The following is a 55,780-nucleotide window of genomic DNA, read 5'->3' on the forward strand; positions in this document are numbered from 1 at the left end:
ACTTAAAATAGTAACTGTCGTATTCCTCCTCAGAGATAACTTTCTTTTCAAACAAGGTTTTATTCCTGAGATATTCCTTTTCCGCTTGTGCCAATCCTGTTTCCAGTTCCTGTTTCTTACGGATAAAATAGGCATATTCCTGTTGTCTTACTGGAGAACTGAAGGAATTCGGACAATCACCCTCAGCCAGATAAGCAAGGTCGGCAAGCTGCGCACTGCAATCATTCAGTCGGCTGGTCTGATAATTGATTTTATAATCAGAGCTATTGGTTCTGAATCTTAGTATCACGTCACCCTTGTTAACCTGCTCTCCTTCCTTTACAAAAACCGAATCTACAATTTCTGTAATGGAAGAAGTTATTTCCGCTTTTTCCGCTACCGGTCTCACTACTCCACTCCCCTGTACGGAGATATCTACATAGATAAATGGAAGTGCCACTAATGTGACTGTTACTGCAAATAAAACAATCCAGTAGATTATCTGTGATTTTGTTGTGTGCTGATAGATGTATGTCTCAATACTGTTCTCTATCCATTCGTTCGGTAATAACATATCTGATTAAAATTTAAACGGTTACTTTGTTTTCTAATCTATAGCACAAAAGTAACCGTTCTGAAAAAGAGAATATGTTATGCTTATGTTATCGTTAGGTTAAAAACAGAAAGGCTGTCTTCAAAAATGAGACAGCCTTTCTGTTTTGTTGAATAATTACAATTTCTTAAAACTGAAAAACTTTATATCAACTAAAAAATCCCATACGAATCAAGAAACTTTATGTGAACTATAAGCTATATATAAACCGGAAATGTTTGATTTCAGCTGAAAGATCCCATACACACCTGAAATCTTTATACTATCGGAAAATTTCAGATAAAACGGAAGTATACTGATAAAAGAAAACCTTACCAGCAATAAAAAATGCCTTCCTGAGTCTCTTTTCCAACTCAAGAAGGCATCACATATCATTCAATAAAAATTTTAATCAAGTACCATCACCCAATTATGAACATCAGGTTCATCTCCATACTGGATTGCACGCAATTTGTTATACAGTTTTTCACTGATCGGTCCGGGCTTTCCATCTTTAGAAATGACATATGACTTATTGTTTTCCAAATCATCAATACGCTGAATCGGACTGATTACTGCTGCAGTACCACAAGCACCAGCCTCTTCGAAAGTAGACAGTTCTTCTTCCGGAATCGGACGGCGCTCTACTTTCAATCCCATATCTTCCGCTAGCTGCATCAAACTACGGTTTGTGATAGACGGAAGAATAGACGTTGACAGAGGAGTGATATAGGTATTATCCTTGATACCAAAGAAATTGGCTGCACCACATTCATCAATGTATTTCTTTTCTTTTGCATCCAAATAGAATTCGCTGGCATATCCTGCATCATGAGCCATCTTATTTGCCCGCAAGCTGGCTGCATAGTTTCCACCTACTTTATAAGTACCTGTACCCAACGGAGCAGCACGGTCAAACTGACGGATAATCACATAAGGATTGGTTGCAAAGCCACCTTTGAAGTACGGTCCTACCGGAGTAACAAAAACAACAAACATATATTCGCTAGCCGGATGAACACCTACCTGAGCTCCTGTTCCGATCAGCAAAGGACGGATATACAAGGCTGCTCCACTTTCATAAGGAGGAATAAACCGTTCATTCGCCTTGACAACCATTTTCATAGCCTCACAGAATTTCTCAGTCGGCAACTCCGGCATCAAAATTCCGCGACATGTACTTTGCAAACGTTCTGCATTTGCATCCGGACGGAAAATACGGATCTTACCATCTTTTCCACGATAAGCCTTCAAGCCTTCAAAAGCTTCCTGACCATAATGCAAGCAAGTTGCTGCCATGTGAATATTCAATGTTTCTTCTGAACAAAGTTCCAGTTCACCCCACTTTCCGTCGCGATAATAACAACGGACGTTGTAATCTGTCTTCATATAGCCAAATGACAGATTAGCCCAATCAATTTCTTTCATTATATTTAATTTAATGTTTATCCTTTATAAATGTTGCAAGCAAAAGTACGGTTTATATTTACATTTTCCAACTTTATTGTTTGTTTTTTCATTTTACTTCGGCTTCCGTATCCGCATTCAGCATCTTTTTGATTTCGGTATCTGCCTTATACAACTTGTCACGGCAAAAAGCAATCAGTTTCTGTGCTTCTTTCAGATTCTCACCCAACTGGTCAATATCCAGTTCATTGCTTTCAATCCGGGCTACAATTCCTTCCAGACGTTTGATAGCCTCCGCATAAGTTTCTTTCTTTGCTGCCATATCTTTAATTTTCGATTTTTAAAATTCTGCTGTTGACTGTTCCTTTTGCCAGTCGTGTCTGTACCTCATCACCCGGTTGCAGCTCAGACGCATCCGTCACAGCCTTGCCGTTCTTCAACGTAATACTATATCCTTTTTTCAGCAACACCTCCGGTGAAGCAGCCTTAACCTGCTGTTCCAGCAGTTCCAGCCGATGTTCTTCTTTCTGCAAACGGGCCGTCACAGCCTGTGTCAAACGCTGTGACAGCTGCAGCCGGTATTGCTCATGCACCAGTCTTGTCTGCCATGCCATCTGCATTCGCCGGGCCAGATTCTCCTGACGAAACTGCTCAGCCTGCAGACGCATCAGGACCTTTCCCGGAATCCGGGTCACCCAGCGATCCAGACGTTCCTTTTCCCGTTCCAATCGTTCCGGCACTCCCTGACGGATCTGTTCCCTGTAACTTTCCAGTTCCTCTGCCACTTCCCGCATACGGGATATCAGAAATTCAGCAGCAGCAGTCGGAGTCTTAACCCGTGTATGAGAGACCATATCGAGCACCGTATCGTCCCGTTCATGACCGATTCCCGTAATGACCGGTAACGGAAACTGTGCACAATGAGCTGCCAGTTCATACGTATCGAATCCGGACAAATCGGATGTCGCTCCTCCTCCACGAATGATAACCACGGCATCCCAGTGATCTATTTCCTGATAGATCTGCTCCAAAGCACGGATAATGGTCTCTTCCACCTTGTCTCCCTGCATGATAGCCGGGAACAAACGGACATAAAAGACAAAGCCCCATGCATTATGGAACAACTGATTGCAGAAGTCCCCATAACCGGCAGCCGTTGCCGAAGAAATAACGGCAATCCGCTGCGTCAGATACGGAAAATCCAGTTCCTTATTCAACGTCAGCACTCCTTCGCCCTCCAGACGCTTCAGAATCTCCCGCCGACGACGGGCCATGTCTCCCAAAGTATAAGTAGGATCAATATCCACTACAGTCAGAGAATAGCCGTAAAGTTCATGAAAATCAACCGTAACCTTCACCAGCACTTTGATTCCGGAGACAAACGCCTGACCAGTTTCACGCTCAAAATAAGGCCTCAACCGCATATAGACATTACTCCAGATAATCCCTCTGGCCTTCGCCAGAAGCGCATTGCTCTTCGGGTCCTTCTGCACAAACTCCAGATAACAGTGTCCTGAATAATTGGCCCGCACATCACTCAGTTCTGCCTGTACCCAATATTCATCAGGCAGACAAGTCCGAATGCTCTGGCGTACCAGTCCATTCAGTTCAACCAACGATAATGCCAACTGTTGCATGGTGAATTTATTTCTTGTCTTTCAATTTCAGGCCCAGATGATAAGCCTTCCAGACATCCGACACACCATAACCGAAGATATTGTCCGGATATTGCGCCCGGTCGCCTGACTGATGAATGACCTCAATCAACTGACGGACAGACAGCCAGGGACAAGCTTGCCACAAACATGTTGCCAGACCACAGAAGATCGGAGAAGCAAAAGAGGTTCCATTTGCAAAGGATACTCCCCCATCTGTTCCAACGACACTCGATCTCAGACCTACTGCCATAACATCCGGTTTTACTCTTCCATCGGCAGTATATCCCAAAGAAGAGAAAGTGGCATTCATTCCTTTCCGGTCAATAGCTCCTACAGTGATCACATTTTCCGCATCAGCCGGAGGAGTAATCTTTTTCCATGTTCCTGCTCCTGAATTTCCGGCACTGCATACCACCAGCATTCCTTTGTCCGCAGCATGTGCAGCCGATAAGGCCATCAGTGAAGTCCGTCCATCCAGATCCCGGTAACGATAATTGAACGTTGAATCATCAAAAGCATAATATCCCAAAGAAGTGTTCACGACATCCACTCCAACACTGTCGGCAAACTCTATGGCTGCTGCCCAGTTGTCCTCCTCTACAGGCTGTTCCGTATCATTGTCTTCGCTGCGGAGCAACCAGTAAGCTGCTTCCGGAGCCGTACCGACCATTATATGAGGTTCATTGGTCGCCATACAGGAAAGAACAGACAAGCCATGACTGTGCTCTTCATAAATATCCGAAGCCGGATTCACAAAATCACGGACTCCCAGCAGATTCATTTTCCGGAAAAACCTGATTTCGTCCACATTGAAGAAACCGGCATCAATAACCGCAATCTGCATGCCTTTTCCCTTGAATCCGGCCAGATGCAGACTGTCTCCATGATGCATCCGGATCTGTTCCGCACCTGCTCCATAAAAATCATCCGTCCGGTTCCATTTATTTCTGACCTGTTTCTTCCGGTCCTTATCCCGTGCAGGTATCGAATCAGGAGAAGTCCATACCTTCTTTACCTCCTTTACAAAGGAAAGCTGACGGAAACGGCCGGCCATATTTTCATCTTCAGCCTGCATCAGTACGGTATTATTCCATTTGCTGGCTGAAGGGAAGCGGGCTCCACAGGCTTCCAGTTTTTCAATATACTCCCGGCATACAGGCAAGTCCGTAGAATCAACCGCAATCCCCTGCCGCACTCTGCGCTGCACAGCCCGTTCAGAAAGGAACTCTTCAGGCTTATCCAGCGAATAGGTTGTAGACTGCTTGTCTGTCAGCTGCACCCGGAATTTATAACTTTTCTGCGCAGGCAAAGCCAGACTTCCCAGCAACAAACCTGCCAAAACTCCCAATTTAACGCAATTCATCATCATACTGTTTTTAAACTTTCACCAATCCGATCAATCTTGATCCTATTTATTTTTCAGGCGACAAAGATAGACAAACTTTTCCCGAATGCAGAAAAAATTGCGTACCTTTGCAGCAATATTTTTAGGATAACGGAAGACTTAAAAGCAAGAATTAAAGAATATTATGGCACAAAAAGGAAATGCTGCGGAATTAGGAACAGAGAACATCAGAAAACTATTGGTACAATATGCCGTACCGGCCATCATCGCCATGACGGCTTCTTCTCTCTACAATATGGTGGACAGTATTTTTATCGGTCACGGAGTTGGTCCTCTGGCTATTTCCGGTCTGGCCATTACCTTTCCGCTCATGAACCTGGCTGCAGCCTTTGGTTCACTGGTCGGCGTAGGAGCTTCCACTTTAATTTCAGTCAAGCTGGGACAGAAAGACTACCTCACGGCCCAGCAGATCCTTGGAAATGTAGTTTCGCTCAACGTTATCATTGGAGTGATATTTACCGTCATCACCCTGCTCTTTCTGGACCCGATCCTTTATTTCTTCGGAGCCAGCGAGGCCACTATACCTTATGCACGCGACTATATGATCACGATTTTGCTGGGAAATGTAGTCACTCACATGTACCTGGGACTGAATTCTGTACTCCGTTCAGCCGGTCATCCGCAAAAAGCCATGATCGCTACCATTCTGACAGTTGTCATCAACACGATACTCGACCCGCTTTTCATCTACACCTTCAATATGGGAATCCGGGGAGCCGCCGTAGCAACCATTCTGGCACAGATCATTTCACTCTGCTGGCTCATCCGCATCTTCTGCAACAAGGAAGAGCTTCTGCACTTTCAAAAAGGCATTTACCGTCTCAAAGGCGTACTGGTAGAAAATATCATCGGCATCGGTATGGCTCCGTTCCTGATGAACATGGCTTCCTGCTTTATTGTCATCCTGATCAATAAAGGCCTTAAACTGTATGACGGTGACCTGGCCATCGGTGCCTTCGGTATCGTTAACCGCATCGTATATCTCTTCGTCATGATTGTGATGGGACTGAACCAGGGTATGCAGCCCATTGCCGGCTATAACTTCGGCGCCCAGCAGTATCACCGGGTCAACCGGGTCATGCAACTCACGGTTATAGCTGCCACGATTGTCACAACCTCGGGCTTTCTGGTCGGAGAACTTATTCCGGAACTGGCCGTTTCAGCCTTCACTACCGACCGTCATCTGATCGATTTATCAGCCGACGGACTCCGGGTAGTCGTCATGTTCTTTCCCATTATCGGCTTCCAGATGGTAACTTCCAACTTCTTCCAGAGCATCGGAATGGCCAAGAAAGCCATTATCCTGTCTTTAAGCCGTCAGGTACTTATCCTGATTCCCTGCCTGCTCATTCTTCCTCTTTTCTGGGGAGCCAAGGGAATCTGGTTCAGCATGCCGATTTCAGATGCACTTGCCAGTCTGATTGCGGGAGTAATGCTCTATAAACAGTTCCAGACCTTCAAGCGCCATCACGCAGCCCAACAGCAATAAGCCTCAAGAAGTATCTTTTTTTATTTGCGAAGCTTAAATAAAATTTTTATTTTTGTTCCGACAGAACCAAACAAGATACACTATGAGTGAACATTATGTCATTAATCTGGGACGTCAGCTAGGAAGCGGCGGAAAAGAAATCGGAGAAAAGCTGGCTCAGCAGCTGGGCATTGCCTTTTATGACAAGGAACTGATTAATCTGGCTTCCGAAGAAAGCGGACTGTGCAGAGAGTTTTTTGAGAAGGCGGACGAAAAAGCCTCACAAAGCATATTGGGAGGACTGTTCGGATCCCGTTTTCCTTTTATCACAGAAGGAGCCTATCCCTATAATTCATACCTGAGCAATGATTCGCTGTTTAAAATACAGAGTGATGTCATACGCCATCTGGCAGAGAAACAGTCCTGCCTGTTTGTAGGACGATGTGCAGACTATATCCTGCGTGACCACCCGCGATGTGCCAACGTATTCGTATCGGCCTCACCGGAAGCACGAATCGAACGTCTGATGAAGCTTCACAACATCAGCAGCGAGGAGGCAGAAGAACTGATGGAAAAGGCTGACAAGAAACGCTCCTCCTATTATAATTATTACAGCTACAAGACATGGGGAGCAGCTGCCACCTATCATCTGTGTATTGATTCCTCAGTGTTGGGAATTGACGGAACCGTGGAGTTTATCAAGAACTTTGTCAAATTAAAACTCCATCTGGACTAGATATTACACTGCTTTCAGCAAACACAGGGACCGGAATCATTTTCAATCAATCATCCAAAAACCATAAACTTTTTCAAGGTGATTCCGGTCCTGTGGTGCTTTCCGGCACAATTCTCTGTCGGGAATGACGGAGTCTGTCAACCGACCACTCTTCCATCTTCCGTCAGATACATTACTTTTTCTTTCAGATCACTTGACAAAACAATCACTTTATAGAGACGGCTGCCATCCGGACTATAAGTCATAAAAGCCTGTTTCAGCAGAGCACCTTCCTGCGCCAGCCGGTCGAGTACTTCCCCTGACAAATCATTCAGATAAACTTCCACATACACCGTCTGCGGTTTATCTTCTGTTGATTTTTCCACTTTCTTGGGAGCATTGTCTGCCCACATCATTGAAGCACTCATTACCATACCTAAGAATAAAACTAATACCTTTTTCATAACACTTGAACTTTTAATTATTAAAACCTATCGTTATGAATGATGCAAGGGGCATGCCAAATATGTCCCTTGCAAAAGATATCTGATTATTAACCAGTTAAAAATAAGCCTCCACCTGTATATTGTGGAAATATTACACAACCGGAGCTGTGGAATCCCCATTTTCCACACCCGGCTTCATGTAACGTTCCTGCAGATAACGGTAAAATTCATATTGGGCACGGATACTTCCTTCATGTCCCGGCCGCTTGAAAACATTATTCAACTGATTATCTACCCAGCAGGCATTCCAGTCCGCCCGAAGTTGCAGTTCAAGCATGTCCGTCAGTTCCTGCTTCAGCCGCTTGTCCGTTACAGGTGTCACAGCCTCAATGCGCCGGTACAGATTCCGCTTCATCCAGTCAGGAGAACCCAGGAAAAGTTTCGGATTTCCTCCGTTACCAAAATACCACACGCGTGCATGTTCCAGGAAACTGTCCACAATACGTGTCACCCGGATATTCCGGCTGAATGATTCACCCGGAATCAGGCAGCAGATACCGCGCACTATCAGGTCAATCTGAACCCCGGCTTCGCTTGCCCGGTAAAGTTCATCAATCATGGCTTCATCCTGCAGAGCATTCATCTTCAAGATTATGCGTCCTTCTTTGCCACTGCGTGCCAGCTGAATTTCATGATGGATCATGCGGCGAAGTTCCGGCAGCAGGTTGAAGCGGGCCACCAGCAAACGCTTGAACACCGGAGTTTCCACTTCCCGTTTCAAGACACCAAACAGCGTACGCATGTCTTCCACAATGGCCGGATTGCAAGTGAAGAGTGCAATATCCGAATAAATCCTGGCTGTCTTCTCATTGAAATTACCCGTGCTTACATAAGCATAGCTACGCAAAGGCTTTCCGTTTCTGTCGGCCCGAAGCACCAATGCCACCTTTGCATGCACCTTCAGCCCCGGAATACTGAAGATAATATGAATGCCGGCCTTGCGCATCAGTTCGGCGGTTGCCAGGTTGTTCTCCTCATCAAAGCGGGCCTTCAGTTCCACAAATACCGTCACGCGCTTTCCGTTCTGCGCTGCGGCAATCAGTGCACCGATCACCTCCGAATGCTCGGCCACGCGGTATTGCGTAATCATAATCTCACGGCACTGAGAATCGTGTACCGCTTCATAAAGGAAACGGATGAAATGATCAAAGCTGTAATAAGGATAATAAAGCAGCAGATCCCGCTGAGCAATGCGGCGATACATGAAATGCTTGCCGTCAAGCCCCGGCAGGCGCATGGGAGCCGGCTTCGACAAAGAAAGATTGACCGGGCTGGGGTTAGGAAGCGAAGAAAGATCTTCCAGATTCAGGTGTTTGTCACCCGGAACCAGTTCCTCGCGGTTGATTCCGAACGCTTCTACCAGAAAGTCCAGAAAATCGTCCGGCATCTTGCGGTCATACACAAAACGGCAGATCGCTCCGATCTTGCGTTTCTTGACCTTCTCCTTCAGCTGTTCCACCATATTTTCAGGAGGAACATCATCAACAAATACATCGGCATCACGCGAAATCTTACAGCAATAGCTGCATTCCTCCTCGTAACCTGTAAATATTTCATTCAGATTCATCTTGATAATGTCTTCCAGAAACATCAGGTAGTAATTGCCGTCCTTCGGCGGAAGTACCACAAAACGGGGGACTTTGCTGTGGGGGATCTTCAGAATATAAAACGCCCTTTCTCCCGTGTCACGGCTGCGCAACCGGACAGCCAGATAAAAGCGTTTGTCACGCAGAAACATACGCACCTTTCCCTGTTCCACTTTGACAGGCTGTAGATATGGGAAAAGTTCCTCACGGAAGAAACGGGATATAAACTCTTTATGGAAAGGCTCCACCTCCTGACGGCCCTGATAAAAGATAATATGATTGGCCCGGAGGGCAGGCAGAATCTTCTGTTCGTAAATCCGCACGCGGTCGTCCAGCTGGGCATTCACACGCTCCTTGATTTCATGAATCAGGCGGCGGGCCTCATCAACCGACATACCGTCGCTCTTGCCTCCCGAAGCCACAGCCTTATGTTCTGCCACACGTACTTTATAGAACTCTTCCAGGTTTGACGAATAAATGGCAATGAAATTGATCCGCTCATAAAGGGGAAGCGAATCATTGTCTGCCTCAAGCAACACGCGATAGTTGAACGAAAGCCAGCTGATGTCGCGGTCGAAATATCTGTATAGGTTTTCCATATACTTTCACGTTCCAAGGTTTCCTCAAAAATAGTATCTTTGTCCGAGAAAACAAAGAAAAACATGATAAGAATCGGACTTTTGTCAGACACCCACGGATACTGGGATGAACGTTATCTGAACTATTTCGAGCCATGCGACGAAATCTGGCACGCCGGAGACATCGGCTCACCCGACATCGCAGAACGGCTGCAGGCTTTCCGCCCGCTGAGAGCCGTCTACGGAAACATTGACGGACAGGATCTCCGCCTGCACTTTCCCGAAATACAACGCTTCACCATCGAAGGAGCCGACGTACTGATGAAGCATATCGGAGGCTATCCCGGACGTTACGATCCGTCGGTACGCGACCTTCTGCGTACCAATCCCCCGGCCCTTTTCATCAGCGGACATTCCCATATCCTGAAAGTAAAATATGACAACCGGCTGGGACTGCTGCACATCAATCCGGGGGCAGCAGGAAAATATGGCTTTCACCAGGTACGTACCCTGATCCGTTTCACTATTGAGAACGGAAAATTTTCAGACTTGGAGGTTATAGAACTCAACAAGTAAAAACTAAAAAAAATGCTTGTCGCTTCAGAAAATCTTTCCGAAATTTGCAGGCAAAACAGAACAAACAAATATGAAAACTTATCTAGTCACAGGAGCAGCCGGATTTATCGGTGCCAATTATCTGAAATACATCCTGGCCAAACACGACGACATCCGGGTAGTAGTGCTTGACGCCCTGACGTATGCAGGCAATCTGGCCACTATCTCCAAAGATATCGACAACGAACGCTGCTACTTCGTAAAAGGTAATATTTGCGACCGCAGTCTGGCCGATCAGCTGTTCGCGGATTACAAGTTCGACTATATCGTGAACTTCGCAGCCGAAAGCCATGTGGACCGCAGCATCGACAACCCGCAGCTTTTCCTGCAAACTAACATTCTGGGTACACAAAACCTGCTGGACGCAGCCCGCCGTGCCTGGGTAACAGGAAAAGATGAGTTCGGCTATCCTACCTGGAGAAAGGATGTCCGTTTCCATCAGGTTTCCACCGATGAAGTATATGGCTCACTGGGCCCTGAAGGTTACTTCACCGAAGAAACCCCTCTCTGCCCGCACAGTCCGTACAGCGCATCCAAGACCAGTGCAGACCTTATCGTTACCGCTTACCGCGATACGTACAAGATGCCGGTAACCATCACACGCTGTTCGAACAACTACGGCCCCTATCATTTCCCCGAAAAACTGATTCCGCTGATCATCAAGAATATCCTTGAAGGCAAGCGTCTCCCCGTATATGGCAACGGATCGAATGTCCGCGACTGGCTGTATGTGGAAGATCACTGCAAAGCCATCGATCTGGTGGTACGCAAAGGACGCAACGGAGAAATCTACAACGTGGGCGGACACAACGAAAAACAGAACATCGAGATCGTGAAACTGACCATCGAGACCATCCGGCGACTGATGACGGAAGAACCTGCTTACCGCAAGGTGCTGAAGAAAAAGGAACTGGACGCCAACGGCAATATCAGTATCGACTGGATCAACGATTCACTGATCACTTTCGTCAAAGACCGTCTGGGACACGACCAGCGTTATGCCATCGACCCGACAAAGATTACCAACGAACTGGGCTGGTATCCGGAAACCAAGTTCGAAGACGGTATCGTGAAGACCATCATCTGGTATCTGAACAATCAGGAATGGGTGAACAGCGTAACAAGCGGTGACTATCAGAATTATTACGAGAATATGTATAAGAACCGGTAATCAGACAGCCGGCTTCTCTTCGGGAACTTCCTGATACGGAAGCTCTTCTGACGGATGACCTCAGTCTCTTTCTGCCTTCGGGCAAGGGGAACCGGGGTCATCCGTTTTTCTGTCCGCATGACGGCCGGAAATCGTGCGGTCGTTGGGGCCGGATTATGCGGTCGTTGGAGCCCGATCGTGCGGTCGTTGGGGCTCAATCGTGCGGTCGTTGCAGAGGCATTGTGCGGTCCCCTGCTCCATCGTGCAGAAGCATCCGGACAGCGCTTTTCAGAACCTTGCGAGATAGTGCAGCAAAGCCCGAGGGCTTTTAAAAAAACGTTTCGGCGTTTACAGAAAAAGAATTCGGCGAATCAGACAAAACGTCGGGACGTTTTTCCGAGCCGCCGAAGCCATTGAAAATCAGAACTGGAAATAAATAAACGGCTGAATGTCGCTACTCTTTACCTGAATGACCAGCCAGATCAGTGCAATGAGCAGAAGAGCCTGACCGACCAGCGGAGTACGGACCACCAGACGTCCGCAGGCATCCTGCCAGCGGTCGGGACACCAGTGAAGCAGATAGCCCACTCCCATCAGTGCAAAGACTTTCCAGTAGCCCGTGACGAGCTGTACGAATACTTCCGGATGAAAGGCTGTACCGATCTGACGGATCATTGTCAGCGAAGCCTCGAATGTGGTATTGCGGAAGAAAATCCAGCAGAAGCATACGAAATGGAAAGTGATCAGTACCGCAAAGAAGCGACGGATTCCCGTACTGCGGTACGTCTTGGGACGCTTCAGCAGACTGCGGAAGAACTTATGAACGGCCAGTGCCACGCCATGAAGTCCTCCCCACACAATGAAGTTCCACGAAGCACCATGCCAGAGCCCGCCCAGCAGCATGGTCAGAATCAGATTGACATAGGTACGGAATTTCCCTTTGCGGTTACCTCCCAGCGAAATATAAAGGTAATCGCGCAACCAGGTTGAAAGCGAAATATGCCAGCGGTGCCAGAAGTCGGTCACACTGTCAGACTTATAGGGCGAATTGAAGTTGATCGGGAAGCGGAATCCCAGCAGAAGGGCGATGCCGATAGCCATATCACTGTATCCGGAGAAATCGCAATAGATCTGCAGGGCATATCCATAAACGCCGAAAAGATTTTCGACACCGGAATACAGGCCGGGATTGTCGAAGATTCGTTCTACGAAATTGACACTGATGTAGTCGGAAATCACAGCTTTCTTGAACAGACCGCTGACGATCAGGAAAATTCCCTGTCCGAACATCTCGGAACTGACGTAGAGCGGACGGCGGATCTGGGGAATAAAGTCACGGGCCCGCACAATCGGTCCGGCCACAAGCTGCGGAAAGAACGATACATAAAAAGCATAGTCCAGCAGACTGTCCAGCGGACGGAGATCGCGACGATAGACATCAATGGTATAACTGAGTGACTGAAATGTAAAGAACGAAATGCCCACCGGCAGGAATATGTCCAGCGGATGGAATTCGCCTCCCCACAAGGGAGCCAGCATCTCATAGAAGAAATTGGTATACTTGAAATAACAGAGCAGACCGAGGTTGACCAGCAGACTGGTTGCCACAAGCCCTTTCCGCTTCAGCGGCGACTGGGTGCGGTCCATGACGTGAGCTAGCCAGAAGTCGGTTACCGTTACAGTACCCAGCAGAAAGAAATAAACACCGCTGCTCTTATAATAGAAATAATAAGAGAACAGTGTGACGAACAGCAGACGGGCCGTTGTCCGTTTCTGCAAAAGCATATAGACAAAGCTGAATCCCAGAAAGAGCAACAGAAATACTCCGCTGCTGAAAATCATCGGCTGCCGGGGATCATAAGTCAGTACTTCAGCCAGTTTGTGCCAGTCAATCAAAGTTGTATCAGTCCAGTTTAGTTGCCACATAATCGTTGTATGCCTTTATAAATGCTTCATGTAATAATAATCCTTGCAAAACATAACCCTCTTGCGTGAAATGAATCCGGTCACGCTGGAACATATTAGCAGCCGTCCAGTTGCGGCAAGCCCGTTCCTGTCCTCCGGCAATGTCATAAAGATCCCAGAGTGCCAGCCCGTTGTCTGCGGCAAAACGTTTCTCCGTTTCCACCACACGGGGAGTACGGGTGTTGATGGTTTTTCCCCGTCTTCCGCTGCGCATATAAGCTCCCGGAGGAGTGGTCAGCAGAAAAGCAGCATGCGGACAGCGGTTTTTCAGTTCCGTAAAAAAGCTGGTAAGCTGCCGTCTGTGTTCTTCGGCAGAATAGTTTCTTCCATGAGCCTCGTTGGTTCCAAACGACACGATGATCAGATCGGGATCCAGTCCCGCCACAGCGTGCAGATTTTCAGGGGTAGAGAAAGAAGCACATGTCGCTCCGTTTATGCCCATGATGTGGTAAACGATGCCCGAAACACCCGTTTCCTGAGCCAGTCCCGAAGAACGGTAGGTCACCGGCTGATCAACCACGGCCTCACTTCCGAAATCGGCTTCCAGTGCCTTGCGCATAATATAAGGGAAAACATGCCCTCGCACGTGCGAATCACCGATGTGTACAATCCGCACAGGACGGTCCAGCCGTTGCAGGGATTCCCAGAATGCGTTCAGTGAACCGGTGGGATCATCAATCCGGTTCTCCTGTGTATTCTTGAACGATGCCGGCATGGGGTCTTCGACCTCCACAAAACGCATCAGCTTCTGCATCTCACTGCTGGAATACACCGGCCCCGAATTCTTGTCATGCGGCGGCTGTTCCGGAAGCGGATCTTGTGCATGCATCTCCTTCCAGCCCGGCAGACACAGCAGAACAATCCAGAAAAGCTTCCATATCCCGGTACTACTCAGTTTCATAGGCTTTGCGTTTCTCATATTGCTCCATACCGTACATCAGGGTTTCAAACAGGATGCCTGCCAGATGCTTGCCACCCCGGAAATTAATGTGCGTATAATCATAATTGGCCATGGAAGGCTTGCTGTTTACCATATCAACGATACTTCCTTCTCCTCCCATTGCTTCATACATGTTCCAGAAGGCCGTGTGTGTTTCAGCGGCCAGGGCCTGCTGATAACGGATCAGATTCTTCACGCCCGGCATGGTGCGCAAGTTGCCGTCTTCATCACGATATTCACGGTCGCCCACTCCGACAATCAGAATCGAAGCCTGAGGAAAGGCTTTTCTCAGGTGTTCTACCACTTTAATCATCGGATTCTTATAATAAGAATAGTTCACTCCGCCTTCGAAAGCGACATTCAGTCCATACTGAAGAACAATCAGATCATACGGACGCAGACGGTTGTAATCTCTCAAGATTTTCATCGGAATGTTTCCCAGCTGCTGACCGCTGCTGCCTCTCGTACTGAAATTATCGACCACGATTCCGCTCTCGGGATCCATCGTCACTCCATAAAACAGGGCATTCGGAGCCGACTTCAACACTTTCCAGCGAACACTTCCGATATTACCTCTGACGGAAACGGCCTGCAATGCACTATCACCAGCCAGAGCATAAGTCACCGGTTCCCGGCCGTTTACCTCAGCCGACAAGACCACCGAATCGGGAGCCAGCAGATAGAAAGTAGATACCTGGCAGGTATCCAGCAGGGAAGTATACTTGCGCTGCCCCTTCAAGGTGACAGAAGCTCCAGCAGAAGCCTGTGAATAAGAGTTGGAAATATCCTGACGGGAGCGGTCAAAGCCAATGGAATCGGTCGTGAAATGGCTGTTCCATCCCGAGAAAGAATGACCTACCGTGGGACGGTAACCGGAGATACGGGAAGTCACCTGCACATATCCTACCCCGCATCCGCCAAAACGTTTCTGCAACATATTGCGCAGGTCAGAGGTCAGGATGTCTGCCTCGATGAAAGAGTCGCCGAAATAAGCAATGCGGACAGGACGTCCGAGCGACTGTCTCTGCAGCAACGCTTCATAAAAGAAACGGAGACCGCCACGTTTCGTCGAATCGGAATAGTCTTCAATGCATGTCAGCCCCGTCTTGCATGTATCAACAAATGCAGGACGTACCGGAGGCGGAAGTACCAGTGTATCCGAATCGGCAACCAGCGGAGCAGGTTCGACCTTATCCGGACGTACATCTGACAGCAGATCTACTCTTCGCAAAGGTTTTCCTCCCAACGACAGCTTGGGGAGAAAATACATGGCTTCCAGGCCCACTACGACCAGAAGCGTCAAAAGAAACGTAGCAACTATTTTATTTTTCATGATTTACCGCTAAAACGATGCAAAGATAGCGGTTTTTTGAGGACTTCGTTCTAAACGAACTGCTTTTCCTTCATTTGGCATAAAAAAGCATCGACCATTTCAGAGCCTTTCCGCGTCGTGATGCCTCTCATATGCAGCAGGGTTATCTCGCTATAAATCTCCACAAGCGGATAACTCTCGAGCATATCGGAATAGATCAGCAGGTCCATCTGCATAACCATTGCCTGATTGATGATATCAAAATTTATATCAGGACGGAAGATTCCCTGCTCTACTCCCCTATTGAAATACTTCAAAATTGCCGAATCATATTTTTTCCGTTCTTCACGCATATAGTCCAACACCTTGGGATATTTACGCAGATCCCGAAAGAACTGAGGATTCAGGTTACAGAGTTCTGACAACTTTCTTTTATAAAAAGCAAAGATTACCTCCAGGACATTTTCAGTCCTGGTGGTAACCTCAATCATTGCTTCGTTCACTTGCTGCTGTTGCATACGCAATCCTTCAAGCAAAAGATTTTCCTTGTCACGAAACAGTTCGTACAAAGTGCGTTTGGAGATGGAAAGGGAAAGAGCGATGTCATCCATGCGTACACACCGGATTCCCAACTTTGTGAAAGCCTCCATTGCGGTTTCCACAATTTGTTCTTTCAGCTTTACCTTGTCATTTCTCTTTCGTCTTAACGTCTCCATACCCGCTATTAATGGATAATTCCCAACTGAGAAGTCTGTACAAACTCAATGATCTGTTCGATCTCCGGTCCGTTAGGAATCTGTTCCTTGATACGGAGCAAAGCATCGCGCTGCGATGTATTGGCCTTGTAAAGAATACGATAAGCCTGAGCAATATGTTTGATCAGTGTTTCTGAGAAACCGGCATGCTCCAGCACCTTCGTATTGATGCTATAGAAAGCGATCGGCTCGTGAGCAGCAACAATAAACGGAGGGATATCCTTGATAAAACGGCAACCTCCCTGCACGATGGAGTAACTTCCCAAACGGGTATTACCCTGCATCAGGACATTTGAAGTCAGAATCGCGCAGTCATAAATCCGGCAGTTACCGGATACCTGAGAGCCGTTACCGATAATACAGCGGTTACCGACTTCTACATCATGCGACAAACGTGCTCCCGTCATGATAAAGTTTCCATCACCCACCTTTGTTTCATGTCCGGCATGTGTGGCACGAATAATCACGGCATTCTCACGAATCACATTGTCATTACCGATACGTGCGATCGTTTCTTCGCCCGTAAACGCAAAATCCTGAGGAACGGCTGCAATCACCGCTCCCTGATAAATCGTATTTCCGTTTCCTATACGCGCACCACTCATAATGCTGGCATAGGGCATAATGACATTATTATCGCCTATTTCGACATTCTTGTCGATATAGGCAAACGGATGAACCGTTACATTGGATCCGATCTTTGCAGAAGGATCTACATAAGCCAAAGGACTAATCATAGTTACATATTTTTAAGGTTACTTATTCTCTACCGCCTCCCAATGCGCTGTACAGATTGATAACAGCCTGCATGCGCTGGAAATTATCAGAAACTTCACTCAACTGGGCGCTCAACAGATTCTGCTGGGCGGTCAGAATTTCCAGATAAGTTGCATCTCCACTCTGGAACAAAGCTTTCGTATAAGTAACTGCCTTATCCAGCTGTTCAACCTGTCCACGATCTTCGATCAGTTTCTTATTCTGCGTATCAAACAGATACAAAGCATCGCTCACTTCCTTACCTGCTTCCAGAATAGTCTGCTGGTAATTCATCCGGGCAATCTTTTCTTCTGCCTTGGATACCTTCAAATTAGCAATCAGCTTGCCGTGATTGAAAATCGGCTGAGCCAGAGAAGCCAGTGCCTGCAGCATGAACTGTCCGGGATTTGCCACAGAAATACCAGAACCGTTTGTCCAGCCGGCAGTAGCCGTAATGTTCAGTCCCGGATAGAAAGCAGCACGTGCTGAGTTCGTTGTATAATAAGCCGAAGCCAGAGTCATTTCTGCAATCTTCACATCCGGACGGTTTTCAAGCAACTGCATCGGAACACCGGCAGCCAGTTCTTCCGGCATCACCTGTTCATCCAGCGTATTGCGGTCAATCGTCTGCGGAGCTTTTGCCAGCAGAACAGACAGAGAGTTCTCAGTCTCACGAACCTGACGTTTCAACTCCATCAGCGAAGCTTCTACCTGATGACTGGCAGCACGCATCTGGGCAACGGCAGCTTCAGTTGTCATACCGGCTATTTTCATAGCTTCCATGACACGGACATTTTCCTTATAGATAGCAGCTGTTTCAGTCGTAATCTCTACCTGACGGTCAAGCATCAGCAAAGAGTAATATATATTGGCAATGCCACAAATAATCTGAGAGCGTACGGCCTGCTCTGAATACTTGCTTTGTTCGTATGCTACTTTCTGGCCACGTTTGGTATTCAGAATCTTTCCGAAGAAGTCAAGTTCCCAGCTTGCTGCAACCGGCAACTGATAAGCCTTTACATAAGTGCCTCCATCCATGCTGGTAGCTGTTCCCTGAGGAACCAGGTTGATGGAAGGTAAATAAGACAACTTTGCAGATGTCAACATTACCTTTGCTTCCTGTACACGAAGAGCTGCTGCCTGCATGTCCACATTATTTGCCAGCCCTTCTTCGATCAAAGCTTGCAACTTGGCATCGCGGAAAATATCCTTCCATGGCAGATTTCCCATATTGGTCGTATCAGCAGCCAGCGTGTCCGTTGCTGATGCCGGATCACGATAGATGCCTGAAGCATCTATCGTTTCCGGACGATCGTATGATTTGTAAATGTGGCAACTGCTCATCATAGCAGCCAGACACATCATTCCTATTATCTGTTTCTTCATGTTCGTCTAATCATTTTTTAGTAGGAGAATACTGTTCAATCTCTGCTTCCACTTCACTTTCGTCCAAGCTATCCCATTCCATCGGTTTAACCTTTTCCTGCAACCACTGGAAGATTACAAACAATACCGGAACAATGAAGATCTGCAGAATCATACCAATCAACATACCACCGATGGCTGAAGATCCCAGTGTACGGTTACCGTGAGCACCTACACCGAATGCAAACATCAACGGAAGCAAACCGACGATCATTGCAAGAGAGGTCATCAAGATCGGTCGCAAACGAGCTGCAGCACCCAATACGGCTGCCCAGGATATACTCATTCCCTGCTTACGGCGGTCAAGAGCGAACTCAACAATCAAAATCGCATTCTTAGCCAACAGACCCATCAACATAATCAAGGCAATCTGCATGTAAATGTCATTGGACATAGATCCGATAATCATCTTCAGAGCAGGTATGCTTCCCAGGGCACTGAAACCATTGACGAAAATGAAGCTACCCATCAAACCAAACGGTACTGAAAGCAATACAGCCAACGGAAGAATGTAACTTTCATACTGAGCACTCAACAACAGGTATACAAATACGAAACAAAGAACGAAGATAAGACCTGTCGTACTACCACTTGTAGAAGCCTCTTCACGTGCCATACCTCCCAATTCATAACCAAATCCGGTCGGTAAGTTTTCCTTGGCAACTTCCGCAATAGCCTGCAAAGCCTGACCTGATGTATATCCTGAAGCCGGAGCCACCATGACTTTCATTGATGTATACAGGTTAAAGCGGTTGATGATATCCGGACCATATACTTTCTTCATGCTGACAAACTGAGTAATAGGAGCCATTTCATTACCACTGCGAACCTTGATTCGATTCAAAGACTCCATATTCTTGGTTGCATCGGGTTCAGCCTGAATCATTACACGATACATCTTACCGAAACGGTTGAAGTTAGATGCATACAGACCACCGAAATATCCCTGCATGGTAGAAAGGATGTCACTCGGGCTGATTCCCGCCTTTTTACAGGCAGCAGCATCGATATCCAGCTGATACTGCGGGAAGCTCGGGTTGAAAGTAGTTCTTGCTGAGTTAATTTCCGGACGTGCTTCCAAAGCTGTTCTATAGTTATTTACAACTTCAAAGAAGTGATCCAGACTACCACCTGTCTTATCCTGCATATTCAACTCAATATCACTTGATACAGAATATCCCGGGATCATCGGAGGAGCAAAGAACAATACCTGTGCATCCTTAATCACTTTCTGTGCACGCATAAACAAGGTTGCATAAATGATATCAGAGTTCTGCATCATGGAACGCTCTTCCCAGTCTTTCAACTTGATAATGACAGAACCGTAAGAAGGTCCCTGACCACCGATAAAACTATATCCGGAGATAATAGTACGGGATTCAACAGCAGGCTCTGCGGCAACCAAGCTATCTACCTTTGCCAGAACTTCCATCGCACGTTCCTGTGAAGTACCAGGAGGCAGTGTCACTGCACCCATGATGGTACCTGTATCTTCATTAGGAACCATACCTGTAGGAGTAATCTTCATGAAGAACATAAGCAGAACAATAGATGCTGCTACCAGACCCATTGATAACCATTTCTTATGGATAAAGAATACAACACGTTTCTTGTAACTCTTCAGCAAAGAATCATAAGCTGCATTGAATGAAGCGTGGAAACGATCCACCATACTCATCTTCTTAGGCTTATGCTCAGAATCATGCGGTTTCAAGAAAATGGCACACAAAGCCGGAGACAAAGTCAACGCATTCAAAGCTGAGAATGCAATAGAAATAGCCATAGTGATACCAAACTGACGATAGAACGTACCTGCCGTACCACCCATGAAACTTACCGGAATAAACACTGACATCATGACCAGTGTAATAGAAACCAGAGCTCCACCCAGTTCACTCATGGCATCAATGGAAGCTTCCCGGGAAGATTTATATCCTTGATCCAACTTCGCATGTACACCTTCCACCACAACGATGGCATCATCGACCACAATCGCAATGGCAAGCACCATCGCTGACAATGTCAACAAATTCACACTAAAGCCGATCAGCTTCAAAACAAAGAATGTAGCAATCAAGGCAACCGGGATGGCAATTGCCGGAATCAAAGTAGAGCGCATATCCTGCAAGAAGACATACACCACAATAAACACAAGGATAAATGCTTCGATCAAAGTTTTGATAACTTCATGGATAGATGCATACAAGAAGTCATTTGCATTTTGTGCAACGTTAATCTTCAAACCTGCCGGCAAGCTTTCTTCTGCCTTGCTGATAACATCAAGCAAATTATTGATTGTTTCAGTTGCATTGGTTCCTGCCATCTGGAATACGATACAGGTTACAGCCTTATGACCGTTTACTGTATTATTAAAGGTATAGGCCAAACGTCCCAGCTCGATACGGGCAACATCTCCCAAACGGAGAACTTCTCCATTAGGCAACGCTTTAATAACGATGTCTTCGAATTCTTCCGTCTGCTGCAAACGTCCCTTATAACGGATGGTATATTGGAACGTCTGATTACCACGTTCACCGAATTGTCCGGGTGCGGCTTCGATGTTCTGTTCTGCCAATACACCGGAAATATCAGACGGTACCAGGTTATATTGTGCCATAACATCCGGTTTCAACCAGATACGCATGGAGTAATCCTGTCCCATCACATTGGCATCACCCACACCTTTCACACGCTGAACTTCCGGAATCAGGTTGATCTTCGCGTAGTTTTCAATAAACTCAATGTTATATTTATCTTCTGCATCGTACAGAGAGAAGATCAACAACATAGAGTTCTGACGTTTCTGAGTAGTTACACCGACTTTGGTTACTTCGGCAGGCAACAGACCCTGTGCCATAGAAACACGGTTCTGAACGTTAACCGCAGCCATATCCGGATCAGTACCCTGGTTAAAATATACACTGATATCTGCAGAACCATTGTTTGATGCACTAGACTGAATATACATCATGTTTTCAACACCATTGATCTGGTCTTCCAATGGAGCTACTACTGAATTCAATACAGTCTGCGCATTGGCACCCGTATATGAAGCTCTTACCGACACGGTAGGAGGCGCAATGTCCGGATATTGTGTAACTGGCAGGGTAGCCAGACCAATCACACCCAGAATAACTATCAAGATAGAAATTACCGTTGACAGCACCGGACGGTTAATAAATTTATCTAGTTTCATTCTATTCCTTACTAATATTATACGAATAAATTGTTCACCTCACACAATCATCAATTAAAAGCAGTCTGGATATTACCGTCGCGCTGATCCTGGAGGGCTTGCTGATACTTAGCTTCTTTCTGAGCTACCGTAATAGGAGAAATCTTCTGTCCGTCCTGCAAGGTCTGAACTCCTTCCACAACGATCTGATCACCTTCTTTCAATCCACCGGTAACAATGTAGTTCTTTCCGTCGTTCAGGTTAGAAATCTGAATTTCAGTATGCTTCAGTGTGCTGTCAGGCTGCAATACATAAACAAATTTCTTATCCTGAATTTCCTGTGTAGCAGTCTGAGGAATCAAGATGATTTCACTCATTGTATAAGGGAATACAACATTAGCCATACCACCACTGCGCAGGATATTCTGCTTATTCGGGAAAATGGCACGCATACTTACAGAACCTGTAGTCTGATCAATAACTCCACTTACAGCATCAATCTTACCTTCAGCATCGTACATTGTACCATCGGCCAACTGCAGTTTCACAGCCGGCATCTTTTCCAGCTGTTCTTTCAATGTACCACCGGCACGAGTCAAATCCAGCAACTGTTTTTCTGTCATTGAGAAATAAACATACATGTCACCGATTTCAGAAACAGTTGTCAAAGGTTCAGAGATAGACGGGCTCACCAAAGCACCGATACGATAAGGGAATGTACCGATTACACCGTCAGAAGGACTTTTCACTGTACAGAAGTCCAGATTCTGCTTGGCAGCAGTATATGCAGCCTCAGCCTGTGCCAGATTTGCCTTTGCAGTCAGCAGGTTATTTACAGCGGTCTGATATTCAAAGTCACTGATAATCTTCTGATCGTGCAACATCTTCTTATTCCGTTCTGTAGCAGTAATTGTTTCCAGATTAGCTTTAGCTGATTTTACAGAAGCAGCAGCCTGATCATATGCAGCCTTGTATTGAGTAGGATCAATCTGGAACAAAGCTTGTCCCTTACGGACAGTAGCACCTTCGTCCACACACAACTTAACAATTAAGCCAGATACCTGAGGACGGACCTCGATGTCCTGCAGACCCTTAATTGTTGCCGGATACTGTTCGCTCTGGTTGCTGGAAGTAGCCTTCACAGCTTCTACGGCAAACTGATTGTCACCCATTTTCATACCACCCTGGCCACCGCCACAAGCAGTCAACACCGATAAGCCTAATGCAGCAAAGGCCACTCGGCTAGAAGAAAAACTTCTGTTTCTTTTCACGCTCATATTCATATTAATAAATAATTAAAATTCCTGTTGTTTTCATTCATTAAAAACATCCAAGGCCTTTCATGTTTCCCCGTAAATACATGCCTCGCAGCATGCACTCACTCCCGTAATTTATCTAACCCACTTCCAACCTTAAGACTGCCAATAATGAAAACTTTTCTATAGCTCTTAGTTTTTTACCCGGCAAATATACGTAAAAATTCCCTCCTAAAATACCTGCTTTAACTAAGTATAACCATATTGGAAACGTGATATTACGTATAGCCTAATTATTCAGATTAATCGACAAATCCTGTAAACAAAAATAAGCCTTTCGCTTTCCGGTTTATAGTTTTTTAAACTTAAAAATCGTCGGTTTGTTATTTTATTTCTACTTTTGCGAAACACTTTACGAAAGATAATAAAACCTTTAGATATTATGGCAAAAATAACGAAAGAAGCAGCTCTGCTCTATCACTCGCAGGGCAAGCCGGGGAAAATTGAAGTTGTCCCCACCAAACCTTACCAGACTCAGCGTGATTTGTCACTGGCTTATTCACCAGGTGTCGCCGAGCCCTGTCTGGAAATACAGAAACAACCTGAAACCGCATACGACTATACAGCAAAAGGCAATCTGGTTGCAGTTATCTCCAACGGTACAGCCGTATTAGGATTAGGTGATATCGGAGCCATGAGCGGAAAGCCCGTCATGGAAGGAAAAGGACTGTTGTTCAAGATCTATGCCGGAATCGACGTATTCGATATCGAAGTTAATGAAAAGGATCCCGATAAATTTATCGAAGCTGTCAAAGCCATCGCTCCGACATTTGGCGGTATCAATCTGGAAGATATCAAGGCTCCTGAATGCTTCAAAATAGAACAGCGGCTGAAAGAAGAACTGGACATTCCGGTTATGCATGATGACCAGCATGGTACAGCCATCATCTCAAGTGCCGGACTTCTGAATGCGCTTGAAGTGGCAGGCAAGAAGATTGAAGATGTCAAGATCGTAGTCAACGGTGCCGGAGCATCCGCAGTTTCCTGTACCAAATTGTATGTTTCTCTGGGAGCCCGCCTGGAAAATATCGTCATGGTTGACAGCAAGGGAGTAATCTCCAAGGAACGCACAGACCTGAACGAACAGAAAAAGTTCTTTGCTACCGACCGTACCGATATCCACACACTGGCCGAAGCCATTAAAGGTGCTGATGTCTTCCTCGGACTGTCCAAAGGAAACGTCCTGTCGCAGGACATGGTACGCAGCATGGCCGATCACCCCATCGTATTCGCACTGGCCAATCCGACTCCTGAAATCTCATACGAGGACGCCATGGCTTCCCGTCCGGATGTCCTCATGGCAACAGGACGTTCCGACTATCCTAACCAGATCAACAACGTAATCGGATTCCCATATATATTCCGCGGTGCCCTGGATACCAGAGCAACAGCCATCAACGAGGAAATGAAACTGGCGGCAGTACGTGCCATTGCCGGACTGGCCAAGAAACCGGTTCCCGATGTTGTCAACGAAGCATATCATGTAAACAATCTGAGCTTCGGTCCCGAATATTTCATTCCGAAACCCGTTGATCCACGCCTGATCACTGAAGTTTCCATGGCCGTTGCCAAAGCAGCTATGGATTCGGGAGTAGCCCGCAAGCAGATCACCGACTGGGAAGGATACAAGAACCACCTTCGCGAACTGATGGGACAGGAAAACAAACTGACCCGCCAGTTGTATGAAACCGCCCGCCGCTGTCCGCAAAGAGTCGTGTTTGCTGAAGGCACTCACCCCAATATGCTGAAAGCAGCCGTAGAAGCCAAGTCCGAAGGTATCTGTAATCCTATCATCCTGGGTAATGAAGAACGCATCGAAAAACTGGCTAAAGAACTCGACCTCAACCTGGAAGGTATCGAAATAGTCAATCTGCGCCACGACCGCGAAGCAGAACGCCGCGAACGCTATGCACGCATCCTCTGCGAAAAACGTGCCCGCGAAGGTGCCAACTTCCAGGAAGCCAACGACAAGATGTTCGAAAGAAACTATTTCGGTATGATGATGGTTGAAACCGGAGAGGCTGATGCTTTCGTCACTGGTCTGTACACAAAGTATTCAAATACCATCAAGGTTGCCAAGGAAGTTATCGGTATTCAGCCGGAATACAAGCACTTCGGTACCATGCACATTCTGAACTCCAAGAAGGGTACCTTCTTCATTGCCGATACACTGATTAACCGTCATCCGGACACCGATACCCTGATCGATATAGCCAAACTGTCAGCCAAGGCTGTCCGATTCTTCAATCAGGAACCGGTCATGGCCATGTTGTCTTACTCTAACTTCGGTTCTGACCAGGAAGGAAGTCCGGCTAAAGTGCACGAGGCAATCAACTACATGCACCAAAACTATCCGGAACTTGCGATCGACGGAGAAATGCAAGTGAAGTTTGCTCTCGACAATACCCTGCGTGACGAAAAATATCCTTTCACACGCTTGAAAGGCAAAGAAGTCAACACTCTGGTATTCCCGAACCTGAGTTCAGCCAATGCCACCTACCAGCTCATCCAGAACATGAGTGAAACGGAAGTAATCGGCCCGATCCAGATGGGACTGAACAAGCCGATTCACTTCACGGACATCGAAAGTTCTGTCCGTGACATCGTGAATATCACGGCCATTGCCTGTATCGATGCCATCGTGGCAAAGAAAATGAAATGTAACCAATAATCACTTCCTATATACAGACCAGTCTCCTATTTCCGTTTCCGGATCAGGAGCACTGGTCTGCATTTTTTAAACCTACTGCCATGCGAAAACCACTCAACAATACCCAATGTATACTGCTCACCCTGTGCTGGGCAGCCCTCTGTTTTCTGGTTCTGACCTCTTCACCGCGTATCGACGGCCCCCTCATTGTAACGATCATCCTGTCTGGAGCCCTGGTTTTCATACCAATACTAAAAGCTATCAAAAGCCGCAATAAATAACCATTTCAACACTTTTCACCACACAAAATAGACCTTTTGATATTTTTTATTCGTTTTCTTATATAAAATGTTGCATAAATAAAATCTTATATTTACCTTTGCTGCCACAAGAGGGAACAACAAACATTTAATAATAATAAGAGATTAATCGTATGAATGCAGCGAAAGTATTAGAGGATCTGAAAAGAAGATTCCCCAATGAACCTGAATATCATCAGGCTGTTGAAGAAGTTTTAGGAACCATTGAAGAAGAGTACAACAAGCATCCGGAATTCGATAAAGTAAACTTGATTGAACGCTTGTGCATTCCCGATCGCGTATATCAGTTCCGTGTTACCTGGATGGACGATAAAGGAAACATCCAGACCAATATGGGTTACCGCGTACAGCATAACAATGCCATTGGCCCGTACAAAGGCGGTATCCGTTTCCACAGCTCTGTAAATCTGGGAATCCTGAAGTTCCTGGCTTTCGAACAAACATTCAAGAACTCACTGACAACTCTGCCTATGGGTGGCGGTAAAGGTGGTTCAGACTTCTCTCCGCGCGGAAAGAGCAATGCCGAAGTAATGCGTTTCTGCCAGGCTTTCATGCTGGAACTCTGGCGTCACATCGGTCCCGAAACTGACGTTCCTGCCGGTGATATCGGTGTAGGTGGCCGCGAAGTTGGTTACATGTTCGGTATGTACAAGAAACTTTCCCATGAATTCAGCGGAGTCCTGACTGGTAAAGGACGCGAATTCGGCGGTTCTCTGATCCGTCCGGAAGCTACCGGTTACGGAAATATCTACTTCCTGCTGGAAATGCTGAAAACCCGCAACATCAGCCTTGAAGGAAAAACTTGTCTGGTATCCGGTTCCGGTAACGTAGCACAATATACCGTAGAAAAACTGATCCAGCTGGGAGCTAAAGTTGTTACCATGTCCGACTCTGACGGTTACATCTATGATCCGGACGGTATCGACCGTGAAAAACTGGATTACATCATGGAACTGAAGAACCTCTACCGCGGACGTATCCGTGAATATGCAGAGAAATATGGCTGCAAGTATGTAGCAGGTGCACGTCCCTGGAACGAAAAAGCTGATATCGCATTGCCGTCAGCTACCCAGAATGAAATCAATGGTGACGATGCCAAAGCACTGGTTGCAAACGGAGTAATCGCCGTATCTGAAGGTGCAAACATGCCTTCTACTCCGGAAGCAATCCGCGTATTCCAGGATGCCAAGATCCTTTACGCTCCGGGTAAGGCTGCCAATGCCGGCGGTGTATCTGTTTCCGGTCTGGAAATGACTCAGAACTCTATCAAGCTGAGCTGGAGCCAGGAAGAAGTGGATGAAAAGCTGAAGAGCATCATGAAGAATATTCACGCTGCCTGCGTTCAGTATGGTACTGAACCCGATGGTTACATCAACTATGTGAAAGGTGCCAATGTGGCAGGATTCATGAAAGTTGCAAAAGCCATGATGGCTCAGGGCATCGTATAAAGATATTGTTATCTGCCTGATCAGGCACGGATTTCTCCCGAACGGAAAAAGGTTATTTACCTCCGCGGCAGGATGAAATCCGTGCCTGAACTGTTTCTGCACGATGCGCCGGAAACGACCGCACGATCTCCTCGCATTGACCAGTCAATGCAAAAGCAACGAACGCTCGATCAGGCCGCAACGACCGCACGATCCAGGCTCAACGAACGCTCGATTCAGGCTCAACGAACGCTCGATTTCAGGGAAACGGGCGCACGTTGCTACAGCCTTGAAAGTAAGTCACTAAAGTATCTAATATAGAATGATTTACAGAATTCTCCCGTCCAGCATGTGGATGGTACGGTCTGTCTGGGAAGCCAAACCTTCATCATGGGTCACAATGACAAATGTCTGTCCCAGTTTGTCCCGAAGTTCAAAGAAAAGCCGGTGAAGTTCTTCCTTATTATGAGTATCCAGACTTCCTGACGGTTCATCAGCCAGCACCACCGACGGATGATTGATCAAGGCACGGGCCACGGCTACACGTTGTTTCTCACCGCCTGAAAGTTCAGCCGGCTTATGCGAAGCCCGTTCGGAAAGTCCCATAAACTCCAGCATCTCCACAGCTCTCCGGCGTGCCTCACCCGACGAAACACCCTGAATCAGAGCCGGGATCGTCACATTTTCCAAAGCAGTAAATTCCGGAAGCAACTGGTGAAACTGAAAGACAAAACCGATTTCCCGGTTGCGGAAAGCAGCCAACTCACGCTCTTTCAACCTGTTGATTTCTGTCCCGTTGAGCAGGATACGGCCTGTATCCGGCTTGTCCAGCGTACCCATGATCTGAAGCAGCGTGGTCTTTCCTGCCCCACTGGGCCCCACAATGCTCACCACTTCTCCTTTATCAATAGTCAGATCAATTCCCTTCAAGACCTGAAGCGAGCTGAAACTCTTGGTTATTCCTTGCAGTTCAATCATTTTCTTACAGTTTACGTATCACATATTCAGCCAGATAACATCCGAATACCGCAGGCATATAGCTGACCGTACCTGCCGTAGACTTCTTGTTCTGTTCGTCATCCACCAGAATCACCGCAGACGGATCGGCCTGTTCCGTACTGAACACTACCGGCAGACGGCGTTTCATTCCCATCTTCTGCAACCGCTTGCGTACGGCTTTGCTCAGTCCGCAATGATAGGTCTCCCACAAGTCAGCAAAGCGTATCTGTGTGATATCCCGCTTGGCACCTGCTCCCATGCTGCTCACAATCTTCAGTCCACGTTGCAGGGCATGATAAATCAGATAGCATTTCGGTGCCACAGTATCAATGGCATCCACCACGAAATCAAACTGCGCACTGTCCAGCAAGGCAGGTATCGCCTCATCCTTCAGATAGACCGGCATCACGGTCAGTTCCAGCTCAGGATTGATGTCACGAAACCGTTCTGCCAGCATTTCGGCCTTCGGACGTCCCAAAGTGGAATGAACCGCAGGCAACTGACGGTTGATATTGCTGGGCTGAACTGTATCTGCATCCACGATGGTCATCCGCCCGACCCCGGCACGGCAAATCATCTCGGCAGCATAGGCTCCTACGCCTCCCAGTCCGACAACCAGCACATGCGCCCGGCGCAGACGTTCCATTTTTTCTTCACCCAGCAGCAGCTCCGTACGCTGTTGCCAGGCTGATCGGTCTGTATGTTCCATTGTCACTCTTTCTTAAACCATTTATACAACCAGTTGCCCACCTTGTCATAATACTGCGTTTCGGCCCATCCGCGCGGATCTGCAAAGGACAAGGATTCATTGGGATCACCTTTCTGGTCGGGATACAACAGCATGATACTGTTGTTATTGAAATATTTGGAAATCTGCATCGGCAGACGTTCAAAAGACGAGTCGTAAGAGATGGATCCCCGGCGGGAGCTGACAATGACAAGCAGGTGGTCGTAATTCACCTGACCGGTAATGATCAGCAGGTCATCCCAGTCTTCCAGTTCCTGGAATTCGGTCAGCACATCCTTATGTTTCTTCTGGATATATCCGCGAAGATAGCCGATGGTCTGCGGATGGGCAAAGAAATGAAGCCGGCATCCCAGTTCACGGCTCATGCGGCACAAATGGGTAATCCATTTCACAAAGCCATGTTCAAACTCCGCCTTGGGAGGAACGGCTACAATGATACGCCGCAGCGTATTGACCGGCATCAGGAAACGGGCTATCATCACTTGCTGGTAAGTATTCTTCAGCAGATTCTCTGTCAGGTTTCCGAAGAATGAATCAACAATACTTGACTTATAGTGAAGTCCGATCACAATGCTTGTAGCGTCATATTCCTTGGCCGTATGCATGATTCCGGTCGTAATGTTCAGGTCGAAACGGCTCACCGTCTTCAAATGCACATTGACGGAAGCTGTTATCTGTGAAGCTCTTTCAAGCGTACGCCGTCCGCGCATTTCCAGACGCGGAGAGTCTCCATTATCATTGATCACATTCAAAGCCACAAGATTCTGGTTCTGCTTGGGATCACGCACCACCAAAGCCAGTGCCATCAGGTTCTCCAGGGTTTCCGGGTTGGCAACCGGTATGAGGAAACATTCCTTTTCCTGAGCGTTTTCCTCATTCATTTCCGCATCATCCATGGCAATCCGCTTGGCGGCATTTTCCGTTATAAAGGAACTGGCCACACAGGTGACCAGAATCAGCAGAATCGTTCCGTTAAGTACATCCTCGTTCAGCAGGCGCGAACCGTCAGGAAGAATCAGATTATAGCCGACCAGCACGGCAGCCAGTGTTGCAGCCGCCTGCGCATTGCTCAGACCAAACATCAGCTCACGTTCCACACTGCTCATCTTGTAAATCTTCTGAGTCAGCCAGGAAGCAATCCATTTTCCCAGCAGAGCAACTACGATCATGACACCTGCCACCTTCAAGGCATCCAGATGTCCGAAAAGCACCTGCAGGTTGATCAGCATACCGACTCCTATCAGGAAATAAGGAATAAACAACGCATTTCCAACAAACTCCAGATGACTCATCAGCGGAGACACATGAGGAATCAGCCGGTTCAGTACCAGACCGGTAAGGAATGCTCCCAGAATACCCTCCATACCGATCAGTTCCATCAGTCCGGCTCCCAGAAACACCATGGCCATCACAAAGATATATTGCACCACATTGTCACTGTAACGCCGGAAGAACCAGCGTCCGATCCGGGGGAATGTATACATGATAAACAGACTAAGCAGAATTACTTTCAGGATCAGCCACATCCAGAACATGTCGGAAGTGCCGCCCTTGAACATACCGGCAATCACGGCCAGAACCAGTAAGGTCAGCGTATCGGTCACCGCCGTACCGCCCACCGCTATGCTGACCGCCCGCTGACGGTTGATGCCATAACGGATCACTATGGGGTAAGCAATTAATGTATGGCTGGCGTACATACTGGCCAGCAAAACCGAAGTCAGCAGTCCGTACCCCAGCAGATGAAGGTTGGTCCAGATACCGATTCCCAGTGGAAAGATGAAAGCAAGCAGTCCCAGCACCGTCGCCTTGACCCGGATGCTCTTGAAGTCTTCCATATTCATCTCCAGACCGGCCAGAAACATGATGTAATAGAGTCCTACTTTTCCGAAAAGCTCAAAGCTGCTGTCGCGCACCAGAATATTGAAACCATGCTCTCCGATTGCCACTCCGGCCAGAATCATTCCGATGATGTGCGGAATACGCAAACGTTCCAGAATGATGGGGGCAAACAGAATGATAACCAATACCAGGAAGAAAATCCACGTAGGATCCGTTACGGGCAAAGGCAGGTCGAAACCTATCTGGTCAAGCATTTCTTTCATAAATCAGGGCACTCTATATTGATTTCTCGCACAAAAATATGAAAAAAGTTTTTATTCCACCGGTTATTATTTCAAAATGTTTTAATTTTGCAGACAAAATCAATATTCCATTTTTAACATAAAGCAAAGTAGAAAAATGAAAGTAGCAATTGTTGGTGCAAGCGGAGCCGTAGGACAAGAATTCCTGCGCGTGCTTGATGAAAGAAACTTCCCGATTGATGAATTATTGCTGTTCGGCTCTTCACGTAGCGCGGGCCGTAAATACACATTCCGCGGCAAGGAAATCGAAGTCAAACTTCTGCAGCACAACGATGACTTCAAAGGTGTGGACATTGCCTTTACTTCAGCCGGTGCCGGAACCTCCAAAGAATTTGCAGAGACAATTACTAAATACGGTGCCGTCATGATCGACAACTCCAGTGCCTTCCGTATGGATGCAGACATTCCTTTGGTTGTACCTGAAGTAAATGCTGAAGATGCCCTGAACCGTCCGCGTGGCATTATCGCCAACCCGAACTGTACAACGATCCAGATGGTAGTAGCCCTGAAAGCCATTGAAAAGCTTTCACACATCAAGCGGGTACACGTATCCACTTATCAGGCTGCCAGTGGAGCCGGAGCTGCTGCAATGGATGAACTTTACGAACAATACCGTCAGGTACTGGCCGGTGAACCTGTCACTGTAGAAAAATTCGCTTATCAGCTGGCGTTCAACCTGATTCCTCAGATTGACGTATTCACTGACAACGGTTATACCAAGGAAGAAATGAAGATGTACAACGAAACCCGCAAGATCATGCACTCTGATGTAAAGGTCAGCGCTACTTGCGTACGCGTTCCTGCACTTCGTTCTCACTCAGAAAGTATCTGGATTGAAACAGAACGTCCGATCTCTGTAGAAGAAGCACGTGAAGCTTTTGCAAATGGTGAAGGACTGGTTCTGATGGACAACCCGGAAAAGAAAGAATATCCGATGCCGTTGTTCCTGGCCGGAAAAGATCCTGTTTACGTAGGCCGTATCCGCAAAGACCTGGCTGACGAAAACGGACTGACTTTCTGGATCGTAGGTGACCAGATCAAGAAAGGTGCTGCCCTGAATGCAGTACAGATCGCCGAATATCTGATCAAAGTAAAGAATATCGGTTAAATAAAGGTATATATATCCGCAGAAACTGATCTGCGGATATAAAAAGAAATCAGGAAATCCGACTGACCGTTCCGGCCATACGGATTTCCTGATTTTCTTTTTTTCGTTCACTGCAGTTGCAGCCTTCGGGCTTACAACTTTTCTATCTGGAATCTTCCTTCGTGATTCAACACATAACGCACTCCCTCAGAAGGCAGGGTAATCCACACGCGACACTGGGAGGAAGTCGCTTCCATTCCGATTTCCGAACCTGCGGGCAAAGCCTTGCGTTCACTGTCGCCCAACGGAAAATCCTTTGTTGCCAGCAGATAGCTGCCGGCTTTCGCCCGGTGCTCCTGTTGTTCATAGAACATAGCCCACAGCAGCTTGTAGGCATCCATCTGATAAGGATAACGGAATGTTTCTTCTCCCTTTCCTACCGTTTTCGAAGAAAAATAAAGGAATCCCCAGCGGTCGGGCATGTGCATGTCAATCCGTCCGGTCGGTTGCCATACCCAGTTTTCTTCCGGACCTCCTTTCTTGAGCCATTGTACACGGGAGAAGTTAATGCGCCACCAGTTGCCGGCCTTCAGCGGATTATTGAAATCCCATGTCAGTGCCTGGTGCGGAATAGCCATTTCCACAGTCCACTGGCGGTCCTTGTCTTCCGGCTGATTCAATGTTCCGTCCAGATGAACAGCCAGCTGGATGCCCGGACAGTCCCACTGAATCATAAAATTGCCTCCCGAACGGTAAGGACGGTTCAGCAACAGATCAAAGATCACTCCGCGGGCATTGTTCTCAATCTCAAAATAATGATGTCCGTCTCCATCCGGATCGATGAAGACTTCAAAATCATTGTCATAATAAATAATGGTGTCACGCTTCGTCAGACGGGCCTGAATATTCGGTTCTTCCAGTACTGCGCTTACATACAGACAGTCATCATCCCACAACATTTTCGCCTTGGTATCATATTTGGGCTTGGGGAAACCTTCCCCACTGATATCCCGGAAAGAAGAGGTGGGCTGAGCCAACTTCCAGGAGGCTTCATCCGGCCGGCCGTCTATCTGTATTTTCTCTGCCGTACGATAGCATACATAACCTTCGGGCAAGGTCAGCATGCGGGCATGTTTCTCAAACAGGCTCTGTGCCCCGGCCGGAAGCAGGGAGCACACGAGCAATGAACAAAGAAGCTGAATCTTTCTTTTCATCTGAATGGGTATTTAGTTACTTGAAATCACCTGTCCTACACCGCGATACAGTTTGACCGGTCCGTCAAGCAATACGGCTATGACTGTAATATTCTCATCCTGTACACGTTCGGGCACATCAATGTAAAGGTTTCCGGGAACTTCGCTCCAGTAGTTCTTATTATGTACCTTATAAGGAAGCATCGTTCCGTTGCCTACAACCCACACGCGGTTTACCTTGTTCATCAGTCCTTTCACTTCAATCGGTCCGTTCGGACGGTAAGGCAGATAGAGGTAAAGAATATCTCCGGCCTCATTCAAAGTGGTATATCCCTGGAAGTGTTCTGCAGGAATTCCCGCACGGGTTTCATAGACAGCCTCTTTATGTTTGTTGATCCAGCGGCCGAATTCTTTCAGGATGGCTACCTGCTCGTCGGGAATTGTTCCGTCTTCCTTCGGACCAATGTCCAGCAGCAGATTACCTCCCATGCTCAGACAGTCAACGAAGGTACGGAGAAGAATCTGAGGAGTCTTATAGTTACTGTCCGAATGCTGATAGCCCCATGAATCATTCATGGTCATGCAGAGTTCCCAATATTTATCCTGCGGACGAACCACGGGCACGCCTTGTTCGGGAGTTGCATAGTCACCATATCCCTGAATACGGGAATTGATGATCACATTGGGATTGTCAGAACGGAGCAAGTCTACGATTCCTTTGGAGTTCCAGCGTTCTGCACTTTGCTCCCAGTCACCGTCGAACCAGTACAGATCTGGCTTCCAGGTTTTGTTCAGTTCCGACAACTGGGCAAAGTTGAATTTCACAAAACGGTTCCAGCGTTCCGGATCATCCTTGTATCTCACTTCGGTCCGGGTCTTGTTCGGATAATCAGGATGTGACCAGTCAAGCAGGGAATAATAGAATCCCAGTTTCAGGTCATGCTTTCTGACTTCTTCCACAAACGGAGCCAGAACATCGCGTTTGGCAGGAGTTGATTTCACCACACTCAGGTCACCGGCCTTCGTATTCCACAAAGCCACTCCGTCATGATGTTTCGTCGTAATAACCGCATAGCGGGCACCACTTTCCTGAATCAAATCAACCCATTTCTTCGGATCATACTTCGAAGCCGTAAATCCTTCAGCCTGTTTCATATATTCTTCATAAGGCAGATAGTTGTTGAAAAACGACCAGCTCTCGGAAACTCCGTTTACAGCATAAATTCCCCAATGGATAAATATACCCAATTTAGCTTCCTTAAACCATTCCATGCGCTTTTCTTTCTGCGCATCTACCTGTCCGGTTGCCGGAGTCTGTCCCAGCAACGGCCCTGACACCGCCAGCAGGGCGGCAAAAAGTCCGATAATCTTATTTTTTCTCATAAACCAATTTATATACTTTCACAAATATACATTTTTCTGTTCAAATCTACCAATTTAATGCCTACCTTTGTTTCCCAAATCCGTACAATTCAATAAAATCATGAAAGATAACAGCGAAGAAATGTTCCCTCTTGTGGACGAAGAAGGAAATATCACAGGAGCAGCTACCCGGGGCGAATGTCATAATGGCAGCAAACTGCTGCACCCCGTAGTTCATCTGCATGTATTCAACAGTCAGGGAGAACTGTACTTACAGAAACGGCCGGACTGGAAAGATATCCAGCCCGGGAAATGGGATACGGCCGTCGGAGGGCATGTGGATCTGGGAGAAAGTGTAGAAATGGCCCTGAAACGTGAAGCCCGTGAAGAGCTGGGCATTACAGACTTCACACCGGAACGTCTGATGCATTATGTTTTCGAATCTGCCCGTGAGAAGGAACTTGTCTTTACACATCGTACGACTTACGACGGGACAGTTACACCCAGCGAAGAACTTGACGGCGGACGTTTCTGGTCACTGGAAGAGATCAGAAGCAACATCGGGAAAGAAATCTTTACACCAAACTTCGAAAATGAATTCCGGAAGCTGAATTTCTGACTCCGGACTCCTGCGAAAGTGTTAATGCTTGATTTATGTCAAGTATTAGCACTTTTTTTGATTTTTCTCTTTATCCGGAGAATAACGAGCCTCAAAAAGCCGTACTTTTGTGTTGTAAAACATAACAAACAGGATAACTAGACATGAAAAAGATTAAAAGCATTTTGAAAAGAGGATTGGTTAACATGGGAAACAATCAGCTTCGCATGTGGGGTTATATGACCCGATAAGTCCAGTCAAAAAGTATTTTAAGTTTACTTTTTATAGAAGCAAACGAAAAGAAGGAAATAAATTTGAGAGATTTCAATGCGTCAGAGGACCAATTGTGTGTAAGTATGGTTTCAACCGACAAACCATACTTTTTTATGCCCTGACATCAGAAAGGTACTTCCAGTAAAAGACAACGGAATCTCAACGTAAAAAGGCTTCAATGTGAACACCTGCACATTGAAGCCTTTTTCACTCCTACATAAACTCTTTCTGCCGGTCAACTCCGGCAAAGAGCATGATGGAGATATCAATATTCTGTCTTGTCCTCCTTCGCTTCCCAGTCTTTAAAAGCCTGAATAGCTTCTTCGGGCAACAATACTTCCGATTTTAATTTCCGGTCAGCCGGTTTCAGATCCAGTTCCTCATAAATAAAGGCATCATCAAAACCGATGGCTGCCGCATCATGTTTGTTATTGCCATAATACATGCAGTCCAGATGTGCCCAGTAAATAGCCCCCAGACACATCGGGCAAGGTTCACAAGACGTATAGATCTCACAGCCGCTCAAATCAAACGTACCCAGAACTTTGGCTGCAGCGCGGATAGCACTGACCTCCGCATGAGCCGTCGGGTCACAATCGGGAGTCACACGGTTCACTCCGGTTGCCACTATTTCTCCGTTTCGGGCTATGACAGCACCAAAAGGTCCTCCACCTTCGGCTACATTTCTGATAGAAAGTTCTATGGCCTTTCGCATTAAGTCTTCTTTTGTCATAATCAAAACAACTAAAATTCCTTTTGCAAAAATAAAGATTCCGGCCTGAAAAACGAGTTTACAGGGCTTTTATTTTATATTCTATGATAATCGGATTCCCATCTTCACTGGACGTCTCAACAATTTTGTCCAGCCTCTCAAAATATTGGTTTCTTTTTTCCTCCGGAACCTCCTTAAGCCTTTCCTTCAATTTATATGGCATAACATAAGTAAGGAACGCACTGTCACTTTCGGTATTATCATAGAAGAAAGAAGATGCAGACAAATATGTAAGATCATTCTCCAGTGCAGATAAGTCATAAGCCATCACTTGCGAAGTCTGAATGTTTTTCATCCATACCGTAATATTCCCCTTCTTTATAAAGGGAACAATAGCATGTGTATTGTCCGCTAATATCCCGTCAAAAAAGCCACGGCTGTCCAATTCCTTTTGATAATCCCGATTATTTTCCTTCATGGCAGATTCCTGCTCACTGGTCAACTGCTCTGATGCCAGGTAAGACATTCTATTGAATGTTCCATTCCCTGTGGTATCATACGCAAACAATTCATTTGAACGTCCCATAGGAAATAAATAACAATGACCGTATTTTACAAAGGAAATGTTTCTCTGAAGCCCTAATCCTGAATTGTTTTTCAACTGGCTTTCGATAAATTTCCCGTTTTCATCCAGCAGATGAATCACTTTTTCATCATTCAGGACAGACAACAATATTTTATCACCGGCCAGACGTATTCCTGATGCATTCACACCGATGGGAATTTCCTTAGTCCATTTACCGGTACAATCATACACCTGAATCTTGTTTGCAGTCAGAATATAGATGTTTTCATTCTTAATATCAAAATCAGACAACAAAGGGTATTCTTCCGGTCCTGATCCGATCTTTCCGATGCAATTCCGGAAACGACCTTCTTTATCAAACATCATTAATGGACTATTCCCGGACTTTATATAAATAAAATTGCCGCGTCTGGTTACTTTTTCTATACTGCCTAACAAAGATGAATCATTGGTTTCAAGCGGTATAACATCGGATATTGTCAGAATGGAAGACATGAGAGTTTTCTCTTTATGAACAATTTCCGAAGAATCATCTATGATTGCTTCACATTTATCAACCTGCTTTTGTTCACTACATGCGAAAAGGCCGGACAGAGTCAAGGCTAACAATAAAAAAGTTTTTTTCATTTCAAGATAAGATTAATCAGCTTACAAAAATAAAAGGCCTCTGGAAAAAAACTCCAGAGGCCTTTCCTTTTTATATAATATTAACTATGATAAGCAACTAAGCGACTCTATTACATCATGCCGCCCATACCGCCCATTCCCGGAGCAGCCATCGGCATTTCAGGCTTATCTTCTTTCTTCTCTACGATAACACATTCGGTTGTCAGGAACATACCTGCGATAGAAGCTGCGTTTTCTAATGCAACACGAGTAACTTTGGCAGGATCTACCACACCAGCTGCATGCAAGTGTTCGTAAACATCGGTACGTGCATTGTAACCGAAGTCGCCCTTGCCTTCACGTACTTTCTGAACAACTACTGCGCCTTCTTTACCAGCGTTGGCTACAATCTGACGCAACGGCTCTTCGATAGCACGTTTGATGATTTCGATACCAGTTGTTTCATCAGCGTTGTCACCCTTCATACCTTCCAAAGCATCGATGGCACGGATGTAAGTTACACCACCGCCCGGAACGATACCTTCTTCGATAGCTGCACGGGTAGCGCACAATGCATCGTCAACACGGTCTTTCTTTTCTTTCATTTCTACTTCGCTGGCTGCACCTACGTACAGAACTGCTACACCACCTGACAGCTTAGCCAGACGTTCCTGCAGTTTTTCCTTGTCATAATCAGAAGTAGAATTCTTCATCTCAGCCTTGATCTGGTTGATACGTTCCTGAATCAGTTCTTTCTGACCGGCACCGTTTACAATGGTTGTATTTTCCTTAGATACAGTTACTTTATCGCAAGTACCCAGCATTTCCAGTGTAGCCTGTTCCAGTTTCAAGCCTTTTTCTTCGCTGATTACAACACCACCTGTCAATACGGCAATATCTTCCAGCATAGCTTTACGACGGTCGCCGAAGCCCGGAGCTTTCACTGCACAGATCTTCAACTGACCACGCAGACGGTTTACAACCAGAGTAGTCAAAGCTTCGCTGTCCACATCTTCTGCGATAACCAGCAAAGGACGTCCGCTCTGTACAGCCGGTTCCAGAATAGGCAGGAAATCTTTCAGGTTAGAAATCTTCTTGTCATAGATCAGGATATACGGATGTTCCATCACGCATTCCATCTTCTCTGTATCTGTTACAAAGTAAGCTGACAAGTAACCACGGTCGAACTGCATACCTTCTACTACACCGATAGTAGTATCTGTACCTTTAGCTTCTTCGATAGTGATCACACCGTCCTTGGAAACCTTGCGCATTGCATCTGCAATCAGTTTACCGATCACCGGATCATTGTTCGCAGAAATTGTTGCAACCTGTTCAATCTTATCATAGTTATCGCCTACAGTTTCAGCCTGCGACTTGATAGATTCAACAACCTTGGCAACTGCTTTATCGATACCGCGTTTCAGATCCATCGGGTTTGCACCGGCAGTTACATTCTTCAAACCTACGCCTACAATAGCCTGAGCCAGAACAGTTGCAGTAGTTGTACCATCACCGGCATCGTCACCAGTCTTTGAAGCAACAGACTTCACAAGCTGTGCACCTGTGTTCTGGAACGGATCGCTCAATTCCACTTCTTTAGCAACAGTTACACCATCCTTTGTAATGTGAGGAGCACCGAATTTCTTTTCGATGATCACGTTACGGCCTTTCGGGCCCAGAGTTACTTTCACTGCGTTAGCCAATTCATCTACACCTTTTTTCAACAGGTCACGCGCGTCCATATTGAAGAGAATATCTTTTGCCATAATAATTTCCTTTCTTTAATTTATAAGTTATTGATTAACCAAGCACTGCAAGCACATCGCTCTGACGCATCATCAGATACTTCACACCTTCGTGTTCAATTTCTGTACCTGAATATTTACCGTATAAAACTTGATCGCCTACTTTCAAGACCATTTCTTCGTCTTTAGTTCCGTTGCCTACTGCAACGACTTCACCCTGCAACGGTTTTTCTTTCGCTGTGTCAGGAATAATAATACCGCCGATTGTTTTTTCTTCTGCAGGAGCCGGAAGAATCAGGACTCTGTCTGCTAATGGTTTAATGTTCATAATTCTATGTTTTTATATGTTTATACTTATTGAAATTTGTCCGAAAGGACGCAAACCACATAGCCAAAAGTATGCCAAAGCACAAATGTGACAAACTGGCAGGACTTTTCTGACACAACGTAACAAGTCTGTCAATATATCTGTACTTTCAGTCTGACAAAATTCAGTCACTTTCACTCACAACTTGCCGGAAATAAGTAAAAATTTGTTCCTGTTAACCAAGATTAATAAATAAATCATAAGTTCTATCTGATAAAACATTACTTTTGACACATTAAATAAGAATCATGCATCTTCAATAAATCTTATTATACAAAAAACAACCAAAGTACTATGCAAACAAATGTTCTTTCAAAAATGCTCTGCATTTTATTTTGCCTGATTGCAACATGCATTCCGGCTATGGGACAGTCGGGGAACTACTCTGTCAAAGGCGTATTGGTAGACTCCCTTACAAACGACACGGAACCTTACGCCACCATCCGGATTCTTTCTGCCAAGTCGCCTGACAAACCGGTCAAACTCAACGTGACGGATGAGAAAGGAAGATTCAATGAAAAACTCACCCAACCGGGAGATTACATCATCACACTGACTTCCGTCGGAAAAAAGACGGTGGAACGCAAGTTCACGCTCTCTGCCTCACAAAAGCAGGTAGATCTGGGTACGCTTTATACAGCTGAAGCCAGTGAAATGCTGAAGGGAGTGGAAGTCGTTGCACAAAAACCGCTGGTAAAGGCTGAAATCGACAAGATTTCATACAGTGTGGAAGACGACCCGGACTCCAAGACAAATACCACACTGGAAATGTTGCGTAAAGTACCTCTCGTTACGGTAGACGGGGAAGACAATATCCAGGTGAACGGATCCAGCAACTTTAAAGTTCATGTCAACGGAAAGCCCAACACCTTGATGAGCAACAATCCGAAAGAAGTATTGAGAAGTCTTCCGGCCAATTCTGTCAAGTCAATCGAAGTAATTACTGAACCGGGAGCCAAATACGATGCCGAAGGTATCGGCGGTATCCTGAATATCATTACGGATGACGCAAGAATGCAAGGTTACAATGTAACCGTCAATGCGCGCGCCAGCAACATGGGACTGGGCAGCGGTGCATACGGTACCGTACAGGTCGGTAAATTTACAGTAACCGGTAACTATGCATATAATTACCAGACCCAGCCGACCGGATACAACGAAAGTACCCGTGAAGATTTCACATCAACTGACTTCCGTCACTTGAACAGCAATTCGTCTTATGACAGCGACGGAACGTTCCAGTTCGGAAATCTGGAAGGAAGTTATGAAATCGACACCCTGAACCTGATCACCTTCTCGGCCAATCTGTTCGGCGGCAAGTTCAACACCAAGAACAATGCTTACACAGAAATGCTGAACGAAGCCCGGGAACATACATACAGCTACCGCACCTTGTCGGACAATACCAATAATTTCAGCAATGTCGGTGTGAACCTTGACTATCAGCGTTCCTTCAAAAGAAAAGGAGAATACCTCACGCTTTCTTACAAGTTCAACAATTCACCAAACGGAGGAGAAGCAACTACCTCATACGATGAGATTGATAACTACCCGGAAGAACTTTATGGTCCTTTACGCCGCCAATATTATAACAACGATGCCCACACGGCAGAACATACCGGACAGATAGACTATGTGAATCCCATCAGCGACATGCATTATGTGGATGCCGGTCTGAAATATATCTACCGCCTCAATGCCAGTGACAGCAAATATTACCGGGAAAATAACGAAGGAGTCATGCAACCCGATGCAGACCTTACCAGCAAGTTCGACCAGGGACAAAACATCCTGGCTGCGTATGCCGACTATCAGCTGAAGTGGAAAAAACTGGGCGTGAAGGCCGGAGTCAGATACGAACATACCTTTATGGATGTGGAATATGCGCAGTTACCGGACCGGAACTTCAATGCAAATTTTGATGACGTCGTACCATCGGCCAACATTTCTTATATGCTGGGTAACACCATGACGCTGCGTGCAAATTATAACATGCGTATCAACCGTCCGGGTATCTGGTACCTGAATCCTTTCCGGGATACCAGCAATCCGACCTCCATCAGCTATGGTAATCCCGACCTGGATACGGAAAAGTCACACAATCTGGGCATGACATTCAGCAGTTTCAGCGCCAAATTCAGCTTCAACCTGAACCTGAGTTATATGTTCATCAACAATGGTATCGAACACTATTCATTCATGAACAACGGAGTCATGGAAAGTACCTACGGCAACATCGGAAAGAGCAACCGTACACGTCTTTCCCTCTGGATGAACTGGAATCCGGGAAACAAAACCCGTATTTCACTGAATGCCAGCGGTTCTTATTCCGACTTCAAGAGCAGTGAATTCGCAGCAGGCAACCACGGTTTCACGGGCAATTTCTTCGGAAATATCCAGCAGACCCTTCCCTGGGATCTCCGTTTCAGTGTATTCGGCGGAGGCAGCACGCCTTATATTTCCCTGCAAGGAAAAGGTTCATCCTATCATTATTACGGTTTCAACCTGAGCCGTTCGTTCCTGAAAGAGAAACGCCTTAACGTATCTCTCTTTGCCAGCAACGTATTCAGCAAATATCAGGAATATTCCAACGAAACCGTTACAGACACGTTCCGTTCCTGGAGTCTGTCGAAGTCACCCTCACGGAGTTATGGTCTGAGCATCAGCTGGCGTTTCGGCGAACTGAAAGCACAGGTGAAGAAGACAGCCCGCAGCATCAGTAACGATGACGTCAAAGCCGGCGGTGGCGGACAGGGCGGTTCCACAGGAGGAGGTGCACAATAATCTCACTTCCTGATCCGGAAGTTCAGAATAACGGACCGCGGTATGCAGACCAGCATGCCGCGGTCCGTATGCTTTTGACAGAAACCGTCGGCTGTCTCCCGATTTTTGTTACCTTTGCAAAGATGAACTTAAAAACTCAGAACCATGGAATTTGTATGGATATTGACCGGCCTTCTCGCCGGAACTCTCATAGGCTATCTGGCCGCTTCACGGAAAAGCGGTATTCTGCGGGCTCAAATGGAAATGCAGCAAGCCCACGATCTGGAACTTCTGCAAAGCGAACAGCAGCGCACTTCCCGGCAGGCAGAAGAGATTACAGCCCTCCAGCAGAGCCTTGCTGTCGCCCGTACTGAAAAGAAAGCGCTGGAAGAACGGCTGGACAACCAGAAAGCAGAAATCGAAAGCATGCACAAGCAACTGAACCTGGAATTCGAAAACATAGCCAACAAAATCTTCCAGCAGAAAACAGAAACTTTCAGTCAGCTGAGCACGGAACGGCTGAACATGCTCCTGAAACCTTTTGATGAAAATCTGAAGGAATTCCGTCATCAGGTGGCTGAAGTCTATGACAAGGAATCCAAACAACGTTTCTCTCTGGAAGACAAGATCAAGGAACTCGTGCAGCTGAACCAGCGCATCAGTGATGAAGCCAACAGCCTTACGCGTGCCCTCAAGGGCGAAAGCAAGACACAGGGCAACTGGGGAGAAATGATACTGGAAACCATTCTTGAAAACTCGGGCCTGCGTGAAGGTGAAGAATATTTCCGGCAGGAGTTTCTGAAAGATGAAAACGGCGAAGTGCTGAAGAATGAAAACGGACAGCGCATGCAACCGGATGTTCTCGTTGTGTATCCGGACAACCGCCAGGTCATTATCGACTCAAAGGTTTCACTCACAGCATATGCCAACTACATAGCAAGTACGGACCCCAAGGAGCAGGAACAATGGCTGAAAGCCCATCTGGCTTCAGTCAAAGCCCACATTGACGAACTGAGTCAGAAAGATTACTCACACTATAATGCGAAATCACTGGATTTTGTCATGATGTTCATCCCCAATGAACCCGCCTACATGCTGGCACTCCAGACAGACACTCACTTGTGGAACTATGCCTACCAGAAGAAAGTTCTCCTCATGAGCCCCACCAATCTGATCGCGGCCCTGCGTCTTGCACTGGATTTGTGGAAACGGGAATATCAGGTCAAGAACATTCAGGAAATAGTCAGACGAGGTACAGTACTTTATGAAAAACTGGCCGGATTCACCGAAACCTTCGAAAAGATCGGCGATACCCTGAATAATGCTTCACAAGCTTATCAGACCGCCCTCGGCCAGTTGTCGGAAGGAAAAGGAAATGTCATCCGCCAGGCTGAAATGCTCAAGGAACTGGGAATTACCCCGAAGAAGAAGTTTCCTCCCCGCCTGCAGAAGAGCGACGAGCTTTCTTAAAAACGCCGAAACGTTTTAATGCAAAGCCCGAAATCTTTTCCTCCATTCGCCGAAACGTTTTTTTAAAAGCCCGAAGGCGCGAATACCAGTCTGTCCGACCGGCTTTGCGCCTTCCTCTATTTTCAATTCAAATGTCTGGAAATCAAAGTTTCTTCTTGTTCGCATAAAGAGCATCAATGATACCATCCGCCAGACCGATAACAGGCACATAAATGTAAGCCGCATGAATGATATCGGCAATGGTCAGGAAGATTTCACCGGCAGGCACGATTACATCGGCCCGGTCGGGCTTCAGTGAGAAGCGTTCCATACGCTCAGCCACAGTCAGACATTTCAGACTGTCGTGCAGACTGTGCAGTGTCGCTACGCTCATCCGTTCGTTTTTCTTGTCTTTCTTTTCTGCCAGACGATAGAGTTTGTTGATATTACCTCCCGAACCGATGATGTTCGTTCCAGGGTAAGACTGGGCAATTTCTGCCATATCTTTCTTCAGACGTTCCCATTCGGAATCCTTCACAGCAGCGTTCAGGATGCGGACGGTACCGATATTATACGAACGGCTGCATACCAGCTGTCCCTGTGACAACAGGTTGATTTCCGTACTGCCACCACCCACATCTACATACATATAGTTTCCCTTGCGGTCTTCCATGTATTCGATGTGATTGTTGTACACCATTTTGGCCTCTTCCTGTCCGTCAATGATCTCGATGTTGATGCCCGTTTCTTTCCGGATACGCTTGATCAGCTCCATACCGTTCTTCGCATCACGCATGGCCGAAGTGGCACAGGCCCGGTAGTCAGCCACGTCATAGATCTTCATCAGATGGCGGAAAGACTTCATCAGCCGAATCATGTTTTTCTGTTTCTTCGGTGAAAGTTCTCCCATGGCAAACACGTCAAATCCCAGACGCATCGGCACACGCAACAGCAAAACCTTCGAGAACTTCACTTCCGGCTCATCTTCATCCAGATGTTTGATGAGCAGACGTACCGCATTCGAACCGATATCGATAGCGGCATAATTTTCGTCACAAATGTTCTGTTTTTCAATAACCATAGTTTCTCTCCTTCCTTATTAATCCTGACGGCCGGTAGTCGCAAGGCTCCGGTCATTCGTTTTCTGCTACATAGTAATCATACAGAGCTTCCTGCGAACGGAACGGCTTTTCTTCGCCGGTATCGCGGAAATTGTTTTCACCTTTTCCGTCGACGATACGTCCCTGAAGCGTGTCATTCAGTCCGTATTCCACAATCCGTTTCATTTCTCCCTTGATGGCCGGATCGTATACAGGGGTCACCACTTCCACACGGTTATCCAGATTGCGCGGCATCCAATCGGCAGAACCGATGAATACCTTTTCCTCACCACCGGCAGCGAATATAAAGATCCGTGAATGTTCCAGGTAACGGTCAATGATTCCATTGATCCGTATGTTGTTGCTGACTCCCGGAATGCCGGTCATCAACGAACAGTTTCCACGTACCACCAGATCAATATCCACTCCGGCCTGCGAAGCTTCATACAGTTTTTCCACCATGACGGGATCCGTGATGTGATTCACCTTGATCTTGATATAGGCAGGCTTTCCGGCCTTCTTGTTCTTGATCTCGTTGTTGATCAGCGCCACAAACTTGTTCTTCATCTCGTTGGGCGAAACCAGCAGTTCCTTGAACTTGATTGGGCTGTAAGGACGTTCAATGAATCCGAAAACGGCATCTACCTCTTTGACGAGGCGGCGTGAAGCCGTCATCAGCATACAGTCGGTGTACATACGTGCATTTCCTTCATGGAAGTTTCCCGTACTGATGCAGGCAATATCCGGTCCGCTCTTCATGGCAATGTGTGTAATCTTGGAATGAACCTTCAGTCCTTCCACGCCGAAGATCACTTTGATTCCGGCATCCTGCATTTTCTTGGACCAGTTGATATTGGAAGCCTCATCAAAACGCGCCAGCAATTCGATCACTACCGTCACCTTCTTTCCGTTGCGGGCTGCACCGATCAGCGCCTTCACCACCTTCGACTCCTTCGCCAGACGATAAAGTGTAATCTTGATACTGGTCACCTGTTTGCTGATAGCCGCTTCCTGCAACACGCGGATGAACGAATCAAAGTTATGGTAAGGAACATGGATGAAACGATCTCTTTCCTGAATCTTTTCCAGCAGACTTTCCGGACCGTCAAGCTCTTTCTTCAGAATCGGCGGCCAGGCCGGATATTTCAGGTTGGCACGTCCGCAGTCAGGGAAGCGCATCAGATCCTTGTGATTCTGATAGCGTCCGCTTCTCAATACGGTATCCAGAACATCCAGATCCATCTTTTTCAACACTCTTTTCAACAGATCCTTGGGCATACGTCCGTCGTAGATCACCCGCAACGGCTCACCACGCTTCCGGCTCTTCACTCCTTTCGAAATCTTCTGCAAGGTTCCGGTACGCAAGTCATTGTCGATTTCCATTTCAGCATCGCGGGTAAACTTAAACGCGTATGCCTCGAAATCCGTATAGCCGAGTCCCTCGAACACAAGCGGAAGGCAGCAGCGGATCACGTCTTCCAGATACATCAGATAGCTCTTTCCGTCTGCATCCGGCAGACGGATGAAACGTCCGCACAAGGAAACAGGAACCTCCAGATAAGCATAGTCCGGTGTCGGTTTTTCACCCTGACGCATCATCTTTACGGCCAGATAGATGCTTTCATCGGTTTCGTTGTCCAGCAATTTCACGGCAGAGAACCATACGGGTACAAACGAACCGCTCAGTTTTTCCCGATAAAACTTCTGAATGAATGCCAGCTGTTCGGGAGTCACTTCAGCATCATTCACCAGATAAATATTTTCCTGGCGCAACGCCTCCGTCACACTGGCAACAGTTTTTTCATAGTCTTCCACATAACGCGCATTCAGTTTTCCGATCTGACGGATCAGCTTGCGGGCATGTTCGCTTTCTTTGGCTGCCGCCTTGTCCGTACATTCGGCAATACGGCTCTGGGTAGCCATACGCACACGGAAAAACTCATCCAGGTTATTGGAATAAATACCCAGAAAAGCCATACGCTCCAGCAAGGGTACATGCGGGCGGGTGGCTTCCTGCAAAATACGTCGGTTGAAGTACATCCAACTGATATCTCTCTCCAGATAGGGAGTTATTTTTTTTCTTCTGAACCATTTCTTCTTGTTTTTCCGCAAAATAAGAAAAATCTTGTTACATTCATATTTCCAGCGCGGAAAAATTTCAAAATAGCAGACAATAATCATAACTTTATCACATACAACCTCATAAATAATTTAGGAGAATACTTAAATTCATTTTGCCAGATACGAATAAATCCTTACCTTTAAAAAATCATACAAGCACAACAAGGAAAATGGAAACAGAAAACAAAATCATATCGCACCTTTATATAAGCAAGGAAGATGGACAATATGTAATACAGACCAATGAAGAGCACCAAAAAGGAGTGGCTACAATCGCATCAAAGTTTGCCAAAGAATTCGGGCTTTCTTATTGGGGATATACTTTAGGAATGCTGCATGACAAAGGCAAGGAACGTGCAGCATTCCAACAATACATACGTCTGGCAAACAATATCCCAATATCTGGGAAAAAGTACTACGAGAATCACCAGCACGCATTCGTAGGAGGAATAATAGCAAAGAATCTCATGGGAAAGGACATTCTCAATCTTCTTGCAAATCCAATTGTATCACACCATACAGGACTGCACGATTGGATTGATCTGGAAAATATTCTAGAAGAAAAGCAAATTCCTGAAGAAATCGATACGGCAAATATCAATATAGATACGGCATTGCTCCACAAAGAATTTCTAGCATCTCCTTTCATTCAAAACAAAATTGACTTGAAATATTTACACCATCTCTCGCGCATGCTTTATTCTTGTTTAATAGATGCAGACCGACTGGATACCGAACAGTTCATGGACAAAGCTTCATGGCAGAAACGCGACTGTTCTGCTACCCTTGCTGATTTATTACCCTCACTGGAAGCATATATACAAGCATTACAGTCTAAGGCTGCCGACACCGAAGTAAACCGTATCCGAAAAAAAGTAATGGAGCAATGCGACAAGATGTCAGCAGGCGAACGAGGTTTCTATAGCCTCACCGTACCGACTGGAGGTGGCAAAACACTATCTTCACTGGTATGGGCAATGAAGCATGCAATAAGACACGGCATGAATCGTATCATAATAGCCATTCCATATACCAGTATCATTGTGCAAACAGCAGGAATCTTAAAGCAAATCTTTGGTGAAGAAAACGTATTGGAGCATCATAGTAACTTCAACCCGGATGAAATCAAGGATGAAGAAAAGCGTGAGAAGGCAAAGCTGGCAACAGACAATTGGGATTATCCGATTATTGTAACAACGAATGTACAACTTTTCGAATCTATGTTCAGCAACAAGCCATCATCATGCCGTAAACTGCACAATATTGCAAACGCAGTAATTCTGCTGGATGAGGTCCAGACATTACCCATCGACTTCCTGCAACCCATAGTAGATGCGATGAAAGCATATCAAAAACTTTTCGGTGTATCCATCTTGTTCACTACCGCCAGCCAGCCTGTACTTAATGGCCTGATAAAAGGGACTAATCCAAGAGAAGATTTTATAGGGATAGAACATATCACAGAAATCATTCCACCAGAGTTTGCCTTACATGAGAAGCTTCGCCGGGTAGAGTTGAAAATCGATAATACAGGAAAAACATACGATGAAATAGCAGCAACGCTATCCAGATATCCCAAAGTGCTATGCATTGTAAATACCCGAAAAGATGCCAAAGAGTTATACGACCGTCTGCCTGATAGCGAATTAAAAGTCCATCTTTCACGAATGATGTGCCCCGCCCACATTGGCGAAACCATCCACCTTATTAAACAGATATTAGGAGATGAGTCTCAGCCTGTAATCCGGATTATTGCGACCCAGCTCGTTGAAGCAGGTGTAGATATTGATTTCCCAGTTGTATTCCGTCAGGAAGCCGGTCTGGACTCAATCCTACAGGCAGCAGGACGCTGCAATCGTGAAGGAAAAAATAAAACTGGCCAAACATTTGTGTTCAGCCTGAGCGCAGAAGGACGCGTACCTTATGGAGCAATAAGAACAGCAAACAATGCGCGAATAAGCTTACCGGTACACAGCGACTGGTTTGCTTCCTCTACAATGAAAGCTTATTTTTTACAACTATATAGCAGAGAAACCTTTGATAAAAAAGGAATAAAAGACTATCTTTACAAACACGATGAAATCAATTTTAAACAAGCATCAGAAGCATTCAAATTAATTGATGACGACAGTATAAGTGTAATTGTACCATGGGAAAGCAGCATGGACCTTGCAGCTCAATTAAAAGAAGAAGGCTGTACCTATTCTTTAATGAAACAACTGGCCCAATACACAGTCGGTGTCCGTCGTTCTGATTTCAAGAAATTAAATGAATATGGTGCCATCGAAGAAGTCCTGACAGGTATATATGTGCTATCAGACAGGGCTCAATACAATAAGGATACAGGCATAAGTCTGGACAATCATTGGATGGAGGAAGTGCTTATGGCATAAGATTAACTAATAATTATTTGAAAATAAGAATCAGCATACTTAGTGGAAAACAACGATAATCAACTATAAAATGGAATACACTGACAAAGAATACTGTCTAGAAGTGTGGGGCGACTGGGCCTGCTTTACTCGTCCGGAGTTGAATGTAGAACGTGTAAGTTACGATGTCATTACGCCCTCGGCTGCACGTGCTATTTTTGAGGCCATACTTTTCAAGCGCTACGCCATGCGGTGGCAAATAACAAAAATAGAAGTTATAAATCCCATAAAGTGGACAACTATACGTAGGAATGAGGTGGGAGCTGTTGCCGGAAAGTCTCCTATTTATATAGAAGATAAACGCCAGCAGAAAAACTCCTTATTACTGAAAGACGTACGCTATCGGATTTATGCCAAACTGGTGTTTATTCCGGTAAAAAACCGTTCCAAAGAAGCCTTTGGGAAGCATCAACCAGGCAATGATGAAAACCCAATGAAATATTATCAGATGTTTGAAAGAAGAGCATCGCAAGGACAATGTTTTACGCAACCCTACTTGGGATGCCGCGAGTTTTCCGCCTCTTGGAAATATATCGATACGACAGAGGATCTTACTTCCCCGTTAAATGAAGACAGAGATTTGGGAATTATGCTCTATGATATGGATTTTGACAAAAATCCTAAAAACCCGGACGCAATGTTTTATCGTGCCAAAATGGAGCAAGGCGTTATTGTAGTACCTAATAAAGACAGTGAGGAGGTGTTGAGATGATACTAAAAGCTTTATATGATTATTATAACAGATCACTACTTGAAAATCCAAATTCATTACCATTATATGGTTGGATGAACTCTCGCATTTCTTTTGTTATAATTATTCAAAAAAATGGGAATTTTGTAAGATTAGAAGATAATCGAGATGAAACAGGAAAAGGAAAAATCTTTGTTTTACCTTATGGTGTTCATACAAACTCCATAACCCCATTTTTGTTTTGGGATAAATGCATGTATGCCATTGACTATTCAAAAGCAAGTATACCTTTAAGTGATGTTGAGAGTCAAGATAAGAAAAAAGTGGAGAAATGGGAAAAAAGTTATGCTTCTGCACATGAAAAGCACTTAGCATTCGTATCTCTATGTAAGAAAGTTTATGACAACACATTAGATGAAGACTTTAAAGCGGTTGTTGAATTTTATAAAAAAAATCAGCTACCCTTGTTACGCAACGATATTCTTTGGCAACAAATAGAAAAGGACCCTGATGTTAATGTTTCATTTAAACTTGAAGGTGCAATTTCCCTTATTGCTAGTAAACCGATATTATCGAATTATGTAGAAAAAGATACAAGCCAAAAGGGCATTTGTCTTATTACTGGTAATAAAACTGATATCGTTAGAAAAGTAACTCCCACACCAATATTAAATTGTAAATCATCTGCTAGCTTGGTTTCTTTTCAAACTAATCAAGGATATGATTCTTATGGGAAATCACAAGCATATAATGCTCCTATCTCGTATGAAGCTGAATTTGCTTTTTCTACAGCTATTAAAAGATTAATCGAAGAAAAGTCACAAAATAAATTTACAATAGGCAAAGCAAACTATACACGTACTTTCCTTTTTTGGAGTTCTTCTAATAGCGATGCATCAAAAGCAATGGAGAATGGAATATTTACTTTATTTGCCCATAATGAACTTGAAGATGAAGATCCAAACAAACGTATAGAGTTAGTCAAGAATGTCTTTATGTCTATTTATAATGGCAAATTATCAGCCAATAAAGATGACAAATTTTTCATACTCGGATTAGCACCCAATGCAGCCCGGATAGCTGTTGTATATTGGAGTGAAATTCCACTACGCGAGTTTGCAAAGGTAATCAGCCAACATTTCAAAGATATGGCAATTATAGGTACTCGTAAAGAGAAAAAACCGTATATAGGATTATATTCCATCTTGGAAAGTGTATCTTTAGAAGGGAAATTAAGTAATGTTACCCCCAACCTTCCTGAAGCTGTGGTAAAAAGTATTTTTCAAGGTTTGCCTTATCCTAATTCTCTATTCCAAGCATGTATCCGCCGTATACGTGCCGAACAGTCCATAAACATAGTACGTGCTGCCATTATAAAAGCATATCTAAACAGACTAAATAATAATAACAAAAAAATCAATATTATGTTAGACAAAGAAAATCAAAACGAAGGGTATTTATGTGGAAGACTATTTGCCGTCCTAGAAAATCTACAATACGCTGCCAATAAACAGGATTCTATCCGCTCCAATTATATGAATGCAGCATCATCTACACCTGCTTCAGTTTTTCCAACAATTTTAAAACTATCAAATAGCCACTATAGTAAATTAGTTAAAGACAAGAAAGGTTTGGCTGTATTTTTTGACAACAAGAAAAAAGAAATAATGGCCATGATCCAAGATTTTCCAAATGCTTTAAATTTAGGAGATCAGGGCAGATTCTTTTTAGGTTATTACCATCAAAAAAACGACAAAGAGATTAATACAACAGAAGAATAATAACAAATAAACAATACTATTATGTCAGAAATTAAGAACAGAATCGATTTTATTTATATATTTGATGTTAAGGATGGAAACCCTAATGGTGACCCAGATGCAGGCAATCTTCCGCGAGTAGACCCAGAAACTGGAATGGGGTTGGTTACAGATGTTTGTTTAAAACGTAAAGTACGAAATTATGTGCAAATAGCTTGTGCAGGACAAGCAGGCAATGACATTTTAATAAAATCCAAAGAGTTATCAGGAGAAGAGACCTTTATTAATGGAGAAATTCGTAAAATGTACAAAGAAGATCTTGGAATAGATCTTAAGCTAAAAGAAAAAGCCCCTAGTGATAAAGTATCTGCTGGTAGAACAGCTATGTGCAAACGCTTTTTTGATGTAAGAACTTTTGGCGCAGTTCTCTCTACTGGTGCAAATGCTGGGCAAGTACGTGGAGCAGTACAGATGACATTTGCCCGTTCGGAAGATTTAATTGTTCCTGAAGAACATGCCTTAACTGTATGCGCAGCTCGTGATGAAGAGAAACCATACGAAGAACAAATCGGTATACAAGGTCGTAAAGCCACTGTTCCATACGGTCTATACGTATGTCATGGCTTTATTTCAGCCAATCTGGCTCAGCAAACCGGATTTTCCGAAGAAGATTTGGAGTTGTTTTGGGATGCATTAAAAAACATGTTCGATGTAGACCGCTCGGCTGCTCGTGGATTAATGAGTGCACAAAAATTGATTGTTTTCAAACACGACTCTATGCTGGGCAATGCTCCTGCCAATAAATTGTTCGATCTGGTAAAAGTTGAAAAAGTTTGCGATGGAGCACCGCGTTCTTTTAGCGACTATTCAGTTACTATCGACAAGAATAACATTCCGGCTAATATAGTCCTTGAAGAATTAATATAATACCAGTATAAAGAATGTATAGCGAAGATGATATGTTAATGTTATCGGGGATTCAGCATTTCCGATTCTGTCCCCGGCAGTGGGCATTGATACATATTGAACAGCAATGGAATGACAATCGCCTCACTATAGAAGGACAAATTCTTCACAAGCACGTAGATGACCCTTTCTATCGGCAAAAATGTGGCGACCAGATAACATTACGTGCCGTGAATATTGCTTCGCGTGAGCTAGGACTCTATGGCATTTCAGATGCCATAGAGTTATTTCCGTCTCAGTCCACTGAAAATACGATTCATCATCCCAAATATCCGGGAAGATGGAAGCCTATTGTTGTAGAATACAAACACGGCAAGCCTAAAAGGAATGAAATAGATGAAGTACAATTAGCTGCACAAACAATATGCCTAGAAGAAATGTATGCCATCCATATATCTCACGGCGTATTTTTCTATGGAGAACTACGCCACAGAATAGATGTAGACATAACAGAGGAACTGCGTGATATTGCAAAACATTGCGCCCACGAAATGCATGATGTTTTTGCAAAATCTGTGATCCCTAAAGCAGAATATGGCAAACATTGTGAAAAATGTTCACTAATAGATATCTGCATGCCCAAGATTACAAAAAATTGTACTACGGTAAATACATATCTTGATAAAAGCTTATATCAATGAGAAAACTATTGAACACTTTATATGTAACAACACCGAATGCCTATATCAGCAAAGATGGGCTAAATATCGTCGTGTCTGTTAATCAGGAAGAAGTATTCCGTATACCTGCTATTAATATTGAAAGTATAGTTACATTTGGATATATGGGAGCAAGTCCAGGTGTTATGAAATTATGCAGTGATAGTGGCATATCGCTTACATTCCTTTCTCCACATGGAAAATTTATAAGCAGAGTACAAAGCGCAACAAAAGGCAATGTTTTATTACGTAAAAAACAATATCAGTTAGTAGATGATGAAGCATGGTCATTGCATGTTTCACTGTTAATGATTGGTGGAAAGATTCAAAATTACCGCAATATACTAAGAAGATATATTCGCGACTACGGAGAAAACGAAAATGTTAATCAAGCCATTCAGACACTGGAACGTGCAAAACGAAATGCTTTACAAGCTCCGGACAAAACGACACTGATAGGTTATGAAGGTCTGGCTTCTAATGCTTATTTTGAAGTATTACCGGTTTTAATACTCAACCAGAAAGCCGATTTTCCTTTTCAAGGGCGCAATCGCCGTCCTCCCAAAGATGCGGTAAATGCTATGTTATCGTTTGCCTATACATTAATTGCCAATGATGTTGCTGCCGCACTTGAAACTATAGGTCTTGACCCATATGTTGGATTTCTCCATACACTACGTCCGGGACGTACGTCATTGGCATTGGACATGATGGAAGAATTACGCGCATATCTCGGCGATCGCTTTGTGTTATCTCTAATAAATAAAAGACAGATTTCTTCTAAAGAATTTCTTTATCAGGGTGATAATGGAGTAGTAATGTCCGACAAAGGAAAAAAGATTTTTATTTCTGCCTGGCAGAATAGAAAACGAGAAACTATTATCCATCCATACCTTAATGAAAAAATTGAAATAGGCCTACTACCGTATGTACAAGCGATGTTAATGGCGAGATATATCAGAGAAGATATTGATGATTATCCTGTATTTTTAATTAAATAGTGTATTATGTACATTCTAGTAACATATGATGTGGACACGACAAGTAAAGAAGGCGCTCGTCGTTTACGATGTGTGGCTAAAGCATGCCTTAACTATGGGCAAAGAGTACAAAATTCTGTATTTGAGTGTGAGGTTACTGAAGCACAGCTCTGTACATTAAAAAATATAATTGGCAATGTTATTGATACAAAACAAGATAGTGTCAGGTTTTATTATCTTAATCGAAACATAGCCAGAAGAGTAGAAGTTTTAGGGAAAGAAACATCATACGATGTAAATGATGTAATGATTATCTAAAGTGCGAAACTTATGTAATACACGTTTCCTTGAGTTTTCGCACATATTGAAATATAAGGAATTACATTTTTACATTTAGTATAATATAATCAGAACTGTATCTTAATTATTAATTTCGCAAAAGCTACAGTTTAAATATCTAGAAAACTGATACATATCTAAGAATCAGTCGCACCCTGCGTGGGTGCGTGGATTGAAACATGTTTGTGTGATTTTTTACAAAACTAGCTTATTGTCGCACCCTGCGTGGGTGCGTGGATTGAAACTGAAAAGAATTGATGAACTCAAGGTGGTTTATCAGTCGCACCCTGCGTGGGTGCGTGGATTGAAACAGCTAGTTATTAACAGAACTGACGAAACAGAGGAGTCGCACCCTGCGTGGGTGCGTGGATTGAAACAAATCTAGACATAGAAGGAT

43 protein-coding genes and 1 pseudogene are annotated in these 55,780 nt (G+C 45.3%); 18 read left to right on the forward strand and 26 right to left on the reverse strand.

Annotated elements, in window-relative coordinates; all coding sequences use genetic code 11:
- The 5 genes from BACCOPRO_RS10290 to BACCOPRO_RS10310 all read right to left on the reverse strand — a co-directional run.
- Positions 1-553: HlyD family secretion protein (locus BACCOPRO_RS10290; RefSeq protein ID WP_008143384.1), on the reverse strand; the 553-nt coding region annotated here is incomplete at its 3' end.
- 426 nt (positions 554-979) lie between these two features.
- A complete protein-coding gene (locus BACCOPRO_RS10295) occupies positions 980-1,999 on the reverse strand; it encodes a branched-chain amino acid aminotransferase (protein WP_008143388.1) in 1,020 nt (339 codons plus the stop codon).
- An 88-nt stretch (positions 2,000-2,087) separates the two neighbouring features.
- Entirely contained in the window at positions 2,088-2,300 is a 213-nt protein-coding gene (gene xseB / locus BACCOPRO_RS10300; RefSeq protein ID WP_008143390.1) for an exodeoxyribonuclease VII small subunit, read from the reverse strand.
- Between the two features lie 4 nt (positions 2,301-2,304).
- The gene (gene xseA, locus BACCOPRO_RS10305) at positions 2,305-3,615 is read right to left on the reverse strand and encodes an exodeoxyribonuclease VII large subunit (RefSeq protein WP_008143391.1); all 1,311 of its coding nucleotides are present in this window, start codon (positions 3,613-3,615) and stop codon (positions 2,305-2,307) included.
- Positions 3,616-3,622: 7 nt separating this feature from the next.
- The gene (locus tag BACCOPRO_RS10310) at positions 3,623-4,999 is read right to left on the reverse strand and encodes a S8 family peptidase (protein ID WP_040311422.1); all 1,377 of its coding nucleotides are present in this window, start codon (positions 4,997-4,999) and stop codon (positions 3,623-3,625) included.
- Between the two features lie 166 nt (positions 5,000-5,165).
- On the opposite strand from BACCOPRO_RS10310, the gene BACCOPRO_RS10315 reads away from it, so the two are divergent.
- On the forward strand, positions 5,166-6,530 hold the full coding sequence (locus BACCOPRO_RS10315; RefSeq protein WP_008143394.1) for an MATE family efflux transporter: 1,365 nt from the start codon (positions 5,166-5,168) through the stop codon (positions 6,528-6,530).
- An 82-nt stretch (positions 6,531-6,612) separates the two neighbouring features.
- A complete protein-coding gene (locus tag BACCOPRO_RS10320) occupies positions 6,613-7,245 on the forward strand; it encodes a cytidylate kinase-like family protein (protein WP_008143395.1) in 633 nt (210 codons plus the stop codon).
- A 137-nt stretch (positions 7,246-7,382) separates the two neighbouring features.
- On the opposite strand, the gene BACCOPRO_RS10325 is transcribed toward BACCOPRO_RS10320, so the two are convergent.
- Both BACCOPRO_RS10325 and BACCOPRO_RS10330 read right to left on the reverse strand, forming a co-directional pair.
- Positions 7,383-7,688 carry a hypothetical protein gene (locus BACCOPRO_RS10325; RefSeq protein WP_008143396.1) on the reverse strand — a complete coding sequence of 102 codons (306 nt, stop codon included), beginning with the start codon at positions 7,686-7,688 and terminating at the stop codon, positions 7,383-7,385.
- A 133-nt stretch (positions 7,689-7,821) separates the two neighbouring features.
- Positions 7,822-9,915, reverse strand: a complete 2,094-nt coding sequence (locus BACCOPRO_RS10330; protein ID WP_008143397.1) for an RNA degradosome polyphosphate kinase — start codon at positions 9,913-9,915, stop codon at positions 7,822-7,824.
- Between the two features lie 63 nt (positions 9,916-9,978).
- Here BACCOPRO_RS10330 and BACCOPRO_RS10335 point away from each other — a divergent pair, with 63 nt between their 5' ends.
- Together BACCOPRO_RS10335 and rfbB are read left to right on the forward strand one after the other, a co-directional pair.
- Entirely contained in the window at positions 9,979-10,470 is a 492-nt protein-coding gene (locus BACCOPRO_RS10335; RefSeq protein ID WP_008143398.1) for a metallophosphoesterase family protein, read from the forward strand.
- 70 nt (positions 10,471-10,540) lie between these two features.
- Positions 10,541-11,680 (forward strand): dTDP-glucose 4,6-dehydratase, encoded by a 1,140-nt coding sequence (gene rfbB, locus BACCOPRO_RS10340; protein WP_022277710.1) that lies wholly within the window; start codon positions 10,541-10,543, stop codon positions 11,678-11,680.
- Positions 11,681-12,079: 399 nt separating this feature from the next.
- On the opposite strand, the gene BACCOPRO_RS10345 is transcribed toward rfbB, so the two are convergent.
- From BACCOPRO_RS10345 to BACCOPRO_RS10380, 8 genes are read right to left on the reverse strand one after another with little or no spacing between them, the layout of a single operon-like run.
- A complete protein-coding gene (locus BACCOPRO_RS10345) occupies positions 12,080-13,585 on the reverse strand; it encodes an MBOAT family O-acyltransferase (protein WP_008143403.1) in 1,506 nt (501 codons plus the stop codon).
- Complete coding sequence (locus tag BACCOPRO_RS10350) at positions 13,563-14,525, reverse strand: SGNH/GDSL hydrolase family protein (protein ID WP_008143405.1); 963 nt, start codon at positions 14,523-14,525, stop codon at positions 13,563-13,565. Before BACCOPRO_RS10350 ends, BACCOPRO_RS10345 begins: the two co-directional genes overlap by 23 nt.
- Positions 14,512-15,897 (reverse strand): SGNH/GDSL hydrolase family protein, encoded by a 1,386-nt coding sequence (locus BACCOPRO_RS10355; RefSeq protein ID WP_008143407.1) that lies wholly within the window; start codon positions 15,895-15,897, stop codon positions 14,512-14,514. Before BACCOPRO_RS10355 ends, BACCOPRO_RS10350 begins: the two co-directional genes overlap by 14 nt.
- A 50-nt stretch (positions 15,898-15,947) precedes the next feature.
- On the reverse strand, positions 15,948-16,592 hold the full coding sequence (locus BACCOPRO_RS10360) for a TetR/AcrR family transcriptional regulator (RefSeq protein WP_008143409.1): 645 nt from the start codon (positions 16,590-16,592) through the stop codon (positions 15,948-15,950).
- A gap of 8 nt (positions 16,593-16,600) precedes the next feature.
- Positions 16,601-17,368 (reverse strand): acyl-ACP--UDP-N-acetylglucosamine O-acyltransferase, encoded by a 768-nt coding sequence (gene lpxA / locus BACCOPRO_RS10365; protein WP_008143411.1) that lies wholly within the window; start codon positions 17,366-17,368, stop codon positions 16,601-16,603.
- Positions 17,369-17,390: 22 nt separating this feature from the next.
- Entirely contained in the window at positions 17,391-18,773 is a 1,383-nt protein-coding gene (locus BACCOPRO_RS10370; protein WP_008143413.1) for a TolC family protein, read from the reverse strand.
- A gap of 10 nt (positions 18,774-18,783) precedes the next feature.
- Positions 18,784-22,008, reverse strand: coding sequence for an efflux RND transporter permease subunit (locus BACCOPRO_RS10375; RefSeq protein WP_008143414.1), 3,225 nt, complete (start codon positions 22,006-22,008; stop codon positions 18,784-18,786).
- A 50-nt stretch (positions 22,009-22,058) separates the two neighbouring features.
- A complete protein-coding gene (locus BACCOPRO_RS10380) occupies positions 22,059-23,270 on the reverse strand; it encodes an efflux RND transporter periplasmic adaptor subunit (protein ID WP_008143416.1) in 1,212 nt (403 codons plus the stop codon).
- A gap of 415 nt (positions 23,271-23,685) precedes the next feature.
- Here BACCOPRO_RS10380 and BACCOPRO_RS10385 point away from each other — a divergent pair, with 415 nt between their 5' ends.
- The 3 genes from BACCOPRO_RS10385 to BACCOPRO_RS10390 all read left to right on the forward strand — a co-directional run bounded on the left by BACCOPRO_RS10385 (position 23,686) and on the right by BACCOPRO_RS10390 (position 27,721).
- On the forward strand, positions 23,686-25,974 hold the full coding sequence (locus BACCOPRO_RS10385; protein WP_008143417.1) for an NADP-dependent malic enzyme: 2,289 nt from the start codon (positions 23,686-23,688) through the stop codon (positions 25,972-25,974).
- Between the two features lie 80 nt (positions 25,975-26,054).
- Entirely contained in the window at positions 26,055-26,234 is a 180-nt protein-coding gene (locus BACCOPRO_RS18340) for a hypothetical protein (RefSeq protein ID WP_022277705.1), read from the forward strand.
- A 152-nt stretch (positions 26,235-26,386) separates the two neighbouring features.
- A complete protein-coding gene (locus BACCOPRO_RS10390) occupies positions 26,387-27,721 on the forward strand; it encodes an NADP-specific glutamate dehydrogenase (RefSeq protein WP_008143420.1) in 1,335 nt (444 codons plus the stop codon).
- Positions 27,722-28,027: 306 nt separating this feature from the next.
- Here BACCOPRO_RS10390 and BACCOPRO_RS10400 read toward each other — a convergent pair whose 3' ends face one another.
- Genes BACCOPRO_RS10400 through BACCOPRO_RS10410 form a run of 3 tightly spaced genes read right to left on the reverse strand, consistent with a single transcriptional unit; the run spans position 28,028 to position 31,552 of the window.
- Complete coding sequence (locus BACCOPRO_RS10400) at positions 28,028-28,678, reverse strand: ABC transporter ATP-binding protein (RefSeq protein ID WP_008143423.1); 651 nt, start codon at positions 28,676-28,678, stop codon at positions 28,028-28,030.
- Positions 28,679-28,682: 4 nt separating this feature from the next.
- A complete protein-coding gene (locus BACCOPRO_RS10405) occupies positions 28,683-29,408 on the reverse strand; it encodes a tRNA threonylcarbamoyladenosine dehydratase (protein WP_008143425.1) in 726 nt (241 codons plus the stop codon).
- 2 nt (positions 29,409-29,410) lie between these two features.
- Entirely contained in the window at positions 29,411-31,552 is a 2,142-nt protein-coding gene (locus BACCOPRO_RS10410) for a cation:proton antiporter (RefSeq protein ID WP_008143428.1), read from the reverse strand.
- A gap of 136 nt (positions 31,553-31,688) precedes the next feature.
- On the opposite strand from BACCOPRO_RS10410, the gene BACCOPRO_RS10415 reads away from it, so the two are divergent.
- Positions 31,689-32,699: an aspartate-semialdehyde dehydrogenase gene (locus BACCOPRO_RS10415; protein WP_008143430.1), complete on the forward strand. Its 1,011-nt coding sequence runs from the start codon at positions 31,689-31,691 to the stop codon at positions 32,697-32,699.
- 134 nt (positions 32,700-32,833) lie between these two features.
- Here the strand turns inward: BACCOPRO_RS10415 and BACCOPRO_RS10420 are convergent.
- A pseudogene (locus BACCOPRO_RS10420) lies at positions 32,834-33,892 on the reverse strand (carbohydrate-binding family 9-like protein); the annotation flags it as partial.
- Positions 33,893-33,904: 12 nt separating this feature from the next.
- A complete protein-coding gene (locus tag BACCOPRO_RS10425) occupies positions 33,905-35,254 on the reverse strand; it encodes an alpha-L-fucosidase (protein WP_008143434.1) in 1,350 nt (449 codons plus the stop codon).
- Between the two features lie 97 nt (positions 35,255-35,351).
- On the opposite strand from BACCOPRO_RS10425, the gene BACCOPRO_RS10430 reads away from it, so the two are divergent.
- Positions 35,352-35,852 carry an NUDIX hydrolase gene (locus tag BACCOPRO_RS10430; protein ID WP_118400227.1) on the forward strand — a complete coding sequence of 167 codons (501 nt, stop codon included), beginning with the start codon at positions 35,352-35,354 and terminating at the stop codon, positions 35,850-35,852.
- Between the two features lie 517 nt (positions 35,853-36,369).
- On the opposite strand, the gene BACCOPRO_RS10435 is transcribed toward BACCOPRO_RS10430, so the two are convergent.
- From BACCOPRO_RS10435 to BACCOPRO_RS10450, 4 genes are all read right to left on the reverse strand, one after another.
- The gene (locus BACCOPRO_RS10435; RefSeq protein ID WP_008143438.1) at positions 36,370-36,837 is read right to left on the reverse strand and encodes a nucleoside deaminase; all 468 of its coding nucleotides are present in this window, start codon (positions 36,835-36,837) and stop codon (positions 36,370-36,372) included.
- Positions 36,838-36,895: 58 nt separating this feature from the next.
- Positions 36,896-38,029 (reverse strand): DUF4934 domain-containing protein, encoded by a 1,134-nt coding sequence (locus BACCOPRO_RS10440; protein ID WP_008143440.1) that lies wholly within the window; start codon positions 38,027-38,029, stop codon positions 36,896-36,898.
- A gap of 110 nt (positions 38,030-38,139) precedes the next feature.
- Positions 38,140-39,777 carry a chaperonin GroEL gene (gene groL / locus BACCOPRO_RS10445; RefSeq protein ID WP_008143442.1) on the reverse strand — a complete coding sequence of 546 codons (1,638 nt, stop codon included), beginning with the start codon at positions 39,775-39,777 and terminating at the stop codon, positions 38,140-38,142.
- 34 nt (positions 39,778-39,811) lie between these two features.
- Positions 39,812-40,084, reverse strand: a complete 273-nt coding sequence (locus BACCOPRO_RS10450) for a co-chaperone GroES (RefSeq protein ID WP_008143444.1) — start codon at positions 40,082-40,084, stop codon at positions 39,812-39,814.
- 333 nt (positions 40,085-40,417) lie between these two features.
- Here BACCOPRO_RS10450 and BACCOPRO_RS10455 point away from each other — a divergent pair, with 333 nt between their 5' ends.
- The gene (locus BACCOPRO_RS10455; RefSeq protein ID WP_008143447.1) at positions 40,418-42,907 is read left to right on the forward strand and encodes a TonB-dependent receptor; all 2,490 of its coding nucleotides are present in this window, start codon (positions 40,418-40,420) and stop codon (positions 42,905-42,907) included.
- A gap of 144 nt (positions 42,908-43,051) precedes the next feature.
- Positions 43,052-44,356, forward strand: coding sequence for a DNA recombination protein RmuC (locus BACCOPRO_RS10460; RefSeq protein WP_008143449.1), 1,305 nt, complete (start codon positions 43,052-43,054; stop codon positions 44,354-44,356).
- Positions 44,357-44,498: 142 nt separating this feature from the next.
- Here BACCOPRO_RS10460 and BACCOPRO_RS10465 read toward each other — a convergent pair whose 3' ends face one another.
- The gene (locus BACCOPRO_RS10465) at positions 44,499-45,416 is read right to left on the reverse strand and encodes a Ppx/GppA phosphatase family protein (RefSeq protein ID WP_008143453.1); all 918 of its coding nucleotides are present in this window, start codon (positions 45,414-45,416) and stop codon (positions 44,499-44,501) included.
- A gap of 52 nt (positions 45,417-45,468) precedes the next feature.
- Positions 45,469-47,616, reverse strand: coding sequence for an RNA degradosome polyphosphate kinase (locus BACCOPRO_RS10470; RefSeq protein WP_008143454.1), 2,148 nt, complete (start codon positions 47,614-47,616; stop codon positions 45,469-45,471).
- A gap of 110 nt (positions 47,617-47,726) precedes the next feature.
- Here BACCOPRO_RS10470 and BACCOPRO_RS10475 point away from each other — a divergent pair, with 110 nt between their 5' ends.
- The 7 genes from BACCOPRO_RS10475 to cas2 all read left to right on the forward strand — a co-directional run bounded on the left by BACCOPRO_RS10475 (position 47,727) and on the right by cas2 (position 55,362).
- Positions 47,727-49,949, forward strand: coding sequence for a CRISPR-associated helicase/endonuclease Cas3 (locus BACCOPRO_RS10475; protein ID WP_008143456.1), 2,223 nt, complete (start codon positions 47,727-47,729; stop codon positions 49,947-49,949).
- 70 nt (positions 49,950-50,019) lie between these two features.
- Positions 50,020-50,700, forward strand: coding sequence for a type I-C CRISPR-associated protein Cas5c (gene cas5c, locus BACCOPRO_RS10480; RefSeq protein ID WP_008143458.1), 681 nt, complete (start codon positions 50,020-50,022; stop codon positions 50,698-50,700).
- Positions 50,697-52,460 (forward strand): type I-C CRISPR-associated protein Cas8c/Csd1, encoded by a 1,764-nt coding sequence (cas8c, locus tag BACCOPRO_RS10485; RefSeq protein WP_008143459.1) that lies wholly within the window; start codon positions 50,697-50,699, stop codon positions 52,458-52,460. Before cas5c ends, cas8c begins: the two co-directional genes overlap by 4 nt.
- Before the next feature lie 21 nt (positions 52,461-52,481).
- Positions 52,482-53,366: a type I-C CRISPR-associated protein Cas7/Csd2 gene (gene cas7c / locus BACCOPRO_RS10490; protein WP_008143461.1), complete on the forward strand. Its 885-nt coding sequence runs from the start codon at positions 52,482-52,484 to the stop codon at positions 53,364-53,366.
- A gap of 14 nt (positions 53,367-53,380) precedes the next feature.
- Positions 53,381-54,046, forward strand: a complete 666-nt coding sequence (gene cas4, locus BACCOPRO_RS10495) for a CRISPR-associated protein Cas4 (protein ID WP_008143462.1) — start codon at positions 53,381-53,383, stop codon at positions 54,044-54,046.
- Positions 54,043-55,065, forward strand: coding sequence for a type I-C CRISPR-associated endonuclease Cas1c (gene cas1c, locus BACCOPRO_RS10500; RefSeq protein ID WP_008143464.1), 1,023 nt, complete (start codon positions 54,043-54,045; stop codon positions 55,063-55,065). The genes cas4 and cas1c overlap by 4 nt, the downstream gene beginning before the upstream one ends.
- 6 nt (positions 55,066-55,071) lie before the next feature.
- The gene (cas2, locus tag BACCOPRO_RS10505; RefSeq protein ID WP_008143466.1) at positions 55,072-55,362 is read left to right on the forward strand and encodes a CRISPR-associated endonuclease Cas2; all 291 of its coding nucleotides are present in this window, start codon (positions 55,072-55,074) and stop codon (positions 55,360-55,362) included.
- Positions 55,363-55,780: the final 418 nt, after the last annotated feature.

Origin of the sequence: Phocaeicola coprophilus DSM 18228 = JCM 13818, from assembly GCF_000157915.1 — a bacterium.
Classification (GTDB): domain Bacteria; phylum Bacteroidota; class Bacteroidia; order Bacteroidales; family Bacteroidaceae; genus Phocaeicola; species Phocaeicola coprophilus.

Excerpts from the sequence above, each read along its gene's own strand:
- cas2 (WP_008143466.1), top strand. The coding sequence starts at position 55,072 with ATGTACATTCTAGTAACATATGATGTGGACACGACAAGTAAAGAAGGC.
- BACCOPRO_RS10385 (WP_008143417.1), top strand. The coding sequence starts at position 23,686 with ATGGCAAAAATAACGAAAGAAGCAGCTCTGCTCTATCACTCGCAGGGC.
- BACCOPRO_RS10400 (WP_008143423.1), bottom strand. The coding sequence starts at position 28,678 with ATGATTGAACTGCAAGGAATAACCAAGAGTTTCAGCTCGCTTCAGGTC.
- lpxA (WP_008143411.1), bottom strand. The coding sequence starts at position 17,368 with ATGATTAGTCCTTTGGCTTATGTAGATCCTTCTGCAAAGATCGGATCC.
- BACCOPRO_RS10455 (WP_008143447.1), top strand. The coding sequence starts at position 40,418 with ATGCAAACAAATGTTCTTTCAAAAATGCTCTGCATTTTATTTTGCCTG.
- BACCOPRO_RS10425 (WP_008143434.1), bottom strand. The coding sequence starts at position 35,254 with ATGAGAAAAAATAAGATTATCGGACTTTTTGCCGCCCTGCTGGCGGTG.
- BACCOPRO_RS10350 (WP_008143405.1), bottom strand. The coding sequence starts at position 14,525 with ATGAAACTGAGTAGTACCGGGATATGGAAGCTTTTCTGGATTGTTCTG.
- BACCOPRO_RS10390 (WP_008143420.1), top strand. The coding sequence starts at position 26,387 with ATGAATGCAGCGAAAGTATTAGAGGATCTGAAAAGAAGATTCCCCAAT.
- BACCOPRO_RS10475 (WP_008143456.1), top strand. The coding sequence starts at position 47,727 with ATGGAAACAGAAAACAAAATCATATCGCACCTTTATATAAGCAAGGAA.
- xseB (WP_008143390.1), bottom strand. The coding sequence starts at position 2,300 with ATGGCAGCAAAGAAAGAAACTTATGCGGAGGCTATCAAACGTCTGGAA.
- rfbB (WP_022277710.1), top strand. The coding sequence starts at position 10,541 with ATGAAAACTTATCTAGTCACAGGAGCAGCCGGATTTATCGGTGCCAAT.
- BACCOPRO_RS10405 (WP_008143425.1), bottom strand. The coding sequence starts at position 29,408 with ATGGAACATACAGACCGATCAGCCTGGCAACAGCGTACGGAGCTGCTG.
- BACCOPRO_RS10435 (WP_008143438.1), bottom strand. The coding sequence starts at position 36,837 with ATGACAAAAGAAGACTTAATGCGAAAGGCCATAGAACTTTCTATCAGA.
- cas7c (WP_008143461.1), top strand. The coding sequence starts at position 52,482 with ATGTCAGAAATTAAGAACAGAATCGATTTTATTTATATATTTGATGTT.
- cas4 (WP_008143462.1), top strand. The coding sequence starts at position 53,381 with ATGTATAGCGAAGATGATATGTTAATGTTATCGGGGATTCAGCATTTC.
- BACCOPRO_RS10295 (WP_008143388.1), bottom strand. The coding sequence starts at position 1,999 with ATGAAAGAAATTGATTGGGCTAATCTGTCATTTGGCTATATGAAGACA.
- BACCOPRO_RS10375 (WP_008143414.1), bottom strand. The coding sequence starts at position 22,008 with ATGAAACTAGATAAATTTATTAACCGTCCGGTGCTGTCAACGGTAATT.
- BACCOPRO_RS10310 (WP_040311422.1), bottom strand. The coding sequence starts at position 4,999 with ATGAATTGCGTTAAATTGGGAGTTTTGGCAGGTTTGTTGCTGGGAAGT.
- BACCOPRO_RS10355 (WP_008143407.1), bottom strand. The coding sequence starts at position 15,897 with ATGAAAAATAAAATAGTTGCTACGTTTCTTTTGACGCTTCTGGTCGTA.
- BACCOPRO_RS10410 (WP_008143428.1), bottom strand. The coding sequence starts at position 31,552 with ATGAAAGAAATGCTTGACCAGATAGGTTTCGACCTGCCTTTGCCCGTA.
- BACCOPRO_RS10460 (WP_008143449.1), top strand. The coding sequence starts at position 43,052 with ATGGAATTTGTATGGATATTGACCGGCCTTCTCGCCGGAACTCTCATA.
- cas1c (WP_008143464.1), top strand. The coding sequence starts at position 54,043 with ATGAGAAAACTATTGAACACTTTATATGTAACAACACCGAATGCCTAT.
- BACCOPRO_RS10470 (WP_008143454.1), bottom strand. The coding sequence starts at position 47,616 with ATGATTATTGTCTGCTATTTTGAAATTTTTCCGCGCTGGAAATATGAA.
- BACCOPRO_RS18340 (WP_022277705.1), top strand. The coding sequence starts at position 26,055 with ATGCGAAAACCACTCAACAATACCCAATGTATACTGCTCACCCTGTGC.
- cas5c (WP_008143458.1), top strand. The coding sequence starts at position 50,020 with ATGGAATACACTGACAAAGAATACTGTCTAGAAGTGTGGGGCGACTGG.
- BACCOPRO_RS10370 (WP_008143413.1), bottom strand. The coding sequence starts at position 18,773 with ATGAAGAAACAGATAATAGGAATGATGTGTCTGGCTGCTATGATGAGC.
- BACCOPRO_RS10380 (WP_008143416.1), bottom strand. The coding sequence starts at position 23,270 with ATGAATATGAGCGTGAAAAGAAACAGAAGTTTTTCTTCTAGCCGAGTG.
- groL (WP_008143442.1), bottom strand. The coding sequence starts at position 39,777 with ATGGCAAAAGATATTCTCTTCAATATGGACGCGCGTGACCTGTTGAAA.
- BACCOPRO_RS10465 (WP_008143453.1), bottom strand. The coding sequence starts at position 45,416 with ATGGTTATTGAAAAACAGAACATTTGTGACGAAAATTATGCCGCTATC.
- BACCOPRO_RS10440 (WP_008143440.1), bottom strand. The coding sequence starts at position 38,029 with ATGAAAAAAACTTTTTTATTGTTAGCCTTGACTCTGTCCGGCCTTTTC.
- BACCOPRO_RS10450 (WP_008143444.1), bottom strand. The coding sequence starts at position 40,084 with ATGAACATTAAACCATTAGCAGACAGAGTCCTGATTCTTCCGGCTCCT.
- BACCOPRO_RS10415 (WP_008143430.1), top strand. The coding sequence starts at position 31,689 with ATGAAAGTAGCAATTGTTGGTGCAAGCGGAGCCGTAGGACAAGAATTC.
- BACCOPRO_RS10330 (WP_008143397.1), bottom strand. The coding sequence starts at position 9,915 with ATGGAAAACCTATACAGATATTTCGACCGCGACATCAGCTGGCTTTCG.
- xseA (WP_008143391.1), bottom strand. The coding sequence starts at position 3,615 with ATGCAACAGTTGGCATTATCGTTGGTTGAACTGAATGGACTGGTACGC.
- BACCOPRO_RS10345 (WP_008143403.1), bottom strand. The coding sequence starts at position 13,585 with ATGTGGCAACTAAACTGGACTGATACAACTTTGATTGACTGGCACAAA.
- BACCOPRO_RS10315 (WP_008143394.1), top strand. The coding sequence starts at position 5,166 with ATGGCACAAAAAGGAAATGCTGCGGAATTAGGAACAGAGAACATCAGA.
- BACCOPRO_RS10360 (WP_008143409.1), bottom strand. The coding sequence starts at position 16,592 with ATGGAGACGTTAAGACGAAAGAGAAATGACAAGGTAAAGCTGAAAGAA.
- BACCOPRO_RS10325 (WP_008143396.1), bottom strand. The coding sequence starts at position 7,688 with ATGAAAAAGGTATTAGTTTTATTCTTAGGTATGGTAATGAGTGCTTCA.
- cas8c (WP_008143459.1), top strand. The coding sequence starts at position 50,697 with ATGATACTAAAAGCTTTATATGATTATTATAACAGATCACTACTTGAA.
- BACCOPRO_RS10320 (WP_008143395.1), top strand. The coding sequence starts at position 6,613 with ATGAGTGAACATTATGTCATTAATCTGGGACGTCAGCTAGGAAGCGGC.
- BACCOPRO_RS10335 (WP_008143398.1), top strand. The coding sequence starts at position 9,979 with ATGATAAGAATCGGACTTTTGTCAGACACCCACGGATACTGGGATGAA.